Annotated in this window: 61 protein-coding genes, 1 tRNA gene and 2 pseudogenes (1 of these 64 cut by a window edge); 33 read left to right on the top strand and 31 right to left on the bottom strand. The window is 63.1% G+C overall.

Features of this window, described 5'->3' with window-relative positions; genetic code table 11:
* The first annotated feature begins 352 nt into the window (after window positions 1–352).
* The 5 genes from NKH30_RS14775 (at window position 353) to dnaQ (ending at window position 4,182) form a co-directional block, all read left to right on the top strand.
* Complete coding sequence (locus tag NKH30_RS14775; RefSeq protein WP_254817949.1) at window positions 353–1,171, top strand: pyruvate, water dikinase regulatory protein; 819 nt, start codon at window positions 353–355, stop codon at window positions 1,169–1,171.
* A 168-nt stretch (window positions 1,172–1,339) separates the two neighbouring features.
* A complete protein-coding gene (locus NKH30_RS14770; RefSeq protein WP_352473997.1) occupies window positions 1,340–1,939 on the top strand; it encodes a Maf-like protein in 600 nt (199 codons plus the stop codon).
* On the top strand, window positions 1,932–2,774 hold the full coding sequence (locus NKH30_RS14765) for a shikimate dehydrogenase (RefSeq protein WP_352995951.1): 843 nt from the start codon (window positions 1,932–1,934) through the stop codon (window positions 2,772–2,774). The genes NKH30_RS14770 and NKH30_RS14765 overlap by 8 nt, the downstream gene beginning before the upstream one ends.
* Window positions 2,771–3,373, top strand: coding sequence for a dephospho-CoA kinase (gene coaE, locus NKH30_RS14760; protein WP_352995949.1), 603 nt, complete (start codon window positions 2,771–2,773; stop codon window positions 3,371–3,373). Before NKH30_RS14765 ends, coaE begins: the two co-directional genes overlap by 4 nt.
* An 86-nt stretch (window positions 3,374–3,459) precedes the next feature.
* Entirely contained in the window at window positions 3,460–4,182 is a 723-nt protein-coding gene (gene dnaQ, locus NKH30_RS14755; RefSeq protein ID WP_352770450.1) for a DNA polymerase III subunit epsilon, read from the top strand.
* Between the two features lie 285 nt (window positions 4,183–4,467).
* On the opposite strand, the gene secB is transcribed toward dnaQ, so the two are convergent.
* Both secB and NKH30_RS14745 read right to left on the bottom strand, forming a co-directional pair.
* A complete protein-coding gene (gene secB, locus NKH30_RS14750; protein ID WP_352453643.1) occupies window positions 4,468–4,971 on the bottom strand; it encodes a protein-export chaperone SecB in 504 nt (167 codons plus the stop codon).
* 113 nt (window positions 4,972–5,084) lie between these two features.
* Window positions 5,085–5,576 (bottom strand): FxsA family protein, encoded by a 492-nt coding sequence (locus tag NKH30_RS14745; RefSeq protein ID WP_352491248.1) that lies wholly within the window; start codon window positions 5,574–5,576, stop codon window positions 5,085–5,087.
* A gap of 199 nt (window positions 5,577–5,775) precedes the next feature.
* Here NKH30_RS14745 and NKH30_RS14740 point away from each other — a divergent pair, with 199 nt between their 5' ends.
* From NKH30_RS14740 to NKH30_RS14725, 4 genes are read left to right on the top strand one after another with little or no spacing between them, the layout of a single operon-like run.
* A complete protein-coding gene (locus tag NKH30_RS14740; RefSeq protein WP_352697412.1) occupies window positions 5,776–6,483 on the top strand; it encodes a Tim44/TimA family putative adaptor protein in 708 nt (235 codons plus the stop codon).
* A 23-nt stretch (window positions 6,484–6,506) separates the two neighbouring features.
* Window positions 6,507–7,613 carry a murein transglycosylase A gene (gene mltA / locus NKH30_RS14735; RefSeq protein WP_352995947.1) on the top strand — a complete coding sequence of 369 codons (1,107 nt, stop codon included), beginning with the start codon at window positions 6,507–6,509 and terminating at the stop codon, window positions 7,611–7,613.
* The gene (locus NKH30_RS14730) at window positions 7,610–8,146 is read left to right on the top strand and encodes a Smr/MutS family protein (protein ID WP_352818052.1); all 537 of its coding nucleotides are present in this window, start codon (window positions 7,610–7,612) and stop codon (window positions 8,144–8,146) included. The genes mltA and NKH30_RS14730 overlap by 4 nt, the downstream gene beginning before the upstream one ends.
* Before the next feature lie 53 nt (window positions 8,147–8,199).
* The gene (locus tag NKH30_RS14725; protein WP_352818054.1) at window positions 8,200–8,568 is read left to right on the top strand and encodes a helix-turn-helix domain-containing protein; all 369 of its coding nucleotides are present in this window, start codon (window positions 8,200–8,202) and stop codon (window positions 8,566–8,568) included.
* A gap of 9 nt (window positions 8,569–8,577) precedes the next feature.
* On the opposite strand, the gene NKH30_RS14720 is transcribed toward NKH30_RS14725, so the two are convergent.
* From NKH30_RS14720 to NKH30_RS14710, 3 genes are all read right to left on the bottom strand, one after another.
* Complete coding sequence (locus NKH30_RS14720; protein WP_352473987.1) at window positions 8,578–9,195, bottom strand: transglutaminase-like cysteine peptidase; 618 nt, start codon at window positions 9,193–9,195, stop codon at window positions 8,578–8,580.
* A 212-nt stretch (window positions 9,196–9,407) separates the two neighbouring features.
* On the bottom strand, window positions 9,408–10,685 hold the full coding sequence (locus tag NKH30_RS14715) for a polyhydroxyalkanoate depolymerase (RefSeq protein WP_352818057.1): 1,278 nt from the start codon (window positions 10,683–10,685) through the stop codon (window positions 9,408–9,410).
* A gap of 254 nt (window positions 10,686–10,939) precedes the next feature.
* A complete protein-coding gene (locus tag NKH30_RS14710; RefSeq protein WP_352473985.1) occupies window positions 10,940–11,299 on the bottom strand; it encodes a septal ring lytic transglycosylase RlpA family protein in 360 nt (119 codons plus the stop codon).
* A gap of 305 nt (window positions 11,300–11,604) precedes the next feature.
* On the opposite strand from NKH30_RS14710, the gene NKH30_RS14705 reads away from it, so the two are divergent.
* Window positions 11,605–11,790, top strand: coding sequence for a hypothetical protein (locus NKH30_RS14705; protein ID WP_352473983.1), 186 nt, complete (start codon window positions 11,605–11,607; stop codon window positions 11,788–11,790).
* Between the two features lie 59 nt (window positions 11,791–11,849).
* Here the strand turns inward: NKH30_RS14705 and NKH30_RS14700 are convergent, their stop codons facing one another.
* The 4 genes from NKH30_RS14700 to tauA form a co-directional block, all read right to left on the bottom strand.
* Window positions 11,850–12,038: a hypothetical protein gene (locus tag NKH30_RS14700; protein ID WP_352473982.1), complete on the bottom strand. Its 189-nt coding sequence runs from the start codon at window positions 12,036–12,038 to the stop codon at window positions 11,850–11,852.
* Window positions 12,039–12,057: 19 nt separating this feature from the next.
* On the bottom strand, window positions 12,058–12,921 hold the full coding sequence (locus NKH30_RS14695) for an ABC transporter permease subunit (RefSeq protein ID WP_352995944.1): 864 nt from the start codon (window positions 12,919–12,921) through the stop codon (window positions 12,058–12,060).
* Complete coding sequence (locus tag NKH30_RS14690) at window positions 12,918–13,691, bottom strand: taurine ABC transporter ATP-binding protein (protein ID WP_352771340.1); 774 nt, start codon at window positions 13,689–13,691, stop codon at window positions 12,918–12,920. The genes NKH30_RS14695 and NKH30_RS14690 overlap by 4 nt, the downstream gene beginning before the upstream one ends.
* Window positions 13,692–13,799: 108 nt before the next feature.
* Window positions 13,800–14,813 carry a taurine ABC transporter substrate-binding protein gene (gene tauA, locus NKH30_RS14685; protein WP_352995942.1) on the bottom strand — a complete coding sequence of 338 codons (1,014 nt, stop codon included), beginning with the start codon at window positions 14,811–14,813 and terminating at the stop codon, window positions 13,800–13,802.
* A gap of 339 nt (window positions 14,814–15,152) precedes the next feature.
* Here tauA and NKH30_RS14680 point away from each other — a divergent pair, with 339 nt between their 5' ends.
* From NKH30_RS14680 to NKH30_RS14665, 4 genes are all read left to right on the top strand, one after another.
* Window positions 15,153–15,344 (top strand): hypothetical protein, encoded by a 192-nt coding sequence (locus NKH30_RS14680; RefSeq protein WP_352458582.1) that lies wholly within the window; start codon window positions 15,153–15,155, stop codon window positions 15,342–15,344.
* Window positions 15,345–15,491: 147 nt separating this feature from the next.
* Window positions 15,492–15,944, top strand: a complete 453-nt coding sequence (locus tag NKH30_RS14675) for an RrF2 family transcriptional regulator (RefSeq protein ID WP_023675902.1) — start codon at window positions 15,492–15,494, stop codon at window positions 15,942–15,944.
* Window positions 15,945–15,993: 49 nt separating this feature from the next.
* A complete protein-coding gene (locus NKH30_RS14670; protein WP_352473976.1) occupies window positions 15,994–17,340 on the top strand; it encodes an FAD/NAD(P)-binding protein in 1,347 nt (448 codons plus the stop codon).
* Between the two features lie 328 nt (window positions 17,341–17,668).
* Window positions 17,669–18,022 (top strand): winged helix-turn-helix transcriptional regulator, encoded by a 354-nt coding sequence (locus NKH30_RS14665; protein WP_352771345.1) that lies wholly within the window; start codon window positions 17,669–17,671, stop codon window positions 18,020–18,022.
* 114 nt (window positions 18,023–18,136) lie between these two features.
* On the opposite strand, the gene NKH30_RS14660 is transcribed toward NKH30_RS14665, so the two are convergent.
* On the bottom strand, window positions 18,137–18,784 hold the full coding sequence (locus NKH30_RS14660) for a cysteine hydrolase family protein (RefSeq protein ID WP_352995940.1): 648 nt from the start codon (window positions 18,782–18,784) through the stop codon (window positions 18,137–18,139).
* The gene (locus NKH30_RS14655; protein ID WP_352458586.1) at window positions 18,781–19,110 is read right to left on the bottom strand and encodes a hypothetical protein; all 330 of its coding nucleotides are present in this window, start codon (window positions 19,108–19,110) and stop codon (window positions 18,781–18,783) included. The genes NKH30_RS14660 and NKH30_RS14655 overlap by 4 nt, the downstream gene beginning before the upstream one ends.
* Before the next feature lie 155 nt (window positions 19,111–19,265).
* Between NKH30_RS14655 and NKH30_RS14650 the strand changes: the two genes are divergently transcribed.
* From NKH30_RS14650 to NKH30_RS14615, 8 genes are all read left to right on the top strand, one after another.
* On the top strand, window positions 19,266–19,664 hold the full coding sequence (locus NKH30_RS14650) for a RidA family protein (protein ID WP_352458587.1): 399 nt from the start codon (window positions 19,266–19,268) through the stop codon (window positions 19,662–19,664).
* A 187-nt stretch (window positions 19,665–19,851) separates the two neighbouring features.
* Window positions 19,852–21,276 (top strand): pyridoxal-phosphate dependent enzyme, encoded by a 1,425-nt coding sequence (locus NKH30_RS14645; protein ID WP_352542812.1) that lies wholly within the window; start codon window positions 19,852–19,854, stop codon window positions 21,274–21,276.
* A complete protein-coding gene (locus tag NKH30_RS14640) occupies window positions 21,273–22,454 on the top strand; it encodes a cystathionine gamma-synthase (RefSeq protein WP_352458589.1) in 1,182 nt (393 codons plus the stop codon). The genes NKH30_RS14645 and NKH30_RS14640 overlap by 4 nt, the downstream gene beginning before the upstream one ends.
* Before the next feature lie 327 nt (window positions 22,455–22,781).
* Entirely contained in the window at window positions 22,782–23,759 is a 978-nt protein-coding gene (locus NKH30_RS14635) for a GlxA family transcriptional regulator (protein WP_352458590.1), read from the top strand.
* A gap of 326 nt (window positions 23,760–24,085) precedes the next feature.
* Window positions 24,086–25,390 carry a M24 family metallopeptidase gene (locus NKH30_RS14630; protein WP_352539769.1) on the top strand — a complete coding sequence of 435 codons (1,305 nt, stop codon included), beginning with the start codon at window positions 24,086–24,088 and terminating at the stop codon, window positions 25,388–25,390.
* A 20-nt stretch (window positions 25,391–25,410) separates the two neighbouring features.
* Window positions 25,411–26,088 carry an isochorismatase family protein gene (locus tag NKH30_RS14625; RefSeq protein ID WP_352539770.1) on the top strand — a complete coding sequence of 226 codons (678 nt, stop codon included), beginning with the start codon at window positions 25,411–25,413 and terminating at the stop codon, window positions 26,086–26,088.
* 16 nt (window positions 26,089–26,104) lie between these two features.
* Window positions 26,105–27,097: an alpha/beta hydrolase gene (locus NKH30_RS14620; protein WP_352771353.1), complete on the top strand. Its 993-nt coding sequence runs from the start codon at window positions 26,105–26,107 to the stop codon at window positions 27,095–27,097.
* A 318-nt stretch (window positions 27,098–27,415) separates the two neighbouring features.
* Window positions 27,416–29,056, top strand: a complete 1,641-nt coding sequence (locus NKH30_RS14615; RefSeq protein WP_352771355.1) for an ABC transporter substrate-binding protein — start codon at window positions 27,416–27,418, stop codon at window positions 29,054–29,056.
* Between the two features lie 139 nt (window positions 29,057–29,195).
* On the opposite strand, the gene NKH30_RS14610 is transcribed toward NKH30_RS14615, so the two are convergent.
* Entirely contained in the window at window positions 29,196–29,597 is a 402-nt protein-coding gene (locus tag NKH30_RS14610; protein ID WP_352683973.1) for a hypothetical protein, read from the bottom strand.
* A gap of 761 nt (window positions 29,598–30,358) precedes the next feature.
* Here NKH30_RS14610 and NKH30_RS14605 point away from each other — a divergent pair.
* From NKH30_RS14605 to NKH30_RS14575, 7 genes are all read left to right on the top strand, one after another.
* Window positions 30,359–30,748 (top strand): hypothetical protein, encoded by a 390-nt coding sequence (locus NKH30_RS14605; RefSeq protein WP_352614715.1) that lies wholly within the window; start codon window positions 30,359–30,361, stop codon window positions 30,746–30,748.
* A 102-nt stretch (window positions 30,749–30,850) separates the two neighbouring features.
* Complete coding sequence (locus NKH30_RS14600; protein ID WP_352980338.1) at window positions 30,851–31,222, top strand: hypothetical protein; 372 nt, start codon at window positions 30,851–30,853, stop codon at window positions 31,220–31,222.
* A 113-nt stretch (window positions 31,223–31,335) separates the two neighbouring features.
* Complete coding sequence (locus NKH30_RS14595) at window positions 31,336–32,331, top strand: Do family serine endopeptidase (RefSeq protein WP_352771357.1); 996 nt, start codon at window positions 31,336–31,338, stop codon at window positions 32,329–32,331.
* A gap of 37 nt (window positions 32,332–32,368) precedes the next feature.
* Window positions 32,369–34,681, top strand: coding sequence for a lysozyme inhibitor LprI family protein (locus NKH30_RS14590; protein ID WP_352771359.1), 2,313 nt, complete (start codon window positions 32,369–32,371; stop codon window positions 34,679–34,681).
* A 100-nt stretch (window positions 34,682–34,781) separates the two neighbouring features.
* The gene (locus tag NKH30_RS14585; RefSeq protein ID WP_352771361.1) at window positions 34,782–35,189 is read left to right on the top strand and encodes a lysozyme inhibitor LprI family protein; all 408 of its coding nucleotides are present in this window, start codon (window positions 34,782–34,784) and stop codon (window positions 35,187–35,189) included.
* Window positions 35,190–35,304: 115 nt separating this feature from the next.
* Window positions 35,305–35,805, top strand: coding sequence for a hypothetical protein (locus NKH30_RS14580; protein WP_352614725.1), 501 nt, complete (start codon window positions 35,305–35,307; stop codon window positions 35,803–35,805).
* Between the two features lie 78 nt (window positions 35,806–35,883).
* A complete protein-coding gene (locus NKH30_RS14575) occupies window positions 35,884–36,255 on the top strand; it encodes a DUF4087 domain-containing protein (protein WP_352473554.1) in 372 nt (123 codons plus the stop codon).
* A gap of 129 nt (window positions 36,256–36,384) precedes the next feature.
* Here the strand turns inward: NKH30_RS14575 and NKH30_RS14570 are convergent.
* The 9 genes from NKH30_RS14570 to NKH30_RS14530 all read right to left on the bottom strand — a co-directional run bounded on the left by NKH30_RS14570 (window position 36,385) and on the right by NKH30_RS14530 (window position 45,071).
* Window positions 36,385–36,469, bottom strand: a tRNA-Leu gene (locus tag NKH30_RS14570).
* A gap of 73 nt (window positions 36,470–36,542) precedes the next feature.
* Window positions 36,543–37,163, bottom strand: coding sequence for a 2,3-bisphosphoglycerate-dependent phosphoglycerate mutase (locus NKH30_RS14565; protein WP_352473555.1), 621 nt, complete (start codon window positions 37,161–37,163; stop codon window positions 36,543–36,545).
* Window positions 37,164–37,222: 59 nt separating this feature from the next.
* A complete protein-coding gene (gene dapB, locus NKH30_RS14560) occupies window positions 37,223–38,056 on the bottom strand; it encodes a 4-hydroxy-tetrahydrodipicolinate reductase (RefSeq protein ID WP_352683980.1) in 834 nt (277 codons plus the stop codon).
* Window positions 38,053–39,912, bottom strand: a complete 1,860-nt coding sequence (locus NKH30_RS14555; RefSeq protein ID WP_352771485.1) for an ABC transporter ATP-binding protein — start codon at window positions 39,910–39,912, stop codon at window positions 38,053–38,055. The genes dapB and NKH30_RS14555 overlap by 4 nt, the downstream gene beginning before the upstream one ends.
* A gap of 119 nt (window positions 39,913–40,031) precedes the next feature.
* The gene (locus NKH30_RS14550) at window positions 40,032–41,057 is read right to left on the bottom strand and encodes a glucokinase (protein WP_352771364.1); all 1,026 of its coding nucleotides are present in this window, start codon (window positions 41,055–41,057) and stop codon (window positions 40,032–40,034) included.
* Window positions 41,058–41,178: 121 nt separating this feature from the next.
* The gene (gene mepA, locus NKH30_RS14545) at window positions 41,179–42,276 is read right to left on the bottom strand and encodes a penicillin-insensitive murein endopeptidase (RefSeq protein WP_502911472.1); all 1,098 of its coding nucleotides are present in this window, start codon (window positions 42,274–42,276) and stop codon (window positions 41,179–41,181) included.
* A gap of 56 nt (window positions 42,277–42,332) precedes the next feature.
* The gene (locus NKH30_RS14540; RefSeq protein WP_352683987.1) at window positions 42,333–43,241 is read right to left on the bottom strand and encodes an SDR family oxidoreductase; all 909 of its coding nucleotides are present in this window, start codon (window positions 43,239–43,241) and stop codon (window positions 42,333–42,335) included.
* The gene (gene queG / locus NKH30_RS14535; RefSeq protein WP_352683989.1) at window positions 43,238–44,398 is read right to left on the bottom strand and encodes a tRNA epoxyqueuosine(34) reductase QueG; all 1,161 of its coding nucleotides are present in this window, start codon (window positions 44,396–44,398) and stop codon (window positions 43,238–43,240) included. Before queG ends, NKH30_RS14540 begins: the two co-directional genes overlap by 4 nt.
* Window positions 44,379–45,071 (bottom strand): glutathione S-transferase family protein, encoded by a 693-nt coding sequence (locus NKH30_RS14530; protein WP_023678968.1) that lies wholly within the window; start codon window positions 45,069–45,071, stop codon window positions 44,379–44,381. The genes queG and NKH30_RS14530 overlap by 20 nt, the downstream gene beginning before the upstream one ends.
* A gap of 161 nt (window positions 45,072–45,232) precedes the next feature.
* Between NKH30_RS14530 and NKH30_RS14525 the strand changes: the two genes are divergently transcribed.
* Entirely contained in the window at window positions 45,233–46,039 is an 807-nt protein-coding gene (locus NKH30_RS14525) for an undecaprenyl-diphosphate phosphatase (RefSeq protein ID WP_352473563.1), read from the top strand.
* A 64-nt stretch (window positions 46,040–46,103) separates the two neighbouring features.
* Window positions 46,104–47,384: a flavin-containing monooxygenase gene (locus NKH30_RS14520; RefSeq protein WP_352995933.1), complete on the top strand. Its 1,281-nt coding sequence runs from the start codon at window positions 46,104–46,106 to the stop codon at window positions 47,382–47,384.
* Between the two features lie 322 nt (window positions 47,385–47,706).
* Here NKH30_RS14520 and NKH30_RS14515 read toward each other — a convergent pair whose 3' ends face one another.
* The 5 genes and pseudogenes from NKH30_RS14515 to rsmI all read right to left on the bottom strand — a co-directional run.
* Complete coding sequence (locus tag NKH30_RS14515) at window positions 47,707–47,943, bottom strand: metallothionein (protein ID WP_352926009.1); 237 nt, start codon at window positions 47,941–47,943, stop codon at window positions 47,707–47,709.
* An 82-nt stretch (window positions 47,944–48,025) separates the two neighbouring features.
* The gene (locus tag NKH30_RS14510; RefSeq protein WP_352614734.1) at window positions 48,026–48,997 is read right to left on the bottom strand and encodes a complex I NDUFA9 subunit family protein; all 972 of its coding nucleotides are present in this window, start codon (window positions 48,995–48,997) and stop codon (window positions 48,026–48,028) included.
* A 192-nt stretch (window positions 48,998–49,189) separates the two neighbouring features.
* Window positions 49,190–49,567: a YraN family protein gene (locus NKH30_RS14505; protein ID WP_352451879.1), complete on the bottom strand. Its 378-nt coding sequence runs from the start codon at window positions 49,565–49,567 to the stop codon at window positions 49,190–49,192.
* Window positions 49,560–49,688, bottom strand: coding sequence for a hypothetical protein (locus NKH30_RS33150; RefSeq protein ID WP_502911475.1), 129 nt, complete (start codon window positions 49,686–49,688; stop codon window positions 49,560–49,562). The genes NKH30_RS14505 and NKH30_RS33150 overlap by 8 nt, the downstream gene beginning before the upstream one ends.
* A 183-nt stretch (window positions 49,689–49,871) precedes the next feature.
* Window positions 49,872–50,401, bottom strand: a pseudogene (gene rsmI, locus NKH30_RS33145) (16S rRNA (cytidine(1402)-2'-O)-methyltransferase); the annotation flags it as partial.
* 260 nt (window positions 50,402–50,661) lie between these two features.
* On the opposite strand from rsmI, the gene NKH30_RS14495 reads away from it, so the two are divergent.
* Window positions 50,662–50,847, top strand: coding sequence for a hypothetical protein (locus NKH30_RS14495; RefSeq protein WP_352614740.1), 186 nt, complete (start codon window positions 50,662–50,664; stop codon window positions 50,845–50,847).
* Window positions 50,848–51,110: 263 nt separating this feature from the next.
* On the opposite strand, the pseudogene NKH30_RS14490 reads toward NKH30_RS14495, so the two are convergent.
* The 5 genes and pseudogenes from NKH30_RS14490 to rph form a co-directional block, all read right to left on the bottom strand.
* A pseudogene (locus NKH30_RS14490) lies at window positions 51,111–51,433 on the bottom strand (low molecular weight protein tyrosine phosphatase family protein).
* 4 nt (window positions 51,434–51,437) lie between these two features.
* Window positions 51,438–52,601 (bottom strand): radical SAM family heme chaperone HemW, encoded by a 1,164-nt coding sequence (hemW, locus tag NKH30_RS14485; RefSeq protein WP_352771381.1) that lies wholly within the window; start codon window positions 52,599–52,601, stop codon window positions 51,438–51,440.
* A complete protein-coding gene (gene rdgB / locus NKH30_RS14480) occupies window positions 52,598–53,245 on the bottom strand; it encodes an RdgB/HAM1 family non-canonical purine NTP pyrophosphatase (RefSeq protein WP_352771487.1) in 648 nt (215 codons plus the stop codon). The genes hemW and rdgB overlap by 4 nt, the downstream gene beginning before the upstream one ends.
* Window positions 53,246–53,259: 14 nt before the next feature.
* Window positions 53,260–53,670: a VOC family protein gene (locus tag NKH30_RS14475; protein ID WP_352473571.1), complete on the bottom strand. Its 411-nt coding sequence runs from the start codon at window positions 53,668–53,670 to the stop codon at window positions 53,260–53,262.
* Window positions 53,671–53,702: 32 nt separating this feature from the next.
* Entirely contained in the window at window positions 53,703–54,419 is a 717-nt protein-coding gene (gene rph, locus NKH30_RS14470) for a ribonuclease PH (protein WP_352684003.1), read from the bottom strand.
* A 145-nt stretch (window positions 54,420–54,564) separates the two neighbouring features.
* On the opposite strand from rph, the gene hrcA reads away from it, so the two are divergent.
* Window positions 54,565–54,720: the 5' portion of a heat-inducible transcriptional repressor HrcA gene (gene hrcA / locus NKH30_RS14465; protein ID WP_502911469.1), read on the top strand. Its footprint extends 957 nt past the window's final position; the window shows 156 of its 1,113 coding nt (coding positions 1–156); it begins with the start codon at window positions 54,565–54,567; its stop codon lies off the right edge, out of view.

Below are 54,720 nucleotides of genomic sequence, written 5' to 3'. Positions count from 1 at the left end.
GGAATCTTATGATTCTAAGAGTCTGTTGGTTGTGGTGGTTGTCTCCTGTCCCGCTTTGCCCTCGAAAAGACCAGCCAGCATATTGTCGCGCGCTTCTCCAACGGGATTGCAGGACTTTGTGGAAAGTCGGGAATTTACGACTGGAGTCAACGCGTTGCCGCCAGGCCAGGGAAATTGCCCCTGTGGATGAAGCGAAGGCAAAAAGCTCCGTCCCCGGACTTGTCCCCAACCGCCCGGAGAAGCCGACAGCACATCGAATTGTGGACAAACCGCCATCTGATACAGTCGCTTTGCGGTGGCCGAGTTTCCCGCCCGGCTTATCCACATCGGCCCACAGCCTGGAATGTATCCTGTGAACAAACCGCAGAGCTTCTTTCACCTTCACCTGATTTCCGACGCCACCGGCGAAACGCTGCTGGCCGCCGGCCGCGCGGCTTCCGCGCAATACAAGGACGCGCGCGCCATCGAACATATCTACCCGCTCATCCGCACCGAAAAGCAGGTGACGAAGGTGTTCGAGGATATCGAGGAGGAGCCGGGCATCATCCTCTATACGGTGGTCGACCAGAAGCTTGCCCGCGGCATCGACGAACGCTGCGCGGCCATGGGCCTGCCTTGCGTCTCGGTGCTGGAACCGGTGCTGACGGTGTTCCAGTCCTATCTCGGCACGCCGGCCGGCCGCCGCGTCGGTGCCCAGCATGTGCTGGACGCCGAATATTTCCGCCGCATCGACGCGCTCAACTTCACCATGGAGCATGACGATGGCCAGCTGCCGGCCAATATGGATGATGCCGACATCGTGCTCGTCGGCATCTCCCGCACCTCGAAGACGCCGACCAGCATCTATCTCGCCAATCGCGGCATCAAGACCGCCAACATCCCGATCGTGCTCGGCGTTCCGGTGCCCGAAAGCCTGGTCAATGCCACCAGGCCGCTGATCGTCGGCCTGGTCGCCACCGCCGAACGGATCTCGCAGGTCCGGCAGAACCGCATTCTCGGCACCAGCGCCTACGAACCGACCGACTATGTCGACCGCGCCGCGATCGCCGAAGAGCTCGCCTATGCCCGCCAGATATGCACGCGGCACGGCTGGCCGATGATCGACGTCAGCCGCCGTTCGATCGAGGAGACGGCGGCGGCCATCGTTGCCCTGCGCGGCAAGACGCGCTAGGGCGTGTAATATTCAGGTGATGCCGGCCTGCAAACGGCGGTTTCCTGCGCTTCCGGTGCTCACGTACGAAATGTACGCTCCGCTCCGGTTCTCGGAAGCCACCATTTTCGGCGCGGCCTGACCTGAATCTCGACGCACCCTAGTGACGCCAGCAAACGGGCGAAAAAAATGGCCGAAAAAATCATCCTTGCCTCGGGCAGCCCGTTCCGCAAAGCGCTGCTCGTCAATGCCGGCGTCACTGTCGAAGCGGTTCCGGCTTCTGTCGATGAGCGCGCGCTCGAGGCGCCGCTGCAGAACACTGGCGTGTCGCCGGAGGACGTCGCCCTGGTGCTCGCCGAAGCCAAGGCCACCGACGTCAGTGAGCGCAAGCCCGGCGCCCTGGTGCTCGGCTGCGACCAGACGCTGTCGCTCGGCGACGAGCTGTTCCACAAGCCGGCCGACATGGAAGGAGCGCGCCGTCATCTGCTGGCGCTGTCGGGCAAGACGCATCATCTCAACAGCGCCGTCGTGCTCGGCCGTGACGGCCAGGTTCTGTGGCGGCATGTCGGCATCGCCAGCCTGACCATGCGCAAGCTCGATCCGGCCTTCATCGGCCGCCATCTGGCGCGCGTCGGCGCCAAGGCGTTGTCCAGCGTCGGCGCTTACCAGATCGAAGGCGAAGGCATCCAGCTGTTCGAAAAAATCGAAGGCGACTATTTTACTATTGTCGGCTTGCCACTTTTGCCGGTGCTGGCCAAGCTGCGTGAGTTCGGGGCGATCGATGGCTGAGGCCCCAAAAAAAGCCTTCGTCACCGGCCACCCGATCGCGCATTCCAGGTCTCCGAAGATCCACGGCCACTGGCTGGCGAAATACGGCATCGACGGCGTCTACGAGGCCATCGACGTTGCACCGGAGGCCTTTGCCGAATTCCTGCAGGCGCTGCAGGCACAAGGCTATCGCGGCGGCAACGTCACCATCCCGCACAAGGAAGCCGCCTTCGCACTGGCGGCGCGACGCGACGCCGACGCCGAACAGATCGGTGCGGTCAATACGCTGTGGTTCGAGAATGGCGAATTGTGCGGCGGCAACACCGATGCCCATGGCTTTGCCGCCAATCTGGACGAATATGCACCGGGCTGGGCGGCCAACGGCCCCGCCGTGGTGCTCGGTGCCGGCGGCGCCGCTCGCGCGGTCATCCATGCGCTGAAGCAGCGCGGCGTCAGCGACATCCACATCGTCAACCGGACGCTTGCGAGGGCGCAGGAGCTGCGCGACCGCTTCGGTGCCGGCGTTTCCGCCCACAACCTCGCGGCGACCGGCGAATTGCTCGAAGATGCCGGCCTGCTGGTCAACACGACAGCGCTCGGCATGCATGGCAATGAAGGCCTGTCCGCGGATCCAGGCAGACTGCCGGACCGCGCCATCGTCACCGACATCGTCTACGTGCCGCTGGAGACGCCGCTGCTTGCTACCGCCAAAGCGCGCGGCCTGAGAACCGTCGATGGGCTCGGCATGCTGCTGCACCAGGCGGTGCCCGGCTTCGAGCGGTGGTTCGGCATCAGGCCAGAAGTCACCGCCGAACTGCGGCAAATAATTATTGCCGATATCGGCGCGATAAAATGATCGTGCTCGGCCTCACCGGATCGATCGGCATGGGCAAATCGACCGCGGCCAAGATGTTCGCCGAGGCCGGCGTGCCGGTCCATGATTCCGACGAGGCTGTGCATCGCCTTTATGCCGGCAAGGCCGCGCCCTTGGTCGAGGAGGCCTTTCCCGGCACCACCCGATCCGGTGCGGTCGACCGCGCGGCACTGGCGGAGCGGGTGCTCGGCGACGCCGCCGCGCTGAAACGGCTGGAAGCAATCATCCATCCGCTGGTCCGTGCCGACGCCGATGCCTTCCTGGCTGAACATCGTGCCGCCGGCGCGCCGCTTGCCGTGCTCGATATACCGCTGCTGTTCGAGACCGGCGGCCGCAACCGCGTCGACAAGGTCGTGGTCGTCACCGCGCCGCCCGAAGTCCAGCGCGCCCGCGTGCTGGCGCGGCCGGGCATGAACGAGGAGAAACTGGCGTCGATCCTGGCCAGGCAGGTTCCCGACACCGAAAAGCGCCGGCGCGCCGACTTTGTCATCGACACCGGTCAGGGCTTTGACGCCACTCGCGCGGCCGTCAAGGCCATCATCGCCGAACTAGTCGTGGATAAGGCAGCCAGGCCTGGTTAAGAGGCTTGCAGACCCACATTACTTGTTGCCATTTTGTTCCTGGTGTGATTCGGTTAGAATGATGCCGGCACCAGTGGACTGATTCGATGCGTGAGATCATCTTCGATACGGAAACCACCGGCCTCGACACGCGCGAGGACCGCGTCATCGAGCTTGGCGGCGTCGAGCTGGTCAACCGCTTCCCGACCGGCCGAACCTTCCACAAATACATCAACCCGCAAGGCCGCCAGATCCATCACGAGGCGCAGGCCGTGCACGGCATCAGCGCCGCCGATCTTCAGGGCAAGCCGACTTTCATGGAGATCGCCGAGGAGTTTCTGGCCTTCATCGACGGCGCCAAACTGGTCGCGCACAATGCCGGCTTCGACATCGGCTTCCTCAATCTCGAATTCAGCCGGCTTGGCCATCCGGCCATCGATCCGGGACGGATCGTCGACACGCTGGCGCTGGCGCGCCGCAAGCATCCGATGGGCCCCAATTCGCTCGACGCGCTCTGCCGCCGCTACGGCATCGACAACGGCCGCCGCACCAAGCACGGCGCGCTGCTCGATTCGGAATTGCTGGCCGAGGTCTATATCGAGCTCATCGGCGGCAAGCAGGCAAGCCTTATCCTCGACAGCATCCTGACTCCGGCGGGCGGCAGGCAGAATGTCGACGACATCGATATTTCGATCGGTGTGCGGCCGATCGCCTTGCCGTCGCGCCTGACCGATGCCGAGCGCGCAGCACACGCAGGCATGGTTGGCAGCCTCGGCGAAAAAGCGCTGTGGCTGCGCGTCCCCCCGGAAGCGAGTTCCGCGGCACAGTGATTTTGACCGGAGTGATCCTTCGCGCCCCCCTCTGTCCTGCCGGACATCTCCCCCTCAAGGGGGGAGATTGGCAGACCCAGCGTCTCGCTCATTCCTGCGGCGATGAAGGATTGGCGAAGGCTGACGTGAAGTCCGATCTCCCCCCTGTTCGCGATGTCTCCGGTCCAAACACCCCCTTGAGGGGGAGATGGCCGGCAGGCCAGAGGGGGGTACTGCCCCGCCGGCGTCTCAAACAAAAAACCCGGCTTCGCGCCGGGTTTTTCAAACGCTGCGAGCCAACCAGCCTCAGCTCACCTTGACCTTGGCGGCGGCAGCCTGGTCCTCGGCCAGCTTCTGCTGGAACATCTGCGCGAAATCGATCGGGTCTAGCATCAGCGGCGGGAAGCCGCCGTTGCGTGTTGCCTCGGCGATGATCTGCCGGGCGAACGGGAACAGCAGCCGCGGGCATTCGATGAACAGGATCGGCAGCATGTGCTCCTGCGGGAAGCCGCTGATGGAGAAGACGCCGCCATAGACCAGCTCGACGTTGAACAGCACTTCCTGGTCGAACGACGCTTTTGCGTTCAGCGTCAAATTGACGTCGAACTGCTTGTCCGAAAGCGGGTTGGCGTTGACGTTGACATTGATGGCGATGCCCGGAGCCTTGTCGCGGCCGCGCAACGAGTTCGGTGCGCCGGGGCTTTCGAAGGACAGGTCCTTCACATATTGCGCAAGCACGTTGAGCGAAGGCTGCGCCGCATTTCCATTACCGTTGGCTGCGCCGGTCGGCGCGTCGTCGTTGCTGGCCATAAGCTGTGGTCCTTTTGCCTGGGCAGCGTTGCTGACCGGATTGAAATTCGGGCGTTCGCTATCATGGCCGGCCCGACAAGACAAGTTTGCAAAAGACGCCGGTTGCCTTGCAGCTACTCGTCCTTGAGGCGGCGCCAGGGAGAACCCGGTCCGCGCGTATGGTCGTCGGCCCGCGAATAGTCGCCGTCGTCGAGATCGATGGTCTTGCCGCGTTGCCTTGCCCGCAAACCACTGCTGAAATCGGTTGCCAGCACGATGCGGCCTTTCAGCATCCGCCAGGCAAGATCGCGCACCGGCGGCAGGAACAGCAGAAGGCCGAAAATATCCGAGATGAAGCCGGGGATGATCAAAAGGATCGCTGCCAGCACGATCATGGCGCCATGCGCAAGCTGGCCGCTCGGATCACGCCCGGCATCCATTTCGGCACGGACCCTGGCCATGACGCCAAAACCCTGGTGCCGCAGCAGCAGGGCGCCGGCGACACTCGAGGCCATCACCAAGCCGACTGTCGCCAGCGCGCCGACCTGGCGGCCGACAATAACGAAACCGGCTATCTCCAGCAGCGGAAGCGCGAGAATGAACAGGGGAAGCAGCGAGATACGCAAATCTTGACCGATCGTTTTCGATGTTTTGCCGGCCGGCGAGCAATCGCCGCTGGCACCAGAGCTGTTAGATAGGTATGGCTGCCTTTGATTTGAATGATTGCGCCATGCGTTCTATATGCTTTGGATACTGAACGCTATGTGATCGCGGCCCTTGCTTGGCCGCTGGTCCGGCCAAAGCAGGGATTGATTGGCGCAAGATATGGGCTTCTTCGACTTCGGCACGATTTTCTTTCTGATTGCGGCGGTGGTGATCTTCTTCCAGCTGCGCAACGTGCTTGGCCGACGCACGGGCAACGAGCGCCCACCCTTCGATCCATATACGGCAGCGCGCAAAAACGACAAGGATGCCGCCCAGAAACCCGAGAACGTGGTCTCGCTGCCGCGCAAGCGCCTGGCGGGAGAGCCGGCGGCCGATGCCTATGTGGCGATCGATGCCTTTGCCAAGCCGGACACCGATCTCAACCGGGGCCTGCGGGCGATCAAGGACAATGATCCGACCTTCGACCCGAAGACCTTCGTCGACGGCGCCAAGATGGCCTCCGAGATGATCGTCATGGCCTACGCCGATGGCGACCGCAAAACGCTGAAGAACCTTTTGTCGCGCGAGGTCTATGACGGCTTCGTCGCGGCCATCGGCGACCGTGAGGCGAAAGCCGAAAAGATCCAGTCCTCCTTCGTCGGCATCGACAAGGCCGACATCGTTTCGGCCGAGATGAAGGGCAGCGAGGCCCACATCACGCTGCGCATTGTCAGCGAACTGATTTCGGCGACCCGCGACAAGGCCGGCGCCGTCATCGACGGCGATCCCGAAACCGTCGCCGAGGTCAAGGATGTCTGGACCTTCGCTCGTGACGCGCGCTCGCGCGATCCGAACTGGAAGCTCGTCGCCACCGAAGAAGAAGACTGAACTGGACGGCGGCGGAGGCTGTCGTGTCGCTTTCTCGAGCCTTCAGCGAAAAATCCTTTGGCGAATTGCCGGGCTGGGGTGAGGACGACCATCTCCCTGCCTTTGACGCCTTTCGCCGCTCAGCCTTTCATATCCTGAGCAAACCCTACCGCTCCGGCGCGCTCGGCGTCGACTACAATGGCTTTGCCGACGCCTATGCCGAAGCGCGCACCGTTTCGCCGGCGAATCGGTCGCAGGCTCGAAGCTTTTTCGAGCGCCATTTCGTTCCGGCCCGTATCGATGCCGAAGATGGTGGTCCCGGCCTGGTCACCGGCTTTTATGAGCCGGAGGTCGAAGCCTCGCCGGTACGCACGCAACGGTTTTCGGTGCCGTTGCTGGCGCGCCCGGCCGACCTAGTCGACATCGACGACGGCAATCGTCCTTCAGCCTTGGATCCTTATCTCGCCTTTGCTCGTGCGGCGCCGAACGGCCCGGTCGAATATTTCGACCGCGGCGAGATCGAACGCGGCGCGCTTGCCGGAAAAAGGCTGGAAATCGCCTGGCTCGCCGACAAGGTCGACGCCTTCTTCATTCACGTGCAGGGCGCGGCACGCCTCAAGATGACCGACGGCAGGCTTCGCCGCATCACCTATGCCGCCAAATCCGGCCAGCGCTTTACCGGACCGGGCAAGATCTTGAGCGAGGAAGGCGAGATCCCGCTGGAGAAAGTGACGATGCAGTCGATCCGTGCCTGGTTCAAGGCGCATCCGGAACGCGTCGACGAGATCCTTTGGCGCAACCGCTCCTACATCTTCTTCCGCGAGATGGGCGTCGACGACTCAGAGCTCGGCCCGATCGCTGCCGCCAAGGTGGCGCTGACCCCCGGCCGCTCGATCGCCGTCGACCGACTGCTGCACACGTTCGGCACGCCCTTCCATATCGATGCGCCGTCGCTGACCGCTTTCGACGGAAAACCGTTCCGGCGGCTGATGATCGCGCAGGACACCGGCTCGGCGATCACCGGGCCGGCCCGCGGCGATCTGTTTGCCGGGTCGGGCGATGCTGCCGGCGAGATCGCCGGCGTTATCCGCAACGCCGCAGATTTTTATGCGCTGATCCCCCGGCCGCTGGTTTCAGGAGCAGGCCGATGACCCGGCGCATCGACAGGCTGAGCGAGGACGACCGGGTGCTGTGGAACCTGGTGGCGCACACGGCAAAACCGCTGAAGGGCAGAACCGCCGTCGAAATTCCGCACGTCGGGCCGGAGACCGACGAGACCAGGCAGGCGCCGCCGCGGGCACAGGTCGCGGGCAATGCTGCCACGGCCGCAAAGCCGAAGGCGCAGCATGTCTCCCACGCACTCGACGAACCGACGCTGGACAAGCTGTCGAAGGGCCGGCTGCCGATCGAGGGCCGCGTCGACCTGCATGGCCTGACGCAGGACGAAGCCTATTCGCTGCTGTTTTCCTTTCTGCACCGGGCGCATGCCGGCGGCATCCGCTACGTCCTCGTGATCACCGGCAAGGGCTCTTCGTCGGGCGGCGATGGCGTCTTGCGGCGCGCCGTGCCGTCATGGCTGTCGACACCCGCCTTCCGGCCCCTCGTCTCCAGCCACGACCATGCCGCCCGCAAACATGGCGGCTCGGGTGCGCTCTATATCCGCTTGCGGCGGGCGCGCTCATGAGGAAACGCTGATGAGGGACGCACCTATGAGGATGCACCCATGAAGGTGCGCTTGTGACCCCGTTCGGCGAAAAGCTTCGCGTGCTGCGAAACGAGCGCGGCGTCAGCCAGAAGGACATGGCCAAGGCGATCGGCGTCAGCGCAGCCTATCTCTCGGCGCTGGAACACGGCCGCCGCGGTGCGCCGAGCTGGACGCTGATCCAGAAGATCATCGGCTATTTCAACATCATCTGGGACGAGGCCGAGGAACTGGCGCGGTTGGCCGAAACCTCGCATCCGCGCGTCAAGCTCGACACGTCGGGTCTTAGCCCTGCGGCGACCGAGCTTGCCAATCTCCTGGCCGACAACATCGAAAAGCTTGACGAAGCCGAGCTTCGCCGCATCATTGCGTCGCTCCGCGCCGCACTGGCACGACCGAAATGAGCTGCCTTGTTACTGGACAGAGCCGACCAGCACCTGCTGGCCGCCGCGGATCGAGACCCAGCGGCCGGTATTGTCGATCGCCTGCCGCTTGAGGAAACGATAGCCGGTCTGGTCCCAGGAACGGACCTGGTCGGTCAGATTGTCGAGGATGTAGTCGCCCTTGTCGGTGCGCACCGTCAGCACGGCGTGGCCTTCGCCATCCGGCTTGCGCACGACGGTCATCAGCAGATCGGAAAACGAGACGCCCAGCCGGTTCAGCTCACGGCGCTTTTCCAGGACATAGTCCTCGCAATCGCCGACGCCCTTGTCGGGATAGGCCCAGACCTCGTCCTTGCCGTAGATGTCGAAGTCGCTCTCCGGCTTGACGGCGGCGTTGACCCTTGTCGTGACGCTGAGCAGCTTGCGCCACAGCGAGCCGGTCAGGCTGGCGGGCGACAGATCCTTCGGGCGGATCGAACATTCGGACGCGTAGCTCTTGCAGAAATCATAATGGCCGATCGGCTGCGAGGTCGGGCCACCTGTTATCATCGGGCTGGCTGCCGAGGCCGAACCGGCCCAACCTGCCGCCACAGTAAGTCCGGCCAGCGCACACAGGCGCAGCGTTCTCGCCATTGGTGAGGAAATCATTGTCCCCGCTTGTCCCTTGTTGTTAACGAAACGTTAAGGGGTATTTACAGTCCGTGTCAATTATGAGGATGGATTGATTTTTGCGGCATGGTTACCCGCGTGGCGCCAACGCGACTATTGTGCAACAGGTCGACCGGCCGCACGGCCCCGCCAACCGATGATTTTGGCATTGACCGACCTGATGCGGATTGACGGGCATCATCACTGGTCGCCTATTTCTTGCCGGCCCTGACCAGCTTGGGCTTGACCGCAACACGGTTCTGACGGCCGTAGCTGGTAATGAAGTCGACGATGCGCGGCACGATTTCGGAGCGGAAGCGCGAGCCGTTGAACACACCATAATGGCCGACCGCCGGCTGCATGTAATGGGCGTGCCTGTCGGCCGGGATGTTGATGCACAGGTCGTGCGCAGCCTTGGTCTGGCCGAGGCCGGAGATGTCGTCGTTCTCGCCCTCGACCGTGAACAGGGCGACATTGCGGATCACCGAAGGGTCGACCGCCACGCCGCGATGCGTCATCGTGCCCTTGGGCAAGGCCTGGCGGACAAACACGGTGTCGACGGTCTGCAGGTAGAATTCCGCCGTCAGATCCATCACCGCCAGATATTCATCGTAGAACTCGCGGTGCTTCTCGGCATTGTCGCCGTCATGCTTCACCAGATGCATGAAAAAGTCCTTGTGGGCGATGATGTGGCGGTCGAGGTTCATGCTCATGAACCCCGAAAGCTGCAGGAAGCCAGGATAGACCTCGCGGCCGAAGCCCGGCACCGGCCAGGGCGCGCGCATGATGACGTTGTCGCGGAACCAGTCGATGCCCTTTTCTTGCGCCAGCAGATTGACCGCCGTCGGATTGCGGCGCGTGTCGATCGGCCCGCCCATCAGCGTCATCGTCGAGGGCACGAACGGATCACCCTTGGCTTCCATCAGCGCCGCCGCCGCCAGCACCGGCACCGAAGGCTGGCACACCGCCATCACATGGGTGTCGGGACCCAGCGCATGCAGCATGTCGACGATGTAGTCGATATAGTCGTCAAGATCGAAGCTGCCGTCGGCCAGCGGCACCATGCGGGCGTCGACCCAGTCGGTGATATGCACGTCGGCATAGGGCAGCATCGCCTCAACCGTGCCGCGCAGCAGCGTCGCGTAGTGGCCAGACATCGGCGCGACGATCAACAGTTTCGGATCCGGTCGGCGCCCAGCAGGAACCGCCCGCTCGAAACGGACCAGGTTGCAGAACGGCCGCGACCAGACGGTATGTTCGCTGACCTCGACGGTTTTCCAGTCGACCACGGTCTTGGTCAGGCCGAATTGCGGCTTGCCGTAGCGGCGCGTCGTGCGCTCGAACAGTTCGGCCGTTGCCGCAACCGAGCGACCCCAGGACGTGTGTGAGACCGGGTTGAGCGGATTGGAGTAGAACAGGCGCACCGCATCGGCATAGAGGCGCGCCGGCTGCAAGGCGGCGTGGTTCAGTTCGTAGAGCTGGTAGAACATCGAGAACCCCGCTGCCGACTGCGATCGAAGGGCCGACGAGCAGCGCCGAGCCTTGAATGCCTTGCGGGGAAGTTAGCAACAATCTGCTGCGATGCAATACGTCAACTTGCGTGATTTAGGCTCGTTCTTTCGTCCAAGGCGTTGAGAATCCGCCTGGAACGGCAACAGCCGGCTCAATGTGCACCTGCGAAGGCCAGGCAGGCAGCACGGCTATTGGGACGAGCGTCGGAGGCGGTGTCCGGCCGTGGCGGCCGTTAGACCCGTGCCATGCAGACAGCGGTGTGACCCGAGCTGATGAAGCCAAGCTGACTGGCGGCGCCCTTCGACAGATCGAGCATCCGCCCCTTGATGAACGGGCCGCGGTCGTTGATGCGCACGACGACACTGCGGCCATTGTTGCGATTGGTCACCTTCAGCTTGGTGCCGAACGGCAGGCTGCGATGTGCGGCGGTCAGCGCCGACGGGTTCATGCGTTCGCCGGAAGCGGTTCTGGAATGCAGTGAGTACCAGGACGCACGGCCGCACTGAGCGGCGGCGCTGGCAGTGGATGCGCCGACCATCAGGCCAGCCGCGATCGTGGCCGCGACAAGCGCGGTCTGGTTGCTTTTGTTCATGTGTTGGGGACTGGCTCCGTTGACAGACCCGCAGCGGTTAGGGACGAATGAGGCAGCAAATGCGGCAATGATCTGTCGGTTCCATGGCAATGTTACACGTTTGGAGTCGATGCGAAACAATTTGTCAGAGATTTCCCGCAGCGCGGCACAGCTTCCTTGATGATCTTTCCACCGATCTCCGCATGTCTTGCGCAGGATCAGAGGTTAGCATCTAAGTAGAAGTTGGCGTGATTGGGTTGCTTCTTTTAGCTGTTCCATTTCGGCCGGAACGCGGCTGATGATCGACTTGGAGAGGAGTTCTAGCGATGAGATTGATCAAAAATCTGCTGGCCTTGATTGTGCTCGCCATCGGCGTGCTGTGGTCATTGCAAGGCATCGGTTGGGTCCAGGGCAGCTTCATGACCGGCCAGTCGCAATGGCTCTATGCCGGCATCGTGACCGCGCTGGTTGGCTTGGTCGGCCTGGCCTGGGCAAACCGTTCGCGCGGTTGAGCAGGCGTCCATGCTCAAGCTCCCTTCAGAGCAGCGCACAACGGACCGGTGGCGGCCGCTCACCGCGACCAGTACTGCCAGCCCCAGTAGAAACTTTCGTCGCGCGGCGGCAGGCGGTTGCGCTCGGCGTCCAGATGCACCGGTGTCGGCGTTTTGCGTTCGTCTTCAGGCGGCTGTTTGTCTCCGGCCTTGATCAGGCGGAGCCAATGGCCGAAATGCGCAAACAGTACAGCGGTGGAATGGGGCATCGTCACGTCTCCGGTCCGGTTACTCCCGCCCCGCCCACGGGACGAGCACCCACTCGATCCTGCGGATGATGAATTCGAGCACGAAGGCAATGGCCGCGATCACCAGTATGCCCATCACTACCACGTCGGTGACGAGGAACTGGGCAGCGGACTGGATCATGAATCCGAGCCCGCGCGTCGCGGCCACCAGCTCGGCGGCGACCAGCGTCGACCAGCCGGCGCCAAGCGCGATGCGCAGCCCCGTCAGGATCGAGGGCAGCGCGCTGGGCAGGATGACGTGCCTGATCACCTGGCGCTGCGTGGCGCCAAGCGAGCGCGCTGCATTGATGCGCTCCTGCGAGACGCCGCGAACACCCGATGCCGTCGACAGCGCAACCGGCGCCAGCATGGCAATGGCAATCACCAGGGTCTTGGACGGCTCGCCAATGCCGAACCAGATAATGATCAGCGGCAGATAGGCGAGCGGCGGGATCGGCCGCAGGAATTCGAGCAGCGGATCGAAGATGCCGCGCCCGATCGTGCTGATGCCGATAGCCAGCCCGATGGGAACGCCGACGAAAACGGCCGCGATCAGCGCCGCAAACACCCGCCACAGGCTGGCGGCGATATGCTGGAGCAGCGTTGCGTCGACAAAGCCGTCACCGGCGACGACGACAAATTTGTTCCAGACTGCCACAGGCGACGGCAGGAAAACCGGCGACACCAATTGCAGGCGGGCCGATGCCGTCCACGCCGCCAGCATCATCAGAATGGTGATCGCGCTAACCACGCGGGCCGAAACGCGGCGGCGTTTCCGCCGCGGCCGCGACCATGGCACCGACAGCGCGTCGGCTCCGTCGTCGACCTTGCGCTGCGGCCGCTCGGTATAGGAGGTAACGGTCATGCTGCCTCCCCTTCGAAGATCGCGTCGGTCAGCTCGCCGCGCGCTGCGGCGAAGGCGGGATCGGCCTTGATGCTGCGAATGGCCTCGCCGGCTGCATAGCGCCGGCTGAAGCCGGTCTCGAAGCTCCACACCACCCGGCCAGGGCCGGGAGCGAGCACAATGATACGGGTTGCCAGCACCAGGGCTTCCTCGATGCCGTGCGTGACCATCAGCACGCCGACCTGGCTCGCCGTCCACAGATCGAGCAGCGTTGTCTGCATGCGTTCGCGTGTCAGCGCATCGAGCGCGCCCAGCGGCTCGTCGAGCAGCAGGAATTGCGCCTCGGCCGCCAGCGCCCGGGCCAGGCCGACCCGCTGGCGCATGCCGCCGGAAAGCTCCCAGATGCGCTTGTCGCCGGCGCCGTCGAGTTTCACCAGCGCCAGAAGGTCGTCGGCAGTCCGCGCCCGTTCCGCGGCCCTGACACCGCGCAGCCTGAGCGCAAAGGCGACATTTTCCCGCGCGGTCAGCCACGGAAACAGCGCGTCGTTCTGGAACACGACGGCGCGGTCAGAGCCTGGCGCCGTGATCGGCCGGCCGCCAATCGTGGCGCGTCCGCGCACAGGCTCGACCAGGCCCGCAGCGACGTTGAGCAACGAGGTCTTGCCGCAGCCGGAGCGGCCGACCAGGACAACGAAGTCATCCTTGGCGATCTCAATCGACACATTTTCGACCGCCGGCGCCGGCTGACCGTCATAGTGGACCGAGACCTTGTCGAGCACGAGATGCGTCATGGGAACCTCGCCGATATTCCGAATCTGTCTGCCCCGAAGCCGCTCCTCGCAAGCGGTTCGGGGCAGGGAGCACGCGGCGTCAGGGAAGGAGAACCGCGCGCGTTGGCGTCAGTTCGAGGCAAGCGCTTCGCTGACATATTTCGACGATACGTATTCCGAATAATCCGGCAGCACGGCGTCGATCTTGCCCTGCTCCTTGAGGAAGGCCGATGTCGCCTCGACCGCTTTGACCGTGCCGCCACCGAGGAACTTGTCCGAGGCTTGCTCCTCGAGCGTCGGGAAGACATAGCCCCTCAATAGTTGCGGCACGTCCTCCAGCTTGGCCCCGGTGATCGTGGCGATCTTCGCCGCTTGCGGCGACGTCACCGACCAGGCGTCCGGCTTGGCCAGGAACTCGGCATAGGCCGCGCCCGTCACCTTGACGAAGTCGCGCACCGCTTCCGGGTTCCTTTCGGCGAAATCGGTGCGCACGATCCAGGCGTCGAAGGTCGGCGCGCCCCAGGCGGCGACCTGCGAGGAATCCAGCACGACCTTGCCCGAAGTCTTGATCTGGCCGAGTGCCGGATCCCAGACATAGGCGGCGTCGATGTCGCCGCGCGCCCATGCCGCCGCGATCTCCGGTGGCCGCAAATTGAGAATATCGATCGACTTCGGGTCGACACCCTCATGCTTCAGCGCGGCAAGCAGGCTGTAATGCGTCGTCGAAACGAAGGGCACCGCCACCTTCCTGCCGGCAAGGTCGGCGGCCTTCTCGATGCCGGCGCCGTTGCGGGCGACAAGGGCCTCGGATTCGCCGATCAGCCCGACAATGAAGATTGTCTGGATTGGAAGCTCGCGGCTCGCCGCCGCCGCCAGCGGGCTCGAACCGACATAGCCAATGTCGACCGATCCGGAAGCGATGGCGGCGATCACGTCGGCGCCGGAATCGAATTTCCGCCAGTCGATTGCCGCCTTGGTCGCGCTCTCATAGGCGCCGTCGGCCTGCGGCACCTTCGAGGGCTCGACGACCGTCTGGTAGCCGATAGTGATCTTGAGGTCCTGCGCATCGGCTTGGCCGAGAAAGGCGGCGCCAGCCAAGGCCGCCGAGGACAAGAGAACGATACGTCGCGAAATGGTGGACATGAAACGCTCCTTGGAAACGAGGAAAACCCGGATTGCGTTTCATAGTCATCTAACTCTATCGTTCTTGTAGAGTTAAATCCTTCCAATCGGTGCGGTCTTGTTAGAAAAAGTCATCTGGCTATGGCAGTTCGCGCGCTTCTGGGTGACGGCTCGGGTGAGAACCATCGTCCTTGCCCGGGAACCTCTTCCACGTCGTCCTTGCGCGCAACAAGGATTTTCCCGTTTTCGCCCCTGCATCGGCAAATCCATACTGTGGATAGCCAAGAAATTGGAAACAAGTTCCCTGTGTTCGCGGTTAAGTCTAGTATCCTTATCGACATTGAAGGATTGGAGAGGACGATGAGCGACGCCACCCTCCTTGTTGCCGCGCGCGGCATGCTTTGGCCTTCAAATTCAGGGGCAGAAGCTGCTGTTGGTATTCTCGCCGATCGGGACATTCCTGCCGCCGGCCAGTTTGCCGGTGTGTCATTCGCGGTGGCTCCTGTGCTCGCAAGAGCACAAGCCCCGGCCAAAATGGCCATTGCGGCGTGAAAACGAAGCAAAATCAACGTTTCTCGGCTTGTATATCATGTCACTAGAATTTATCTGTAGTGACAGCTTGGACGCGGCGGGGAGGCACGCCAGGCGTTTCGCAACCGGTGGCCTTGCGCCATCGCATGACAGAGAAACGTGCGGGTTATGCTCACGAAAAAAGGTAAATACGGCCTCAAGGCGCTCGTCCATCTGGCGCGCCTGCCGGTTGGACAGCTCGCCTTCGTCAACGACATCGCCACAGGAAACAATATTCCGAAGAAGTTCCTCGATGCCATCCTTGGCGAATTGCGCAATGCCGGTTTCGTTCAGAGCCGCAAGGGCAAGGAAGGCGGCTACCGGCTGGCACGCCCAGCGGACGAGATCAAGGTCGGCCACGTCGTGCGCGTGCTCGACGGGCCGCTTGCCCCCATTCCTTGCGCCAGCCGCACCCAGTATCAGCGCTGCGAAGACTGCAACGAGGCGACATGCCAAGTCCGACACCTGATGCTGGAGGTCCGGCAGGCCATCGCCGAGGTGCTGGATCAGCGCAGCCTCGCGGAAATGCGCGACATCGCCGGCGACGAGGATTTTTCGGCGGCGTTGAAAATCCAGGCCTGAACCAATCTCTCCTGAGCCGGCGACGATCGCCAGGACAGCTGGTGTGCGCATGACCGGGCGCGCTACGCCAAGTTCGATCATCATTGTCGGCGGCGGCGCCAGCGGTGTCGTGCTTGCCGCTCATCTGCTGAAGTCGCCCAATCCCGATCTACGTGTCAGCCTGATCGAAAAACGCCCGCATTTTGGGCAAGGCATGGCCTATTCAACGCTGCTGTCGGCGCATGTGCTGAATGTCAGCGCGTCGGGCATGAGCGCCTATGCCGACGATCCCGGCAATTTCTCGCGCTGGCTGCTTGAACGCGGCCTGGCAACGCCGGAACAGGCGCCGGTCTATGCGCCGCGCAGCGTCTACGCCCGCTATCTCAAGGAGTTGCTCGACGAGCTCGAGGCGCGTGAGCAGCAGACGGGCCGGCTGCGCTTGATCCGCGAGGAGAGCCTGTCGATCTCGCCGACCGCGTCAGGCGTCGAAGTGGCGCTGGCCAACGGCACCAGCGTGGTTGCGCATCTTGCCGTGCTCGCCACCGGCCACGACGAAGAGCCGGGGGCGGGGCAGGGGCATGCGATCAGGATGGGATCCGAGGCGGACACTGCGCTCGACCCCGAAGCCCGAGTCCTGGTGCTGGGCACCGGCTTGAGCATGGTCGATGCCTTCCTGTCGCTCGAGCAGCGCGGCCACCGCGGCGCGATCGTCGCGGTGTCGCGGCGCGGCCTGCTGCCTTCGCCGCATCGCAAGGGCAATCCGATCAAGCTCGACGTTGCCGACATTCCGCTCGGCACCCAGCTTTCCTATTTCGTCGGCTGGTTCCGCGACCTGATCCGGGAAAACCAGAAGGCCGGCATCGACTGGCGCGACGTCGTCGACGGTCTGAGACCCTTCAACCAGAAGATCTGGCAGAACTGGCCGTCCTCGGCCAAGCGCCGCTTCGTCGAGCACACCAAGGCCTGGTGGGACATCCACCGCCATCGCATGGCGCCGGAAGTCTACGCCCGCGTTGCCGAGGCGGTGCAAGCGGGCCGCATCCGCCTTGTCGCCGGCCGCGTCGTTGAGATCGCCGCCGGCGACGGCTTCAGCCTACAGGTCCAGTCGCGCCACACGCAGCAGCTCGAAAGGTTCGACGTCACCCGCATCTATGATTGCACAGGCATCGCCAGGGACATCTCGACCACCTCGAACAGCGTGGTGCGGTCGCTGGTCGAGCGTGGGCTGGCACGGCCGGATCCGCTGCGCCTCGGCCTCGACGTGACCGCGAACTGCGAGGTCATCGCCGGCGACGGCACGGTATTCGCCAATATCCTCGCCGTCGGTCCACTGACGCGCGGCACCTTCTTCGAAATCGACGCCATTCCCGATATTCGCGTGCAGTGCGCGCGGCTGAGCAAGCGCTTGCTCGGATGAGGCCGCCTCTGTCTTGACGCGATCTCGGATGCAAGACCGCTGTCGCCGGGTGAAAAGATCTCGACCGCATAGCCGCGTTCGGTGAAGGCGAACCAGGGTGCGGGAGCTCGCTCCACCAGAGCCGACCAGCAGCCTGTGGTGGTCGAGACAGCCAGGCGATGACGCCACACGTTTCGGCCGTCTCGCATCGACCGGATTGATGTCGCGCACGCTCGTCTTCGTTCTCCTCCATGGATTTTGTAGTCGGCGAGGCCGTGAGCCGCGACCCTGGCCAGATGGCCGGGCAAATTCTGCTTTCGTCGTCACCGTGCCTTGCCTACCATGGCGCATGACCCAACGCGGAAGACTCTACGGCTGTCCGGTCGAGTTCGCGCTCGACGCGCTCGGGGGCAAATGGAAGACGGTGATCCTGGCGCGCATCAAGGAACAGCCGATGCGCTATTCCGACCTGCGCCGGCTGATTCCCTCACTCTCGGACAAGATGCTGACGCAGCGCCTGGCCGAGCTTGTCGAGATCGGCTTCGTCACGCTCCAGACGTCGCCCGACGGCAAGGGGCGCTACGCCTTGACCGGGCGCGGTGAAGATCTCGCCGCCGCGCTCCAGGCGCTCTACGACTGGGGCAGCGTGCACGGTCGCGCCGAGGGCGTGCGTTTTCGCACCGACAGCGCAGCCACCATCTAGATCAATTCCGGGAAAGGCGCGGAGCGGTTTTCCGTCCGTAATGTGTGAAGACAAAGCGATGGAGCGGTTCGGCGTTGCCGTGAAACGGTAGGTCGCGCGGCAAGCCGATTGCCCTCAACCCGCGCCGGCAAGCGCGCTGCAGAAGCTTGCGACGTCGGTGACGACGGCTTCGCCGAGGAAGCGTAGCGTTGCCATCGAGCGGTCGCGCGCTTCGCGGTTGCCGAAGCCACAGGCATCCTCGATTACCACGGCGACAAAGCCATTGTCGGTCGCCTGGCGAACGGTCGGCTCGATGCCGATCTCCATGGCGATGCCAGCGAGCGCTATCGTGCGCACGCCGCAATCGCGCAAGGCAAAGCCGAGCGCGGTGGAATCGAACGCCGACATCGTGAGCTTGTCGAATACCGCCTCGTCCGCGCGGGGGTCCAGCTCGGGCACGATCCGCGTCGCTTCGGCGTCGCGCGGGAACCACGGCTCGACCGTGTCGGGGCTGTCGCGCCGCTGCCAGGCCATGGCGGTGCGCAGCTGCGTCGCGCCCATCCATTTGCGCGGCAGCGACAGGTGGCGCGTGAACGCCACCCGCATTCCGGCCCCGCGCGCCGCTTCTAGCACCGTACCGGTACGCTCGACGATGGTCGCGGCGCGGGCCACCTGTCGGCAGATGCCGACCTGCATGTCGTAGACCACCAGCGCCGTGCGGCGCGGATCGCCCCACTCAGCCAGGCTGGCCGGGATTTCGATCCCGTCGCTCGACCGGATCATGCCGCAGTCCGGTCCCATGGCTTGGCGATATCGACCGTCGGATCGAACAGGAATTCCAGCGGCAATGGCGCGTCGAAGGCGATGAAGTGCCATTCTAGCAGCCCGGCCTTGGACAGCGGGAAGTCCTCGGTGTAGCGCCGCGCTTCCGCGACGCTGTCGAGCTCGAAGACGATGATGACGCCGCCAATATCGGCGCGCGCATAATTCTCCCGCACGATCCCCGCCTTCCAGAGCCGCCAGACATTCGACACTTCGTCGCGCAGATAAGGCCGCAAATCGTCGAGCGTGACGCCGGGCTTGAAATTGTCATAGGCAAGAATCTTCATCGGCCGTTCCTTGCATTGCTGTTCGCCCAGCGCCGGGTAGCATGGCGGAATCGGCGGCCGCAACGAACGAGATGGTGCGTTGAAACGCCCGCACGATTGCCGTTGATCCTATGGGCGGCCGCAGGATAATTTTTGCTGAAGAGGAGAAAAGCGCGGTGACCATCGAAAGGCTGAACCCCGAGGGCATGCACAGCAATCCGGCCTATTCGCACGGCGTGTCGCTGCCGGCATCCGCGCGCATCGTGCTGGTCGGCGGCCAGAATGGCGTCGACGCGCAAGGCCGGACCGTCGCCAGGGACGATCTCGCTGCACAGACCGCTCAGGCGCTTTCCAACCTGGCAAAGGTGCTGGAAGCCGGTGGGGCAAAGCCTGAAGACCTCGTCAGCCTCTCGGTCTATATCGCCGGCGACCTGGACATAGGGCCGGCCTTCGGCGCCTGGATGGCGTTCTGGGCAAACCGTGGCGCGCCGCCGATCATCAAGGTGCTGCGCGTCGCCGGCCTCGGCAATCCGGATTTTCTGATCGAGATCGAAGCCCAGGCCGCGATCGCCTGAACCCTAAGCGGGTTCTGCAAATCTTTTGCCCCTGCCTGCAGGCCGACGAAGCTTTCGCGAAATTCCATTCCCCTGCTGGCGGCCGGATTGGCACGATCTATCTTCTTTCCAACTGCAAACGGCTGGAAAAGACGGTAGGTTGCCGTCTTCCAGGGCGGTTGCTCATTCTGGCAACGGAGCATCTGACATGAGCAAGCACAAGATCGTGGCATCGGACGATGCATCGTCCCGCCTGCGCCCGCCTTATGCCTCGGTTCTCGACCTGATCGGGCAGACGCCGGTCGTCGAGCTGACCAAATTCGACATCGGCAAGTGCCGGCTGTTCATCAAGCTCGAAAGCCAGAATCCCGGCGGCTCGATCAAGGACCGCATCGCGCTGTCGATGATTGCCGCCGCCGAAAAACAGGGCAAACTGAAGCGCGGCGGGACGATTGTGGAGGCGACCGCCGGCAACACCGGTCTTGGTCTCGCCCAGGTCGGCATCCCCAAGGGCTACCGCATCATCCTGGTCGTCCCCGACAAGATGTCGCGCGAAAAGATCCAGCATTTGCGGGCGCTCGGCGCGGAGGTGCGGATGACGCGTTCCGATGTCGGCAAGGGTCATGCCGAATATTATCAGGACATGGCCGAAAAGATCGCCGCCGAGCTGCCCGGCGCCTTCTATGCCAACCAGTTTGCCAACCCGGCCAATCCGCTGGCTCATGAAACCACGACCGGACCGGAAATCTTCCAACAGCTCGAAGGCGACGTCGATGCGGTTGTCGTCGGCGTCGGGTCCGGCGGCACGCTGACCGGGCTCGGCCGCTACTTTGCGAAAGTCTCGCCAAAGACCGAGATGATTTTGGCCGATCCGGTCGGCTCGGTGCTGGCGCCGTTGATCAAGACCGGCAAGATGATAGAGGCCGGGAGCTGGACCGTCGAAGGCATCGGCGAGGATTTCGTCCCGCCCAATGCCGATCTGTCGCTGGTCAGGAAGGCCTATTCCATCCCCGACAAGCAGAGCATGCTGGCGGTGCGCGACCTGCTTTCGAAGGAAGGCATCCTCGCCGGCTCGTCGTCCGGCACGTTGCTTTCGGCAGCGCTCCGCTATTGCCGCGAGCAGACCGTGCCGAAGCGCGTCGTCACCTTCGTCTGCGACAGCGGCAACAAGTACCTGTCGAAAGTGTTCGACGACTTCTGGCTGGCCGAGCAGGGCCTTGCCGAGCAGGAGCAGCATGGCGATTTGCGCGATCTGGTGATGCGTTCGCACCGCACCGGTGACACCGTGTATGTCGGTCCGGACGAAAGCCTGCTCAACGCCTATGGCCGTATGCGCCGCTCGGACGTCTCGCAGCTGCCGGTGCTGGACGAGGGCAAGCTCGTCGGCATCATCGACGAAAGCGATATCCTCGCCAAGGTCGAAGGCCCCTATGACAGCCGCTGGGACCGCTTCAAGGCTCCGGTCAGTACGGCCATGACCTCTACCCTGCACACGCTGCAAGCCAGCCAGACGCTGGACGCGTTGCTGCCGGTGTTTGATCGCAACGAGGTCGCCATCGTCTTCGACGGCGACGAATTCATCGGGCTGATAACACGCATTGACCTGATCAACCATCTGAGGCGCGCCCGATGACCGTCAAAGCCACCGTATCGGGCAAAAACCGCCTCGCCTTTTCGACGCGCACCATCCATGGCGGCCAGAGCCACGACCCGACGACGGGCGCGGTGATGGTACCGATCTATGCCACTTCGACCTACGGTCAGCAGAGCCCGGGCGTGCACAAGGGCTTTGAATATGCCCGCAGCCAGAACCCGACCCGCTTCGCCTTCGAACGCGCTGTGGCCGATCTCGAAAGCGGCACAGCCGCCTTCGCCTTCGCTTCGGGGCTGGCAGCGATCGCCACTATTTTCGAACTGCTCGATTCCGGCGCCCACATCGTCGCCACCGACGACATCTATGGCGGCACGTTTCGGCTGCTCGAGCGGGTGCGCAAGCGCTCCGCCAACCTCCAGGTCGACTTCGTTGACTTCACCGATCTTGCCGCGGTCGAGGCGGCGATCCGCCCGGAAACCAAAATGCTCTGGGTCGAGACGCCGACCAACCCGCTGCTGCGTGTCGTCGACCTCGAAGGCGTCGCAGCACTTGCCAGGCGCAAAGGCGTGCTCTCAGTCGCCGACAACACTTTCTGCAGCCCCTATCTGCAGCGGCCGCTGGAGCTCGGCATCGACATCGTGGTCCATTCGACGACAAAATACCTCAACGGCCATTCCGACATGGTCGGCGGCGTCGCCGTGGTCGGCGACAACAAGGATCTCGCTGACCGGCTGAAATTTCTGCAGAACGCCATCGGCGCCATTTCCGGGCCGTTCGACAGTTTCCTGGCGCTGCGCGGACTGAAGACGCTGGCGCTGAGGATGGAGCGTCATTCGTCGAACGGCCAGAAGATCGCGCACTGGCTGGAAAGCCGTCCCGACATCCGCCGTGTCATCTATCCCGGCCTGCCCAGCCACCCGCAGCACGCCATCGCCAGGCGGCAGATGCACGCCTTCGGCGGCATGATCACGGTCGAGCTCGACCGCGACCTCGCCGGCACCAAACGCTTCCTCGAACATACGCAACTGTTCACGCTGGCCGAAAGCCTCGGCGGCGTCGAAAGCCTGATCGAGCACCCGGCGCTGATGACGCACGGCTCGATCCCGGCGAAAAAACGTGCCGAGATCGGGATTTCGGATTCGCTGGTAAGGCTGTCGGCCGGGATCGAGGATGGCGACGATCTGATCGCGGATCTGGATCAGGCGCTGGCGAGCTGAGCCCGCCAACAAGAACCTGCGAGACGTCGGCAGGACAGTGCCCCCCTCTGCCCTACCGGGCATCTCGGCCACGAGGGGGGAATTTGGCCGTCATCTTGCGCTTTCGCCAACCTCCAACGCTGAAACACGCACGGGACGGCGAAGCTGCCGATCTCCCCGCTTGTGGGGGAGATGTCCGGCAGGACAGAGGGGGCGTGAAGGATCGCGAACGAGCGGCGCTTATTCTGCACCCATATCCATGTGTCTTACATTCTATTCCGTTGACCTTGGCGCCATCTGGCAGAATTGTAGCTTCCAGATCCACCTTGCTGCCTGGCTCCGGAAGCTATGAACAACCGACAACGCAACCAACCGACGGCAAGCGATACCCCGCTCACCTTCGCCATCCTGGTCTTCCCAGGCTTTCCGATGATGGCGTTCAGCTCGGTGATCGAGCCGCTGCGCGCGGCGAACGTGCTGGCCAAGCGGGACTGGTACCGCTGGATCATCGTCGGCGCCGCCGAAGGCCCCGTCGAGGCCTCGAATGGCGTCGTCATTCAGCCCGGCTTTTCCGCCCATGACGCGCCGAAGGTCGATCGCATCGTCGTCTGCTCAGGCGGTGACGCCGATCATCTCGTCGCCGAGGATGCCGTGAGCTGGATCCGCAAAAGCCTGCGCGGCGGTGCCCATATCGGCGCGGTGGCGGATGCCGCCTTCTTCCTAGCTCGGGCCGGCCTGCTCGACGGTCATGCCTGCACCTTGCACTGGACCAGCCAGGCTGCCTTCACCGAAGCGTTTCCGGACATCGAGCTGAGGCGCGATCTCTATGTCATCGACCGCAAGCGCTTCACTTCGGCCGGTGGCGTCGGCAGCCTCGACATGATGCTGGAGATCATCACCGGCGATTATGGCGCCGAACTGGCCGCCGGCGTCGCCGAATGGTTTGTGCACAGCCCGCTACGCTCCAGCGTCGACCGCAAGCTGATGCCGCTCAGGCTGCGGACCGGCGTGCAGAACGAACTGGTGCTGTCGGCCATCGCCATCATGGAGGATGCGGTGGAGGAGCGGCTCGGCATGGCGGAACTGGCGGGGCGACTTGGTATCTCCTCCGATAAGCTCGAACGCAATTTCCGCTCCGAACTCAGTATCTCGCCCAACGGCTATTACCGCCGCCTGCGGCTGAAGCGTGCCGCCGACCTCCTGGCGCATTCGACGCTGATGGTGCGCGACGTGGCGCTGGCCTGCGGCTTCGCCTCGATGTCGAGTTTTGCGCGGGCGTTTCGGGAGGAGCATGGCCATGCGCCGAAGGTGATGCGCAGACATTAGGTATTTCGGATGTTGGCGGGACAGCGCCCCTCTCTGCCCTGCCGGGCATCTCCCCCACAAAGGGCCACAAAGGGGGGAGATTGGCCGTCGCCTCCGCTTTCGCCAATTGCCAACATCGCGTGCCAACATCGCGAGAGTAGCGCCATCGGCGAAGCTGCCGATCTCCCCCCTCGTGGTCCCTCGTGGGGGAGATGTCCGGCAGGACAGAGAGGGGCGCGAAGGATCGCCGGCGCGTCGGGGCTGCGGCATCCGGCACAACATCTGCGGTATCGCGCACAGCCTCTACGCGGCGCATGGCCCATCCTCGCCGCTTCCAGGAGGCACCCATGAGCATCGTCGTTTTTGACCCCGACAGCACCGAGGATGTCGACTTTAGGGATCGCATGCGCCATCCGGCGGCGGCGGATCCGGCCGGCGGTATGTGGCTGTCGGACACCGAGCCGTCCTTCATCGACGCCGACGCGCTGCGCAAGGGCCGGCTTGCCAGGCTGCGCGCCTGGATGCGCGAGGCCGGCTATGGCGGCGTCGTTTTGTTCGATCCCTACAACCAGCGCTACGCCACCGGTTCGCGCAACATGTTCGGCTATTTCCTGCGCAACTCGACGCGCTATTTCTTCATACCCACCGAAGGGCCGATCGTGCTGTTCGAATATCCGCAGAGCTACCATGTCTCGATGGTGCTCGACACGATCGACGAGGCGCGTCCGTCCAAGCTGGTCTGGTCGTCGGTGTCAGGCCGCGACGACGAGACCGCCGGCCCGTTCGCCGATGAGATCGCCGAATTGCTCAAGGTGCATGGCGGCGGCTCGATGAAGCTCGGCCTTGACCGCTGCAGTCATCTGCAGGCACTGGCGCTCGAAAAGCGCGGCTGCGAGGTGCGGGATTGCCAGGGCGAGATTTTGGCGGTGCGCGCGGTCAAGACGCCCGAGGAAGTAAAATGCCTGCAGGTGTCGATGGCTGGTGCCGAGGCTGCGGTCTATGCCGTGCGCGAGGCGATCAAACCTGGCGTTTCCGAAAACGAGCTGTTCGCCATCATGTATGGTGAGGTCATCCGGCAAGGCGGCGAGTTCATCGAGACCCGGCTGCTGACCTCGGGCCAGCGCACCAATCCGTGGTTCAACGAGGCGAGCGGCCGCAAGATCAGGCCGGGCGAACTCTTGGCGCTCGATACCGATACGATCGGCTGCTACGGCTATTATTCGGACTTTTCGCGCACCTTCCGTTGCGGACCGGGCAAGCCGACGGATTATCAGAAGTCGCTCTACCGCATGGCGCACGACCAGGTTCAGCACAATATCGGGGTCGTCAAGCCGGGCATGGCGTTTCGCGAGATTGCCGAAAGGGCCTGGAAGATACCGGACCGCTTCGTCGACCAGCGTTATACCTCGGTCATGCACGGCGTCGGCATGCATGGCGAAACGCCGTTCATAGCGCACGCCATGGACTACGAGACCTATGGCCGCGACGGTTTCATCGTGCCCGGCATGGTGGTCAGCGTCGAAAGCTATATCGGCGAGAAGGGCGGCCGCGAGGGCGTCAAGCTGGAAGACGAGATCCTGATCACCGAGACCGGCACCGAGCTCCTGTCGCGCTTCCCCTATGAGGATGATTTCCTTGACAGACACGTTTGAGTGCTGACAGGCAGTTTTGCATGAAAAGCCCGATCTCGATCAAGCGCGGCAAGGCGGCGGCGGTGTTTATCGATCTCCAGGAGGAGCATCGGCGGGACAAGCGCTATCTGGTCGAAGGCTATGGCGATATCCTCGCCAACGTCCAGCGCCTGCAGACAGCAGCACGGGCCAATCATGTGCCTTTGTATCACTGGGCCTATATCGTCGATCTCGCCACGGCGCGGCCGTTCCACCCGGTCGAGGCCAGCGGCAAGTCGGCATTTTCCGACAAGGACGATCCGCTGACTGCGATCTGCGCGGAAGTGGGCCCGGCGACAGGCGAGATGATGTTGGTCAAGACCGATGCCAGCGCCTTCCGCGCGGGGCCTGCCGCCGAGCGGCTGAAGGCCGATGGCATCGAGTGGCTGGTCGTTGCCGGCGTCTGGACCGAGGCCTGCATCGATGCCACCGTCAAGGATGCGGTGGCGCTCGGGTTTCGAGTGCTGCTGGTCAAGGATGCCTGCGGCAGTGGCAGCACGGCGATGCACCAGACGGCCATCCTCAACCTTGCCAACCGGCTCTATGGCGGTGCCGTCACCACCACCGACGGCGCCTGCCGGCTGCTGGCAGGCGAGACGGTCGAAGCCTGGCAGGTCGAGGGCTCGGTGCCGCTGCGCTTCAGCTATGAAAATGCTGCCCGGCTCTACGCCGAGCTCTGAGCGGGATCGCGCAGCGATGATCACCGAGGCCGAGCGACCCGGAACGAGAGGGCGCGGAAAATACCAGACGCTGCTCGATCCGGAGCTGTGGGCCTATATCGATCGGGTCAACGAGTGGTATCCGCCCGAAATCGTCTACATGCCGATCGACAGGCAGCGGGCGGTCTATAATGCCATGTGCCGGACGTTTCGCGAGCCCTATCCACCTGGTGTCAAGGCCAGCGACAGCGCGGTTCCTGCCGGCGACCGTGCGATCCCGGTCCGACGTTACCAGATGGCGGGCACGGCGCCGCAGGCGATGGTTGTCTATTATCACGGCGGCGGCTTCGTCCTTGGCGGGCTCGACAGCCATGACGACATCTGCGCCGAGATATGCGCCGGCACCGGCTTTGCCGTGCTGTCCGCCGATTACCGGCTGGCGCCCGAGCATCTGCATCCGGCCGCCTTCGACGATGCGCTGGCCGTATTCGAATGGGCGACGGCGACGGCCGGCCTGCCGATAGTGCTCTGCGGCGAAAGCGCCGGCGGCAATCTGGCCGCTGCGGTGGCACAGGCGACACACCGTCATCCTCGCCATGCGATCGGCCAGGTGCTGATCTATCCCGAGCTCGGCGGCCCGGAACCAGTTGGCAAAGAGAGCGCCGGCTCCTGTGTCGAGCACGCCGAAGCGCCGCTGCTGACGTTGCGCGATATCGAATTCTATCGCAACGTGCGCTCCGCAAAGGCACAGTCGCCCGACGATCCGACCTTTTCGCCGCTCCGAGGCAGCAATTTCTCCGGCCTGCCGCCGACCTTCATCATCACGGCCGAGTGCGATCCGCTGTCCTCCGACGGCGAGGCCTATCGCGACTGCATCCTCGCCGCCGGCGGCCGCGCCTGGTGGCGCGAGGAGCCGCGTCTGGTGCACAGTTTCCTGCGCGCCCGCAAAACCGTTCCGCGCGCCGGTGAAGCCTTCGCCCGCATCATTGCGGCCATCGCCGCGCTTGGCAAAGGCGACTGGCCTTACTGAGGTTGCGAAGGCCCCCTCATCCGGCGGCTTCGCGTCCACCTTCTCCCCGCTGGCGAGAAGAGCCTGGCATCAACGCAGGCGACCTCCTCTCCCCCGGGGGCGAGGTCGGATTGCCCCGAACTGCCCTTCGCAATTCGGTTGGCAATCCGGGTGAGGGGACCTCCCGCTTGCGGAACAGCGCACAAGAACTGCGGAAGTCCGAACACTCCCCCACGGGCGCTCGCCCTATCATCCCCAAGGCAATGGCGCTCCGGCGATCGCATCCGTCCCCCGCGTTTGGCGATCGGCAGAGGTGCCAACAACAGGGGAATGACGACAATGAAGTTCATGCTGACCGATCGAAAACTGCATCCGCAGGCCGAGCCCGTCGCCGATGGCTTCAAGAAAGGCCAGATGAACCGGCGCGAATATCTCGCCACCATGGCTGCGCTCGGTGTCAGCGCTGCCGGCGCGCTGGCGCTTGGCGGGCTTGCGCCGTCACCGGCCAGGGCCGAGGAGGCGAAGCGCGGCGGCGTCTTGCGCGTTGCCATGAACGTCAAGGGCTGGAAGGATCCGCGCACCTTCGACGGCGTCGAGATGTCCAACGTCGCCCGCCAGTGCAACGAATATTTGGTGCGCTGGAAGCGCGACTTCACCTTCGAGCCATGGCTGCTCGAGAGCTGGGAGACCAGCGACGACGCCCGCGTCCTGACGCTGCATGTCCGCAAGGGCATCACCTGGTCGAACGGCGACACCTTCAACGCCGACGACGTGATCCACAATCTGACGCGCTGGTGTGATGCGTCCGTCGCCGGCAATTCAGTCGCCGCGCGCATGGGCGCACTGGTCAACGCCGATACCAAGAAGCCCGTCGACGGCGGCATCGAGCGCGTCGACGACGTCACCGTGCGGCTCAATTTGCCGAAGCCCGACATTTCGCTGATCGCCGGCATGGCCGACTACCCGGCGCTGATCATGCACCGCAGCTATGAAGGCGACGGCGATCCGCTGAAGGCATTGGCGATCACCACCGGGCCTTGCGAACTCGTGGCATGGGACGCCGAGGTCGGCGCCGAAGTCCGCCGCAAAGACAAGCCATGGTGGAAGGGCGAGTTCTACCTCGACGGCATCAAATGGGTGGACTACGGCTCCGACCCCAATGCGATGCTGTCGGCCTTCGAATCGGGCGAGATCGACACCGATCACGAAACCGCCTCCGACACGGTTGCGCAGACCGACTCCATGGGCCTGAGCAATTCGGAAATCGCCACCGGCTCGACCATCGTCGCGCGGTTCAATATCGGCAATCCGCCCTATGACGACATCAAGGTGCGCCGCGCCGCCCAGCTCGCCGTCGACAACGCCGCCGTGCTGAAGATCGGCATGGACAACCGCGGCAAGCCTGCCGAGAACCATCATGTCGGGCCGATGCATCCCGAATATGCCGATATCGGCCCGGCCGTCCGCAACATTGATCAAGCCAAGGCCCTGCTCGCCGAGGCCGGCAAGGCCGACCACGAATACGAACTCATCTCGGTCGACGTCGACTGGCAGAAGAGCTCCGGCGACGCCATCGCCGCGCAGATGCGCGAGGCCGGGCTGAAGATCAAGCGCACCGTGCTGCCGGCCGCGACCTTCTGGAACGACTGGAGCAAATATCCTTTCTCCTGCACGGAATGGCTCGGCCGGCCGCTCGGCGTCCAGGTGCTGGCGCTCGCTTATAAGTCTGGCGCCGCGTGGAACGAGACCGCCTACGCCGATCCGGAATTCGACAGTCTGCTCGACAAGGCGCTGGCGATGCCCGATCCCGGCGCCCGCAAGGAGCTCATGGCCAAGATCGAACAGAATCTGCGCGATTCCGGCGTCATCATCCAGCCCTACTGGCGCTCGGTCTACCGCACCTACCGCAAGGGCGTGCATGGCTGCGAGCAGCACCAATCGCTCGAGCAGCATTTCGAGAAGGTCTGGCTCGAGGCGTAGCCTTGCAGACGACCAATTGTCGGGGCCAGCGCCGCTCTTTCTTCCTTCTCCCCTTGTGGGAGAAGGTGGATTGGCGCGCAGCGCCAAGACGGTTGAGGGGTGCGGACGGAGTGCCGTCAGTATCAAGCTGGAACACCCCTCATCCGGCCGCTTCGCGTCCACCTTCTCCCACAAGGGGAGAAGGAAGAGCCACGCCAGGCCTTGAAATCTCCAGTCCAAGCCGCACGGTCTCCCGCACCAGCAGGTCCAGATCGTCGCGCCGGGTGCGGTGGTTGTTGATCGCCACCCTGAGGCTATGCTGGCCATGCACCGTCGTGTCGGAAATGGCGGCGATGCCTTCTTCCTGCAGCCTCAGCATGATCTCGGTATTGAGCGCTTTCAGGCGCTCCCCGCCCAGTCCGTCCGCGCGGTAGCGAAAGCACACGATGTTGATGCTCACCGGCGCTACCAGTTCGAGTGCCGGTTCGGCCGCGATCAGCGCGCCGAGATAATGCCCTTGCGCGATGTTCTGGTCGATCAGCCGGCTCCCAAAATCGCGCAAGCTGTGTGCGCTGCTCGCCTATCTGGCGCTGGCGCCGCATCCGGTCGGCCGCAGCCGCCTCTGCGAGCTTTTGTGGGATGTGCCGCCCCCACTGTGCCTCTATTTGGCACTCCGCAGCGTTGAAAAGTCGGGCAAAGGGCACGTTTCTTTCGGCCCTCGCAAGGGTTGGCTGGGTTCGAAAAAATACCACAATAGATCGCGATTGGGGTGGGTTCGTCGCGCCCTTTTTGTAGAGCTGGCGCAAAATTCACAACAGCATAGAATATTGCTTGTACTAACTCGGCTTAATGAGAACAAACCTAAGGAAGCATTCCGGAATCTTGCTGCTGGTCACATTTCAGTATCTGCTAAGATAGCCCGTGCTGATTCCGAATTATTAAGCATTTGCAAAATTCAATCCTGCGATATTGGGATTTGTCCTTGTCATAGGCTGACTTGGATGCATTTCTTGGAAGCACAGCCGCGTCAGCGGATCGTTGAAACATGCTTGGGCGGACGGGGCACTAAGCATGGAGAGGAATATTGACACTCGCTAATGCGGCGGCCCCGGCCGGGAGCGTTCGACCCGACGCAAGAGACTACGGCAACCCTCGGCTAAGTCGTCGAATGCATCGCCCACAGCCTGGCTCTCGTTTGATGGCCGGCGAAGCTTTGCCCTCCTCCGATTGGCGCCAGCCTTCGCGGCAAAAGCGGGGATCGCCGCCTGCAATGGCCTTCCGATATGGACGATGTCCGCCGCCAGCCAGTCGGAGGAATGAATCATGAAATTCGTAATCTATGCGACCTTGGCCACTGCTTTGATGGCGATCGCCGGTTGTACCACCGACGACTACGGCGGTTGTCGCGGAAAGGGCTGCCTGGCTGATCGGCCCCATAAAGGTGGCCGACAGATTGACTATCGGCCGCAGTTCGACAGGAACGGCAATCCCAACTTCGATACCAGGGGCCGTTACATCGGCTGCCATGGGCTCGGATGTAAAGTCGACGATCCTGATGACGGGGATCAAAGTATCGACGACAGACCGCAGTACGACAGAGAAGGCAATCCCAACTTCGATACGCAAGGCAACTACCAAGGCTGCCGCGGCATCGGCTGCGAGGTCGATACACCGGACGATGACAATTCATCCGACGATGACGATTCCGATTAACGGACTCGGGGGCGAACAAGGAGGAAGCCAATCATGTCTGAATTCAGCGGCCTGGTCCGGCGACATGCCAAAATCGTTATGGTCGGCCTTGCGGGGTTGGGAATGGCGCTGACGTCCGCTTTCGCTGCGAATAACGCCTGTGACGGTATAAAGGTCGAAGTGACGAAGGCGCGCAAGCAGGAATATGCCCCTCTCGTCGTCTCGGCGATGACCAATAAGTTCAAGCCCGCTCAGGCAAAGTTCTTCACGATCATGGAGAGCGGCAGCTGGAGCGCCGCCTACGTCTCCACGCCGGTGAGCGACGACGGCGTGATGTTCTTCCAGACAGTCGACGGAAAGAAGCAGTTTCGCGACGTGTGGGGCGGCTATGCCGAGCCGTCGGAAAAACCTGAACTGGTATCCTGGGCGAAGAAGCTCGGAGCGCCGCAAGACCTGGCAAAGTGTTTTGCCGAGGAAGTTACGGAACGACGGTGATGATCGCTGGAAATTGCCGCTGACCGTTGGTGCAGGGGGAGAATGATTGGTGAGCGCTCCGGGGCGCCGGGGCTCTGAGATCGACTCCAATCATCAGCTGCAGGATGTGCAAAATGCAAACCGTTCGAAAATCCAGACTGATAATGCAGCTCGCCCGTGCATTGGCAACTTCAGTGAAAATGACGGCTGTTGTGAGTGTAGCTGTCCCGCACACGATCAATGTTGCGTATGCCAGCAAATATGATCTGCCGAAACCCTATGTTTCCCGGGCTCTTAACGCGGTTCTGATACCGATCAATCACGCCTCTCGGCACCGCTACCAGATCCCGCCCAAGCTTCGCGGCGTGTATGTCCTGGCCGTTGCACCCCACGGTGTTGCCGCGCGGCAAGGCATCCGACCGGGTGACGTGCTTGCCACAGTGCGGCATCAACCGATTTCGACGCCGCGCGATGTCGATAGGTTCGTTTGGGCCGCCCTTGCCGCGAGTGCCACCAGTTTCCTGTTTGGCGTGAATCGCGGGACAGAAGTCGCAGATGTCGTCGAGGTCAACACCAACATCACCGTCAACAACTTCAACACCAACATCTCGGTCAACAATATCTCCCAATGGACGAGCGTCGACAATCGAGAGGAATGGACGCAGATCGTCGATGAGTATGACGAGGAGATGGAGACGGGCCTCAATGACACAAGCTATCGCGGGGACGAGTCGCTGCCCGGCGACGCCAGTCCAGACGCAAATGTGTCTTCTCCCGATGCTGACGACGACGATACCAGCACCGACACTGACGACAATAACCCGGCCGACAGTACCGACGACAACAGTTCCGATCAGGACGATTCGAGCGATCAGAACGACGATGAAAACTCAACAGACGGTGATGATGACAAGAACAGCACCGACACCGACGACGATAGCACGGATGACGATGCGTCGGATGACAGCACTGACAACAATGATTCCGATGATCAGGACGATTCCAGCGATCAGAATGACGATGACGACCCGTCGGCAGATGGTGAAGACGAAAACAGCACCGACAGTAATGACGACACGTCGGATGACAGTAACGACGCTGACGGATCGGACGATGACAATGCCAACTAGCGGCGACCGTGCCGGCAGTTCTAGACCGAGGACATCGATGAAAACCGCGATGCTGACCGCTGCCATCGTTCTGGCCATGCCGGCTTTCGCATTTGCCCAGGACAAGTGCAACGACGCAGCCAAGGATCAGTCCGCCCCGAACGAGTGCGCCGATGCCGCGTCCAGGAAATCCGACAAGAAGCTCAACGAGCTTTACAAGCAGATCGAAGCCCGCCTGAACGACGACGCGGATATCAGGACGCTTCTCGTTCAAGCACAGCGGGATTGGGTCAAATTTCGCGACGCAGAGTGCAGTTTCCAGACCGCAGGAGCGGCCGGAGAAAGCGCAATTCCAACGCTCATCGCGGAGTGTATGGACGGCCTGACGCAATCCCGTGTCAAAGATTTCGAGGGTTACCTGCAATGCAGGGAAGGCGATGCGAGCTGCCCCGTTCCGGCAGCGAACACATCACATGCCGTACCTGCCGTGGCCGAGGAGAACGGCCAGACCGGCCTTGCCCAGGCTGCCGACCCGATACCCATTCCATTGCAACATGTTGTTGGGCACCTCGGAACCGGCAGCGATGAAGTCATCTACCACAAACTCGGGATTGCGTTGGGCATCAATGGTGCCAAGCCTCGTCTGTTCGAATTCGACACCGGGTCGGATGAGTTCAACGCTGAGATCGATTCGAGTGTCCCTGGCGTAGAGCCGGTGCGCGGCAGCAAGCCCGAAATGTACCCCTATGGAAACGGCACCTATGGAGGTTGGGTACAACAGGCCCGGGTCGACAGCCTGTCCTATTACGATCCAGATGATCCCTCGGAGCCTGCCGTAACCTTTGACGGCGGCTTTAGCGTAGGTCGGGTGGTGGATTACGTCTTCACCAAGGATTTCGGCGACTTCGAGGATGCGAATGTGACGCAAAAGCCCGTGGGCCACCATGGCGATACGCCGGTTTATGCGGATCTTGATGCGCGCAAGAGCATGAAGAATGGCGAACCCGGTAACGAGGCGCCGTTTTACGGCGTCTTTGGAGCCGGCGATTTTATCGATAAGGGGGACCAGACCGCCGCTCCTGGCAGTCAGACGCAAAGCGGCTATGTGGTCTCCGCCAATGCAAATCTTGGAAAGAGGACGACACCGGGCTGCGCTCCCTGCCTGACGCTGAATTTGTCCCCCAGTCTGAGATCCCAGTTTACGGCCCTGATACCGTGGGGCGAACTGGATTACGAATTCCTCCAGAGACGATTCCCGCGATCAGGCGCGAATGCATCCAGTCAGTACGAAGGGTCTTACCGTTATAAAATTTCCTTTGATCATAAGGGAAAGAAGCAATCGGTTGATTTCAGTGGACCTGTTTTATTGGATACAGGCACGACAAGCTTTATTTATATTACAACAGAATCTATTTTGAATAAGCTTCAGTCGAGAGGATTTCATATTGCTGAATTTGGTGATGAGATAGTCGACTTCAAGTTTTTTGGATTCGATGATGGTATAAATAACCGTGAATATGATGATGTCGACATTCTCCGCCAAAGCGATGAGATGAAAGTCGGCGGTCTCATTCTCGGTCTGCCATTCTTCGAGTCCAATTCCATAATGAATGATCTGGAAAACAGGACGACCGCATATTCACCCTATTTTGTCAGCGCTGCTAACTTTACGACAGACGCGGCTGCCAAGGATCAAGTGCAGTTGAATCGCGCGACCAGCGATGCTGGAAGCAACGGATGGCTCGGACTGGCCGGCATCGTCTCCGGCGCCGGCGACTTCACGATCGAGAAGGACGCGGACGTGCGCATGACCGGGGCCAATACCTATACCGGCACAACCCATATCGCGGCCGATGGGTATCTTACCCTGGCCGGTCCGGCCAGCATCGAGCATTCATCGCGCGTCATGGTCGACGGTGTGCTCAACCTCGACCAGAAAGGAAACCAGCTGAAGCCCTGGGGGGTGGCGCACTCCCTGAACGATACGGCCATTCGCAACCTTGGCGGTAAAGGCGAGGTCTATCTGGGCGCGGGCAGACTGATCCTGACAGCAGCCGACGGGCAATTTGATGGAACCATCGCGGACTTTGATGACGCCGGCGACAGCGGCGGCCTCGTTGTTGCCGGTGGCAAGCTGACGCTGAGCGGCAAGAACAAATATTCGGGCATGACGGAAGTGGTGGCGGGAGCGGAGTTGCACGTGACCGGCTCTTTGACCGGTGACGTTTCCGTCTCGGGACTGCTTGTCGTTGACGGAGAGGTCTCCGGCGAAGTCATGGTCAAGGAGGGCGGCACGCTGACCGGCTCAGGAAAGGTCGGCAACGTCACGGTCGCCGAAGGTGGCAAAGCTGATCCAATGAAAACCAGATAATCGGGCCATGGGCCGATCGTGGCAATAACGGACAGCTGACGAGAACATAGGGCGGGGCTGAGCAACTTAAGAGCTTGACTGCAACCGGAAGGGGAAATCGATGAAAATAGCGATATTGACTGCTGCCGTGGTTCTGGCTGCGCCGACATTCGCCCTTGCCAAGGACAAGTGCGCCGATGCCAAGGATCAGGCCACCATGAATCAGTGCTTCGGTGCCGAGTTCCAGAAATCCGACAAGAAGCTCAATGAGCTTTACAAGCAGATCGAAGCCCGCCTGAAGGACGATGCGGATACCAAGAAGCTTCTTGTTCAGGCACAGCGGGATTGGGGCAAGTTTCGCGACGCGGAGTGCAGTTTCCAGACCGCAGGCGCGGCCGGAGGAAGCATGATGCCAATGCTCATCGCGCAGTGCATGGACGGCCTGACACAATCCCGTGTCAAAGCCTTCGAGGGTTACCTGAATTGCAAGGAAGGCGATCTGAGTTGCCCCGTTCCGGCCGCGAACTGACACGTGCTGCAACTTATTTGATCATGATCAAGCCGGCGGCGAGCATGACGTCGCTGCCAGATATGAACAATGCGAGGGGCATCATCACTGCGTGGGGACTTGAAGGAGGTGGATTGTGAAACGCTGCGGATCATCGCTCGCAATGGCGATTGCGGCATCTGTGCTGCTGGCATCTGCCGTGCCGGCAACAGCCCAGGATGACATGGGCTTCGACGTCAACGTCACGCTGTCCAAGAAAGCAGCCGCCAAGCTCGCGGCTGAAAAGGAGGGAATCGTCGTCTTCGCCTCCTATTACGGCGACCCCAAGCCGAGCGCCGCGAAGCACGCCAACGAAGTCGGCCTGATCGATCTCACACCGCACGACGAAGAGGTGGAGATACCGGGCACAGGCGGCCACGCCCGCATCAGCGGCGCCAAGGTCGACGCAAAGCGTCTCGACTGGCTTGCCGGCCCTCCCGATGTCAACGTCAACGTTGCGTCGGCGCGCAAGAGCAGCTCGGTCAATCTGCTCGGCTGCGATTTCATCGACGGTCCACTCAGCAACGTCCAAAGGGCGCCCGTGACGCTTCATTGCGGATTGATCGAAGAACATGTGGACACGAAGTTGAAGCCATAAGGCTCGCAAAAGTCATGCGCGTCTCCGGCGCCAACGGATCGGCGGCACGACCTGACCTACTTCAGGGAGGAGATATTCATGCGCCCACTGTTCGCTATCTGTGTCTGCCTGGCTATCATGTCCTTGTCTGCAGCCGCCCATGCCGAGCGCCGTTGTGGCTGGTACTCCAGCCCGACCCCCGGCAACCTCGTCCTGACCGACAGTGACGGGGATTGGTGGATCCAGATGCAGGGACGCCCGGATCCCAAGGGCATCGACAATGTGCCGGCCTTTGACGAGCGGCAATTCGTCGAGACCAATGTGCCTGGTTCGGGTCACGGCTACGGATGTGCGTGCATGAACGTCGTAACCAACGCCAAGCAACAGAAGATCACCAGAGTGATCTCGGGCCAAATCCTTCCGCTGCTGCGCTGTCGCAACGACAGATCGCTGCCTAACCCGGACGGATAATTGTTGGATATCTTGTGGATACCATGGCTGACGGTAGGCAGCTTAGAGCATTGGATCAAGAAAAAGCCCGGCAAACCGGGCTTTTTCTTGGGTCTCTGAAACCGCATCAATCGGTTCGAAACGGGAATTTGGTGCCCAGAAGAGGACTCGAACCTCCACTCCTTGCGGAACACGGACCTGAACCGTGCGCGTCTACCAATTCCGCCATCTGGGCTGGTGCGCGCTCATTAAGCGGGCGAGGGATGAGTGTCAACGCGCTTTTTTGAAAGCCGCGTTCCTTCTCCGGCTCAATGCTCCAGCACTTCCTTCGACGCCACCGTGGAATCGGCGTTGAGCGTGTAGATGATCGGCACACCGGTGCCGAGCTCGAGCTTGACGATCTCCTCGCCCGATTTGCCGTCCAGCGCCATGATCAGCGCGCGCAGCGAATTGCCGTGCGCCGCCACCAGCACGGTGCCGCCGCGCAGCACATGCGGTTGCAGATCGTGCAGGTAATAGGGCCAGACGCGCGCGCCGGTGTCCTTCAGGCTTTCACCGCCGGGCGGCGGCACGTCATAGGAGCGGCGCCAGACATGCACCTGCTCCTCGCCCCATTTCTTGCGCGCATCATCCTTGTTGAGGCCGGAGAGATCGCCATAGTCGCGCTCGTTCAGCGCCTGGTCGCGAATGGTCTCGAGGTCGCTCTGGCCAACGGCGTCGAGAATATGCTGGCAGGTCTTCTGCGCCCGGATCAGCGACGACGTGAAGGCGATGTCGAACTTCATGCCGCGCGCCCTGAGCTTGGCGCCGGCCGACTTGGCCTCGGCATGACCCAGTTCGGTCAGGTCGACGTCGCGCCAGCCGGTAAATAGGTTCTTCAGGTTCCATTCGCTCTGGCCGTGGCGCACGAGCACGAGAGTTCTCGACATATTTGCTCCTTCAAATCTTGTGGATCAGCCAAATCTTGTGGATCAGCCAAATCTGTGGATCAGCTTGTCAGGCCGAGCACGTCCCGCATCGAATAGAGGCCCGGCTTGCGGCCGCGCGCCCACAGGGCTGCCTTGACCGCGCCGCGGGCAAAGATCGCCCGGTCCTCGGCATGATGGGCAAGCGTGATGCGCTCGCCGGTACCGGCCAGCACCACACTGTGGTCGCCGACCACCGAGCCGCCGCGCAAGCTGGCGAAACCGATCGAGCCTGCCTTGCGCACGCCGGTATGGCCGTCGCGCACGCGAACATCGTTGCCGGCAAGTGCTACGCCGCGCCCGGCAGCGGCGGCCTCGCCGAGCAGCAGCGCCGTGCCCGACGGAGCATCGACCTTGTGCCGGTGGTGCATTTCCAGGATCTCGATGTCGAAATCGTCGGCATCGAGCGCGCGCGCCGCCTGCTCAACCAGCACCGCCAGCAGATTGACGCCGAGGCTCATATTGCCTGACTTGACCACCGTCGCGTGCCGCGCCGCCGCCGCGATCCTGGCATTGTCTTCAGCCGAGCAGCCGGTGGTGCCGATGATATGGACGATGCGCGCCTGCGCCGCATAGCCGGCGAATTCGACGGTCGCTGCCGGCGTGGTGAAATCGAGCACGCCGTCGGCCTTGGCGAAGGCCGGCAGCGGATCGTCGCCGATCGCCACGCCGAGCCTGCCGACGCCGGCCAGCTCGCCGGCATCCTTGCCGAGATGTGGCGAACCGGCCGGCGCGATGGCGCCGGCGACACGCGCGCCCGGTATCGTGTGGATGGCGCGGATCAGCGCCTGGCCCATGCGGCCAGCCGCGCCCACCACCACCAGGCCCATTTCACTCACGGTCGGCGTGTCGCTCATGAATGTCTCCCGACCGCCTTTTTCGCGTGATCATTTTGCGCCGCAGTCTGGATTGGCTTGGCGTCATCGACAAGCCCCAGCCCTTTCCTGCCTTGCACCCGATGGAACCGCGCATAGACGCTGTGCGGGTCGGCCATCAGCGAGGCATGCGTGCCCTGTTCGACCAGCCGGCCCTGCTCCAGCACGATGATATGATCGGCATTGACCACCGTCGACAGCCGGTGCGCGATGACAATGGTGGTGCGCCCTTCCATGACATGGGTCAGCGCTTCCTGGACGCGGGCCTCGGCCTCGTTGTCGAGCGCCGAGGTGGCTTCGTCGAGCAGCAGGATCGGCGCCTGCCGAACGATGGCGCGTGCAATCGATACGCGCTGGCGCTGGCCGCCCGACAGCGTCACGCCGTTCTCGCCGACCGGCGTGTCGTAGCCTTGCGGCTGCTGGCGGATGAAATCGTGTGCCGCGGCCTGTTGGGCGGCGCGTTCAATCTCTGCGTCGGTGGCGCTCAGCCTGCCGTAGCGGATGTTGTCACGGATGGTGCCTTCGAACAGATAGGGCTGCTGCGATACATAGGCGATCGAGCCGCGCAGCGAATGCTTGGTTACCTTTGAAATGTCCTGGCCGTCGATTTCGATGCTGCCCGACTCGACGTCATGGAAGCGCTGCAGCAGCGCAACCAGCGTCGTCTTGCCGGCGCCCGAGGCGCCGACGATGGCGGTCACCTTGCCGGCGGCGGCGACAAAGGTCAGATCGTGCAGGACCGGCGCCTCTTCGACATAGCGGAAGGACACGTTGTTGAAGCGCACTTCGCCAGAGGTGAATTTCGCCTCGGCGGCTGCCGGCACGTCACCTTGCTGCGGCTCGAGGTCGAGAAGCTCGTAGATCATGCGCGCATTGACCAGCGACTTTTCCATGCCGACCTGCATACGCGCCAGCCGCCTGGCCGGATCATAGGCAAGCAGCAGGGCGGTGAGGAAGGCAACGATGGCGCCCGGCGGCTGGCCGCCGACGGTCGCCCGGTAGCCGGAATAGGCGATGACGCCGGCGACGGCGAAGCCGGCCAGCATGTCGGAGATCGGCGTCAGCCGTTCCGAGACGCGGGCGATCTTGTTTGCCCGCTGCTCGGCGCCGGCGACGAGGCCGCCGATGCGGCGCGACAGCTCGTCTTCCAGGGTGAAGGCCTTGACGATGGCGATGCCTTGCGTCGCTTCCTGCATGGCACCGATCAGCCGCGAGTTGATCTGTACCGATTCGCGGGTGATGCGACGCACCCGGCGCATCAGATAGGTGACACTGTAGATCAACGGCGGCCCGATCAGCAGCGACATCGCCGAGAGCACCGGGTCCTGCCAGATCATGACGCCGACCAGCGCGACAAGCGATACCGCATCGCGCGCCAGCGATGTCAGCGTCATCGACAGGAGATCGCGGATGCCGTTGACGTTCTCGTTGATCTGCGCGGCGAGCCGGCCCGAGCGGGTGTCGTTGAAGAAGCCGACGCCGAGCTTCATCAGATGGTTGAAGATGCGGCGCTGATAGCGCGCCACCAGATTGTTGCCGATCTTGGCCAGCGTCACTGCCTGGCCGTAGCTGGCCAGGCCGCGCAGCATGAAGGCGGCCAGGATGGATACGCTGATCAGCGCGATAAGATCGCCGCGCTGCTTGTAGAAAATCTGATCGACGACGTCCTTCATGATCCAGGCGGTGAAGGCGGTCGTCGCCGCGATCGTCACCAGGCACAGCACGGCAAGAGCATAGTACCAGCGATAATCGCGGCTGTTCTCGGCGATGATGCGGCGGATCACCGCCACGATCTCGCTGGGACGGACTTTCCCTTTGGTTGGTGCTGGAATTGTCACGTTGGAGCGCTTTGTGGTTTCGGTTCGGCCGGACTGCAATTCGGCAACCTCTTAACGCCCCGATGGCGGCTTGCCTATGGCCGGGGACGGCGAAACTTCGTCGCGGCGCAGCTTGTGTCCTAAACCCGCCAGCGCCGCCCCGCCGTCTGCACGCCGAACAGCGACGGATTTCTGGCATAGGCGGCCAGCCCTAAAAGCGCCGCAAGCGGATGGGTGATGACGTAGACCGGCATGCCGCGCATCAGGGCGCTGTGCGGCGCCTTGTCCTCGAAGGCGGCGCGGAAATTGCCGGTGCGCAGCGCCGGCAGGATTTTTTGCGCGATGCCGCCGGTGAGAAACACGCCGCCGCGGCTCATGAACACCAGAGCGAGATCGCCGGCGGTGCGCCCCAGGCAAGTGACGAAGATCGACAGCGCCTCTTCGGCCACCGGATCGTTCTTTGCCAGCGCCGCGGCGGTGACCTCGGCAGGCGTTGTAAAGGGCGACGGCTTGCCGTCCGCCCTGGCCACCGCCCGGTAGGCATTGACCAGGCCGCGGCCGGACAGGATCTGTTCGCCGGAGATGCGGCCCTCGAGCTTCTCGATATGCGGAAACACCTGGAAATCGCGCGGCGAGCGCGGGCCGATATCCATATGGCCGCCCTCGCCGGGTACCGGTATCCAGTGATGCAGCGCATAAACCAGCCCGGCGACACCGAGGCCGGTTCCCGGGCCGAGCACCACCCGCCCGGAATTCGGTTCCGGCTCGTCGCCGCCGATCTTCTCCATATGCTCTTCGCCGAGCGCGACGACAGCCAGCGCCTGTGCCTCGAAGTCGTTGAGCACCACGACGTCGCTGAGACCGAGACTGGCGAACATCTGTCTCGGCTTGACGATCCATGGGCAATTTGTAAGCGGGATCTCGTCGCTTTCGACAGGACCGGCTACCGCCAGCACAGCTGAATTCGGCCGGACCGACGAGCGGTCGAGCACGGCCGACTGGATCGCCTCGTCAATCGTATTGAAGTTGGCGGTCTGGACGATGGTCGGCTCGCCGGCCTCGGAATTCGCGTCTAGTACGATCGAGAAGCGCGCATTGGTGCCGCCTATATCGCCGATCAGGATCGGAAATCGCAACAGAGTGTCGTCGTCGCTTACGCCTGGCATGCTCTCGTCCGTTCCCGACGCGTATCGCCGTTCTCTCGTTGACTAGCGCATGACCGCAAAAAGGGAAATCGGTTTTCGAAGTGGAGATGCACGGATGCAGACAGCGAACACGCTGCCCGCATCAGTGCCCCGGTCGTGGCCGCGGCAGCGGAATGCCGATCTCGGGCGTCGCCACAAAGGCGTTCGCCGAGGCCGGAAGCGCTGCCGCGCCGGCTGCGACCGTTGGCTGCGGCGCAAGCTCGGCTGCGAGAGCGGGTGCGGTGGCCGCGATCGGCACGCCGTCGCCATAGTAGGTGACTGCTTCCGCCGACGGCGGAGCTGGCGCGTCGAGCACGAATTGGCATTGCCTGGGCAGGTTCGCCATCGTCATCAGGTCGCGTGCCTTCGGCTTGTCCGGGTTCTTGTTGGGGCGCCACGGCTCCTCGGTGAACCACCAGGCCAGCGCCTGGTCGCAGCCATCGCCTGGCGCCGTCGCTTCCTGTGCCTTGCAGTCGGGTGATCCAGCCTGGCAGCCGATGCGAATGTGGAAGTGGTAGTCGTGGCCCCAGAACGGCCTGACCTTGCGCAACCAGCTACGGTCGCCTTTGACCGTGTCGCAGAGCTTCTTCTTGATCCCGGGATTGACCAGGATGCGCTCGACTTCGGGATAGCTCGCGGCGCGCTTCAACAACCGCGTGTGCATCGGCGTCCACAGCCCGTCCTTCACCAAATGGGTCTTTTCATCGACCATCAAGGTAGCGCTGATGTTTTCGCGCTCTTCGGCCGAGAGCTTACGGTCGGGCATCGGCGTCAGCCAGATGTCGGCGTCGAGGCCGATCTGGTGCGAGGCATGGCCGGTCAGCATCGGACCGCCGCGCGGTTGCGAGATGTCGCCGATCAGCAAGCCCGGCCAGCCGTCGGCAGCGGCATCGCGCGACAGTTTCTCGATCAGCGCGATCATTGCCGGATGGCCCCAGCGACGATTGCGCGACGGTCGCATCACCTCCCAGTGCCGGCCGTCCATGGGTAGGGCGACGCCGCCGGAAAAACAGCCTTTGGAATAAAAGCCGATCGATTGCGCTGCTGCGAGTGCCGGCAGCTTTTTGGCGCCGAACAGGTCCTTTGCCCGTTGCTCGGCGCTCCCTGGCTGCGTTGCAAGCGCCGCCAAGCCGGCGATGGCCAGTACTGCCGTCAGCAGCAGCGTTTTGCCCGGCAAGGCTCGCGCTAACGTCTTCCCCAAGCTGGACCCCTCCGCGATTTGAACCGCATCATACCATAGCCCGCGCAACGTATCGATCATGACCGTTTCATCGGGCTGCGCGCCTCGCCGTCGCGCCAGTCGCCGCTCGCCCACATGGCATCGAGCGCCGAGCGATAGTCGGGAAAGCGAAAGCCATAACCGGCCGCCTTGATTGCCGCGTTGGCGACACGCTTGTTCTCGCCGTAGAAAGACCGCGCCATGGGCGAAAGTTGGGCGGTCTCGAACGGAATTTCGGGCGGCGGCTCGATGCCCATCAATTGGGCGGCATAGGCGACGACGTCCTGCGGCGGCGCCGGCAGGTCGTCGGTGACGTTGAAGATGCCGCCGCGATTGCCCTCGGCGAGATGCCAGAGCGCACCGGCAATATCGTCGCAATGGATGCGGTTGAACACCTGGCCCGGCTTGACCAGCCGCCGCGCAGTGCCGTTTTCCAGGTTGACCAGGGCGTTGCGGCCCGGCCCGTAAATGCCGGAAAGCCGCAGGATCGCCACCGGCCGGTGGATGTCATGGCCCAATTGTAGCCAATCCTGCTCGGCTGCAACACGCATCACCGACCGCTTCGACAACGGCCGGCATTCGGCGGCCTCGTCCACCCAATTGCCGCCACGGTCGCCATAGACGCCGACGGTGGAGAGATAGGCGATCCATTCGAGCTCCGGCATGTTGGCCGCGATCTCCTCGCGTGCCGCGCCCAGCATCGGGTCGCCGGCCTTGTCCGGCGCGACTGAGACGACGAGATGGGTTGTCTTCCCAAGGGCATCGCCGATTTCGGAGGTCAGCGTGCCATCGAAACGCAGCGGCACGATACCGGCTTGCCGCAGCGCCGCGAATTTTTCCAGCGACCGTGTTGTACCGAAGATCGTTGTGTCGGCATCCCTGTTGGCGCGGGCGAAGGCCCTGCCCGAATAGCCGGCGCCGAAGATGAAAATCTGCTTTTTTGTCATGTATGCGCCTCGATCGGCTTTGGCAGGGCCAGAAGCCATTCGCCTCTCACCGCCTCGTCATGTTCTGCTTGCAAAGCGGCTGCGGCACGTTCGGCGAACTCCCGACCCGGCACCAGCCGCGACAGCGCCCATACCGCAGCTCCGCGAACCAGGGGCGAGGCGTCGTCGAGCAGCGCGCGAACGGCGCCGGCCAGCGACAAGTCCTGGGAATTGCCGGCCGCTATCAGCACGTTTCGGATAAAACGGTCGCGGCCGATGCGCTTGATCGGCGAGCCCGAAAAAAGCGTGCGGAAGGCAGTGTCGTCGAGACGCAGCAGCTCGGCGAGCGGCGGTTCGCGCAAGTCCGCGCGGGCGGCAAGCTTTGCCTCCGAAGCGGCTTGGGCGAACTTGTTCCACGGGCAGGCGGCCAGGCAGTCGTCGCAGCCATAGATGCGATTGCCGATCTTTTCCCGGAACTCATGCGGGATCGGTCCTTTGTTCTCGATGGTGAGGTATGAAATGCAGCGCCGCGCATCGAGCCGGTAAGGCGCCGGAAAGGCGTCCGTCGGGCAGGCGTCGAGGCAGGCCCGGCAGGAGCCGCAATGATCGTTCTCAGGCGCGTCCGGCACCAGCTCGGCCGTCGTGAAGATGGTGCCGAGGAACAGCCAGGAGCCATGCGCGCGGCTGACCAGGTTGGTGTGCTTGCCTTGCCAGCCGAGGCCGGCCGCCTCGGCCAGCGGCTTTTCCATCACCGGCGCGGTGTCGACAAACACTTTCACGTCCCCGCCGGCGCGCGCCACGATCTTGCCGGCGATCTCCTTCAGCCGGCCTTTCATCACGTCATGATAGTCGCGGTTCTGCGCATAGGCCGAGATCGCGCCGCGGTCGCGCTTTGCCAGGATGTCGCGTGGGTCGTGGTCGGGGCCGTAATTCATCGCCAGCACGATGATCGAGCGGACCTCTGGCCAAAGCGTCGTCGGTTTGCCTCGCCGCTCGAGCGTTTCGGCAATCCAGCCCATCGAGCCGTGAAAGCCGTCGGCAACGAATTCGGCCAGCCGTTCCGGCGCCTGCGGAATCGCATCGGGCGTGGTGACGGCAACGGCGTCGAAGCCGGCATTCCGCGCCTCGCGGTCGATCAGCGCGCGCAGCTTTGCCGTATCAGAAATCGAGGTCCGCATAATGTGACACCGGCGACAGGCCGCGCACCCGGTCGGACAGAAGCGGCCGGAACGAAGGCCGTGATTTCACCCTTGTATACCATTCGCGCGCGGCGCTGTGTTCGCGCCAGTCGATCTCGCCGAGATAGTCGAGCACCGACAGTGCCGCCGCCGCCGCGAGATCGGCATAGGTGACCTTGTTGCCGGCCAGCCAATGACGGGTGCCGGCCAGCCAGTTGGTGTATTTCATGTGCTGGCGGATATTGGCGCGGGCGGCGCGGATCGCCGCCGAATCGGGCGAGCCGCCGCCTGCCGTTTCCGGCATGACCGGCTTCAGGACGCGCTCGCGCACTAGGTGCCGGGTAACCTCGCTTTCCGCCTTGTTGAGGTACCAATCGGTCAGCCGTCGGATTTCGGCGCGCTCCATCGGATCCTCGGCGAACAGCCGCTTGTCGCGCTTGAGTACCCCGCGCGTCTCGTCGAGATATTCGGCAATGACCACTGCGCCAACGATCGGCACGTCGCCTTCGGCGAGCAGGATCGGCAGCGTGCCGGCCGGGTTCAGCGCCAGGAACTCCTTGCGCCGCGTCCACGGCTTCTCTTCGATCAGCGCCAGTTCCTCGCCATACTCGCCAAAGGCGAGGCGGACGAAGCGGCAGCTGGCGAACATCGGATGGTGGAAAAGCGTCAGCATGGTCCCGCGATAATAGAGCGCACTGGCAAATCGCCGGCTGCGCCGGTAAGTCTTGGCCGCCCGATTCAGGGGCTGTCAGGGTGCTGCGACCTATAGGGGGAGTTCCGCGCCGTGACAAGCAAGCCCTTTTCTCACGCCCTCACTCCAACGCCGAGGTTGCCATGGAAAGCCAGACCGTCGTCGAAGCGCTGCTGCTCGGCATGCTCGAGGGCCTGACCGAGTTTATTCCGGTGTCTTCAACCGGTCATATCCTGCTTGCCGGCCATTTCCTCGGCTTTCATTCGACCGGCAAGGCCTTCGAGATCCTGATCCAGCTCGGCGCCATATTGGCGATTCTCAGCGTCTATTTCCGCCGTCTCTGGAAGATGCTGCTCGAGCTGCCCTACGATCGGCTGACGCGGCATTTCGTCCTTGGCATCCTCATCGCATTCCTGCCGGCGGCCATTATCGGCGCGCTGGCGCACGATTTCATCAAGACGGTGCTGTTCGAATCGCCGCGGCTGATCTGCATCATGCTGATCATCGGCGGTGTCATCCTGCTGCTGGTCGATCGCATGAAGCCGAAGCCCTATTACCACGATGTCGAGCGGTTTCCGACCAGGCTTTATCTGCAGATCGGGCTGTTTCAGTGCCTGTCGCTGATCCCCGGCACGTCGCGCTCGGGTTCGACCATCGTCGGCGCGCTGCTGCTCGGCGTCGACAAACGGGCGGCGGCGGAATTCTCCTTCTTCCTTGCCATCCCGACGATGGTCGGCGCCTTCGCCTTCGACCTGTTCAAGAACCGCAATGTGCTGAGCAGCGCCGACCTGCCCATCATCGCCGTCGGTTTCGTCGCCGCCTTCGTCACCGCGCTAATCGTCGTGCGCTTCCTGCTCGACTACGTCTCGCGCCATGGCTACGCGCTGTTCGGCTGGTGGCGGCTGGTCGTCGGCATCGTCGGCCTGGCGGGGCTGGCCATCTGGGGATGAGCCGGCGCGGATAGCGCAATCCCAGCCGGAACTCTATTCTTGCCCGAAGTCGAGCCATACGATCTTGTGGACGTATGGTTGGCAGGGGGAATGCGTGAGCGAAGTTCTTGACGCCCTCGTTATTGGCGCCGGTCCGGCGGGACTCGGCATCAGCTACTTCTTGAAACGGCAGGGCCGCGACCACCGTGTACTCGATCGAGGCCGGATCGGCGAAACGTGGCGAACGCAGCGGTGGAACTCGTTTCGACTGAATTCGCCGACCATTCGCTCCATCTTACCCGGTGATTCCTACGAGGGGCCCGAGCCGTGGGGCGCGATAACCCACCACGAATTTGTCGCGTATCTCGAAGGCTATGCCGAGCGGCACCGCCTGCCGGTAAGCACCCAAACTCCGGTGCAAGAGCTGACGAGAGACGACGGGATCTTTCGCATCACCACGACGGACGGGGCATTTCTGGCGCGCAATGTGGTGATCGCCGCCGGCGACCAGAATCGGCAGGTCCGGCCAGCAGGGTCGGCGGATTTGCCAACCGCAATTCGCCAAGTCGATTCCTCGGCTTATCGCAACCCGGCCGAGTTCGAGAGTGGCGCGGTGCTGGTGGTCGGCAGCGGTCAGTCGGGCGGCCAGATCGCCGAGGATCTGGCGCTGGCCGGACGTGCGGTCTTTTTGGCGACCAGCCGCAACGGCCGTTGGGTGCGGCGCTACCGCGGGGGCAACATACTTAAATGGCTGACGCTGTCCGGTTTTCTCGACGTTCCGCGCAAGGAACTCGTCCTCCCCTCCGGCAAGCTGCAGGCCCGCGCGCTGGTCGGCGCGACCCATACGATCAGCCTGCAATCGCTGAGTGCACAGGGCGTGGTGCTGCTCGGCCGCTTTAGGGGTGTGGAGAACGCCAACCTCGTCTTCGGCGACGAGCTCGACGACCATATGCGATTTGCCGACGAGGTCTCCGCGAATGCCAAGCGCCTGGTTGACGAGTACATCGAGCGCGCCGGCCTCGATGCGCCACTGGCCGAGGATGATCCAGCCGAGACGATTGAACCGCGCTTGCCCGATCCTCCGATCCGCTCCCTCGACTGGACGGCGAGCGGCATCAGATCAGTGATCTGGTGCACGGGCTTCACTGGCGATTTCTCATGGGTTCGGCTTCCCGGCGCGCTCGATGCCGCCGGCCAGCCCGTCCACGAGGATGGCGTCGGCGCTGTTCCAGGTCTCTTTTTCGCCGGCCTCGATTTCGGATCGACGCGGAAGTCGGGCACCATACCGGCCATTCCAGAGGAGGCGGCCGCCGTCGTGGAGCGACTCGTCCAAGTGGGAGCCGACTTGCCACGGAACGGCGTCTAAACGAGCGCGTCGAACGCGGGTTCTTGAACGTACAAGAACATGACAGCTCTGGCGCGATCAAGACGACGCACGCTGCCTTCTGTCGAAGCGCACCGACAATTTTCCGTAGTCCATTGGTGCGACAGCCAGAAATCGCCGGCACCTTCGATACGGTGCTCCAATTCGCGGCCGACTGCATCCATTGCCTCCGTCAACGTGCGGCGGCCTTGACCTCGGCGTCTTGACCTCGGCTGGTCGTCGTCGTGCTGACAGCACTGGCAATATGGGATGAGCCGGCGCAGTCGTTCGGAATGGTCGCCCTGGAGACGCCAAAGAAGGTGCATCAAGGCGCGCGATCGGTCAGCGCGTTCGCACCTTCCTCCGCGGCGCAATGTGCGCAGCAGTAGATGATGTCATCCTGTTCGACGCCATGTCCGATGATCCGGCATCCGCAATGCGGACATATCGGAGCAAGTTTCTGGACCGCGCATTCGAAGCTGTCGAACGTGTAGGTCTCCTCGGCCATCGTCACTTTGAAAGCCTTGTCGTAGTCATTCCCGCATTGATCGCATCTGGCCATAGTTCGTTTCCTTCTTTCACGGCTTCAAGCTCGACCAACCTGTCGCGCGGCGATAGGTTCCCGCCAGCATCAGGGGGCCGTCCTAAGGCGGAGACGAGCGCGAGCCTACGCCACGGCGCTGTTCGATCGCACGGATCACCTCGTCGATATCCCGCGGCTCGATGTCGAGTTCCTTCAGGCCAGGCGCGTCGATTGCTGCCACATTGTCCTGACGCATAAGATCGATCTGGTTGCGCGTTATGGGGGCAGCCGGGAGGAGTTCCGCGACGCCAGCCAAGGCGTTCCATACCGCAAACGGCACCGGCATCAGCTTGACGTGCGTATCGAGTTGTCGGGCGATCTCCCGAAGCAGTTCCTTATAGGTATAGATGCGCGGGCCACCGAATTCGAATATGGATGAACCCGTGTGGGTTCGCCCGTCGATCAGCCGGCTCACTGCTTCGGCGACGTCTGCCACATAGACCGGCTGAAGCCGTGTGCCACCATCGCCGAACAGCGGATAGACCGGCAGGAGGCGTATCATCCTCACAATGGTCGTGAGGAAAGCGTCGTCAGGTCCTGTCATGACGGCGGGACGCACAATGAAAGCGCCGGGAAATGCGCTTTCCACGGCACCTTCTCCGCGCCCACGCGCCCTTATGTAATTCGAATCCGATTGAGGATCGGAGCCGATCCCTGAAATCAGGACGAACTGGTCGATCGCGCGGTCGCGCGACGCGGCAGCCAGATCGGCCGCGGCTTTCACATGCACGCGTTCAAAGGTCTGGACGCCGTGCTCGATGTAAAGACTGACAGCATTCACGACCGCCTGTGATCCGGTAATGGCCGACCCGATCGAGGACGCATCCAATATATCCGCCTCGACTGCCTCGGGCATCCTTGTAATCGAGGAAAAGACCAGGGCCACGCGAGCTGGATGGCGAGATGCAGCGCGCACCGTGAAACCTCTTTCCAGGAGCCGCTTCACGATCCTGCGCCCGAGAAAGCCGGTTCCGCCGAACACGGTGACGATCCGTACCGGGTTGAGATCGTCGGGATCCATTTGCCTCGCCATCCCTTTGTCCTCGCATAGCTGCCACGAGGATTGCCCTGGCCGGCATTTGAACCAGCCCGTCGAACATCAGGACGATTGGGGAACAACGCAGGAACGCTTTTGTTCCAGTCAGCGCTGGGCGGATGCTTGACAGATCGGCAAACCATGATCTGAACCGCAGGCGCAGCAAAACGGCCCCACTTCGGGAATAGCCTAGTTCCGCCCGTAGAAAACGTTCTCGACATGCACCGGCCAGCGCCACGGCAGCACCGCCACCATGTCGAAGCGCACCGATAATTTTCCGTAGTCGGATTGGCGCGACAGCCAGAAATCGGCGGCGCCTTCGATGCGGCGCTCCGATTCACGGCCGACTGCTTCCATTGCCTCCATCAGCGTGCGGCGCGCCTTGACCTCGACGATCAGCACCAGATCGCCGCGCCGCGCGATCAGGTCGATCTCGCCGAACCTGGTGCGGTGGCGGCGGGCCAGAATTCGGTAGCCTTTCAGCATCAGCGCCGCCGCCGCCAGCCATTCGCCGTGATGGCCGCGCCGGTAGGCCTTTTGTCGGCTGGCGCTCGGCCGTTCAGCCATCGCCGTCTCCGCCGGTCCCGTCTCTTCCGGCATTTTTGAGGTCGAGGAGCCGACGATAGAGCGCCTGCTTCTGGCCACCCGTCATCTTGGCGGCTTCCGCCGCTGCCTTGGAGGCCGGCATCTCGGCGGCGAGCGAAAGCAGCAGCCGGTCGATGTCTTCTGGCTCATCAGCGACCGCATCGGCCGGGCCGACGCAGATGACGATTTCACCCTTGGGCGTATCGGCTCCCGCATAATGGCTGGCGAGCGATTGCAGGGTGCCGGTCCGCATCTCCTCGAAAGTCTTGGTCAGCTCGCGGCCGATCGCCGCCTTGCGGGCACCGCCCAGCACCTCGACCATGGCACTGAGCGTCTCGGCCAGCCGGCGCGGCGATTCGAAGAAGATCAACGTTGCCGGCACCGCCTTCAGCGCTTCCAGCCGCGTCAGCCGCTGCCCGGTCTTCACCGGCAGGAAGCCGGCAAACAGAAACGCGTCCGAGGGCAGGCCGGATGCCGTCAACGCGGCAAGTGGCGCCGACGGTCCGGGGATCGGCACGACACGAATGCCGCGATCCAGCGCCTCACCAACCAGCCGGTAGCCGGGGTCGGAGATGAGCGGCGTGCCGGCATCGAGATCAGCGCTACGCTTTGGCCGGCCAGCAGCGCCGCGATCAGCTTCGGTCCGGCCTCGCCGGCATTGTGCTCGTGGTAGGCGGTGGTGCGGCGGCGGATGCCGTAGCGGTCGAGCAGCACGCGGCTGACACGTGTGTCCTCGCAAGCGACGATATCGGCGGCGGCGAGCGTTTCCAGCGCGCGCAGCGTGATATCGGCGAGATTGCCGATAGGCGTCGCCACCAGGTAGAGCGCCGGCTCGAGCGGCCGGGCGGCGATTTCGGTCTGCCCGACCACATAACTGCGTTTGGCCGATTCGCCGGTCACCTGCACAACTCCGTTCGACCCTGTTTGGCACGGCTCACGCTTGGTTGCAAAAGCCTGGGTTGCAAAGGCCCTGGTTCCAAAAGGGATGCCGACGTGAACCGGCCGCCATGCCTTCGCCACAGTAGGGAACGAAACCGTTGCCGGCGAATTTTACCCCTGATCTCGGGAGGAGCAGGATGGACAGCCTGACGATACAGGACGTTTTCGAACCCTACTATGCCGGCCGCAAACGCTTCGCCGCACCATGCGACAAGAGCCGGCCTGCCGAAGCCGCAGATGGCAGAGCCAAGAAGCCGCTTGCACGCCAGCGATCGGCAGAGAGCAAGCCCGCAAACGAAACCGCCCGCACGATGGAGCACTGACCGGACGATGCCCAATCGCTTCGACATTTTCATCACCCGCCTCGAAACAAAAAGCGCCCGCGATGGCGCAGCGTCACATTCCACAGACGACCAGCACCATGCCTCACGCGACAAAAGCGAGATCAAGCCGGTCCGTTCCGGAGAGACCAGCGAAAAAGATCGCGCCAAACACCGCCACAAGCACGAGGCTTGACCCCGCAAACCTTAGCGATCGGTCGAGACAGTTCTCGAAGCGCGGTTGCGCATGCTCCGCGATGTATCGTTCAACCCAGATACTTCGAGACACGCGCCTCCAGCAGGCCCACCAGAGCCGGGTCCATGAATGCATAGTCGTCGGGAATATCGAGGCAGATTACCCGAACCTTTTTCAGGCTTGTCTTGAATTCTGCTGCAGTTTGGCGCGGTGCGTTTTTTCCATCACGAAGATGATGTCGGCCCAGGCGACGAGTTCATGCGTCAACGGAATGTCGGCATCGTGATTAGTGCCGGCCGAAGCGACCTCGATGTCCCGCCGCTTGGAAAACACCTGCTCCGCCGTCGGGCTGCGCAAGCGATTCTGGCTGCAGATGAAGAGAACGTTCTTCAACGTGCTATCTGGCCAAGTCCGCCACGACCGCATCGAGCACGATCATGCCGGCCGGCGTGGCGCGCAGGCGCGCATTGCCGATCGGCGCCACCAGGCCTTCGTCCTGCAGTACCGACAGCTGTGCCGTCGACAGGCCGCGCCCTGAAAATGCCTCGTAGCGGGAAAGGTCGATGCCTTCCGCCAGCCTCAGCCCCATCAGCAGGAACTCGTCGGCCTCTTCCGACCGCGTCAGGATCTCGCCGCCGGTAACGCCATGGCCCTTGGCCTCGACCAGATTGGCCCAAGTCTCCGGCATTTTCTCGGCGATCGTCACCACGCGCCGGCCATTTTCGACGAACCGGCCATGCGCGCCGGGACCGACGCCGACATATTCGCCATAACGCCAGTAGGTGAGATTGTGCCGGCTTTCGGCGCCGGGCCTGGCATGGTTGGAAATCTCGTAGGCCGGCAGTCCGCGCGCGGCGGTGATCTCCTGTGTCAACGCGTAGAGATCGGCGGCAAGCTCATTGTCTGGAATGATGAACTTCCTTGCCGCATGCAGCGCATGGAACGGCGTGCCTTCCTCGATGGTCAGCTGATAGAGCGACAGATGGTCTGCGGCGTGGCCGATCGCCTGCTCGAGCTCCGCCTGCCACGCTTCCGGCGTCTGACCGGGCCGCGCGTAGATCAGGTCGAACGACAGCCGTGGGAATATCTCGCGCGCCAGGCCGATCGCATGCAGGGCCTCATCGACATTGTGCAAACGGCCGAGGAAGCGCAGATCCTTGTCGTGCAGCGCCTGCACGCCAAGCGATACCCGGTTGACGCCGGCCGCGCGATAGCCGCGAAAGCGCTCGGCCTCGACGGAGGAGGGATTGGCCTCCAGTGTCACCTCGATGCCATCAGGCACCGTCCAGTTCTTCGCCACTGCATCCAGCACCGCCGCCACGGTCTGCGGTTTCATCAGCGATGGCGTGCCGCCGCCAAGAAAGATACTGGTCACCTCGCGCGGCCCGGTGCGGCCGCGCATCGTCGCCAGCTCGGCCTCGAAGGCGCGGGCAAAACGCTCCTGATCGACCGGCTGGTGGCGGACATGGCTGTTGAAGTCGCAATACGGGCATTTGGCCGCGCAGAACGGCCAGTGGACGTAGACGCCGAAACCAGGCCTGCGGTCGAGCAGCATGGTCATACGGCGGCCAATCGGGCTTGCGCGAATTTCTGGAAGGCGCGGGCACGGTGCGACAATGCGGTTGGCTGGCCGGGCTTCCAGCCATGCTTGTCCTTCGCGCTCATCTCGCCGAAGGTCTTCTCGGACCCATCGGGCAAGAACACCGGATCGTAGCCGAAGCCGAGCTCGCCGCGCGGCGGCCATACCAGCGTGCCCTCGACCTCACCGCGAAAATATTCCGCCTGGCCATCGGGGAAGGCCAGGCAGATGACCGCGACAAAGCGGCCCTTGCGCTGGGCAGGCGTGATCGCGCCAACTTCTTGCAAGGCCACTTCCGTGCGCTGCATGGCCATGCCGAAGTCGCGGGAGCCGTCCGGCGTCTCAGCCCAGTTGGCGGTGTAGACGCCGGGTGCGCCGTCGAGCGCATCGACACACAGGCCGGAATCGTCCGACAGCGCCGGCAATCCAGTGGCCTTGGCGGCGGCCAAGGCTTTTATGAGGGCGTTCTCCTCGAAAGTGGTGCCGGTCTCGTCCGGTTCCGGCAGGCCGTATTCCTTTGCGGACTTCGCTTCAATGCCGAATGGCGCCATCAGATCGGCGAATTCTCGCAATTTGCCGGCGTTGTGGCTTGCGACGATGATCTTATGCCCATCAAGCGAATGAATAGTTGGCGAATGCATCAGATGCCCCAAATTCGTGGCTCGGCGAATTCGATCGAATTGCCGGAGGGATCGCGAATATAGATCGAGCGGCCGCCTTGCGGCCACTCGAACTCGCTTTCGATGGCGATTTTCTTCGCCTCAAGATGCGCTTTCCAGCGTGGGATTTCATCCGCGCTTGCGGCGAAGCAAAGATGGCCCTGGCCGACCGCGCCATGCGGCGGCACGGGCAGCTTGGCGTCGGCCCGCGGCGGCACTTTGGTGGCCTCGGCATTGAAGATAAGCAGCACGCCGTCGCCGCAGCGGAAGAAGAGATGCCTGCCATCGACCTTACCGAGCAGATCGAGCCCGAGCACGCCCGAATAGAACCGTTCCGCGGCAGCAAGGTCGGTCACGTAGAGTGCTGATTCCAGGATTGCGGAAGGAGTCACAGGATCGCCAATCTCATCAATATTGACCGCAGCTAAGCCACCGCCATTTGCTGCAAGCTGACCAGGCGCTGAATGCCTTTCTTGGCGAGCCCCATCAGCGCCGCGAACTGCTCTTCCGAGAACGGCTCGCCCTCGGCCGTGCCTTGGATCTCGACGATGCCGCCCTTGCCGGTCATGACGAAATTGGCGTCGGTGCCGGCCGAGGAATCCTCGATGTAGTCGAGGTCGATGACCGGCTGGCCATCATGGATTCCGCAGGAGATTGCCGCAACGTGATCCTTCAGCACCTTGCTCAGGCTCGCCATCTGGCGGGCTTCCATCCAGCGCAGGCAGTCGTAGAGCGCCACCCAGCCGCCGGTGATCGAAGCGGTGCGCGTGCCGCCGTCGGCCTGGATCACGTCGCAGTCGACGGTGATCTGCTGCTCGCCGAGCGCCTGCAGATCGACCACGGCGCGCAGGGAGCGGCCGATCAGCCGCTGGATTTCCAGCGTGCGGCCGCCTTGTTTGCCGGACGAAGCCTCGCGGCGCATGCGCTCGCCGGTCGAACGCGGCAGCATGCCGTATTCCGCCGTAACCCAGCCCTTGCCGGAGTTGCGCATCCAGCCCGGCACCTTTTCCTCCAGGCTGGCCGTACACAGCACATGCGTGTCGCCGAACTTCACCAGGCACGAGCCTTCCGCATGCTTGGAGACGCCGCGCTCGAAGGAGATGGGGCGCATTTCGTCGAATTGGCGTTTGGAAGGGCGCATTCAGGCTTCTTTCTTTCTTCGGAATCTTGGCCGGGGAATCTTGGCCGGCTTGTAGCCGCACGGGGCGTGAGGCGCAAAGGAAAATGGACCGGTTGCGCCGACACCGCGGAAGTCTATATCTTCGGGGCGGAGGTTTTGGCTCGAAATGACAAAGGCAGTCGATCCCGGTTTGCAGTCGCACGTGCTCCCGTCGCACGCGCTGCAATCGCCCGCGCTTCAATCGCTCGACATGCGTTCGCGCGACATCTTCCGGCGCATCGTCGATTCCTATTTGAGGGATGGCGAGCCGGTCGGTTCGCGC

Source organism: Mesorhizobium sp. M1273 (assembly GCF_040318195.1).
GTDB lineage: Bacteria > Pseudomonadota > Alphaproteobacteria > Rhizobiales > Rhizobiaceae > Mesorhizobium.
The sequence above is the reverse complement of the archived record's forward strand: the minus strand, read 5'-3'. Positions and strand labels throughout refer to the sequence as shown.

What these genes read in the sequence shown, in the direction of transcription:
- NKH30_RS14615 (WP_352771355.1), top strand. Translation starts at nt 27,416, where the DNA reads ATGAAGTTCATGCTGACCGATCGAAAACTGCATCCGCAGGCCGAGCCC.
- secB (WP_352453643.1), bottom strand. Translation starts at nt 4,971, where the DNA reads ATGGCCAGCAACGACGACGCGCCGACCGGCGCAGCCAACGGTAATGGA.
- NKH30_RS14765 (WP_352995951.1), top strand. Translation starts at nt 1,932, where the DNA reads ATGGCTGAGGCCCCAAAAAAAGCCTTCGTCACCGGCCACCCGATCGCG.
- NKH30_RS14550 (WP_352771364.1), bottom strand. Translation starts at nt 41,057, where the DNA reads ATGCCAGGCGTAAGCGACGACGACACTCTGTTGCGATTTCCGATCCTG.
- NKH30_RS14630 (WP_352539769.1), top strand. Translation starts at nt 24,086, where the DNA reads ATGAGCATCGTCGTTTTTGACCCCGACAGCACCGAGGATGTCGACTTT.
- NKH30_RS14600 (WP_352980338.1), top strand. Translation starts at nt 30,851, where the DNA reads ATGGCGCTGACGTCCGCTTTCGCTGCGAATAACGCCTGTGACGGTATA.
- NKH30_RS33150 (WP_502911475.1), bottom strand. Translation starts at nt 49,688, where the DNA reads ATGCCGGCCTCCAAGGCAGCGGCGGAAGCCGCCAAGATGACGGGTGGC.
- NKH30_RS14595 (WP_352771357.1), top strand. Translation starts at nt 31,336, where the DNA reads ATGCAAACCGTTCGAAAATCCAGACTGATAATGCAGCTCGCCCGTGCA.
- NKH30_RS14665 (WP_352771345.1), top strand. Translation starts at nt 17,669, where the DNA reads ATGACCCAACGCGGAAGACTCTACGGCTGTCCGGTCGAGTTCGCGCTC.
- NKH30_RS14625 (WP_352539770.1), top strand. Translation starts at nt 25,411, where the DNA reads ATGAAAAGCCCGATCTCGATCAAGCGCGGCAAGGCGGCGGCGGTGTTT.
- NKH30_RS14740 (WP_352697412.1), top strand. Translation starts at nt 5,776, where the DNA reads ATGGGCTTCTTCGACTTCGGCACGATTTTCTTTCTGATTGCGGCGGTG.
- NKH30_RS14675 (WP_023675902.1), top strand. Translation starts at nt 15,492, where the DNA reads ATGCTCACGAAAAAAGGTAAATACGGCCTCAAGGCGCTCGTCCATCTG.
- NKH30_RS14695 (WP_352995944.1), bottom strand. Translation starts at nt 12,921, where the DNA reads ATGACCGTTACCTCCTATACCGAGCGGCCGCAGCGCAAGGTCGACGAC.
- rph (WP_352684003.1), bottom strand. Translation starts at nt 54,419, where the DNA reads ATGCGCCCTTCCAAACGCCAATTCGACGAAATGCGCCCCATCTCCTTC.
- NKH30_RS14715 (WP_352818057.1), bottom strand. Translation starts at nt 10,685, where the DNA reads ATGTTCTACCAGCTCTACGAACTGAACCACGCCGCCTTGCAGCCGGCG.
- NKH30_RS14505 (WP_352451879.1), bottom strand. Translation starts at nt 49,567, where the DNA reads ATGGCTGAACGGCCGAGCGCCAGCCGACAAAAGGCCTACCGGCGCGGC.
- NKH30_RS14575 (WP_352473554.1), top strand. Translation starts at nt 35,884, where the DNA reads ATGCGCCCACTGTTCGCTATCTGTGTCTGCCTGGCTATCATGTCCTTG.
- NKH30_RS14565 (WP_352473555.1), bottom strand. Translation starts at nt 37,163, where the DNA reads ATGTCGAGAACTCTCGTGCTCGTGCGCCACGGCCAGAGCGAATGGAAC.
- NKH30_RS14635 (WP_352458590.1), top strand. Translation starts at nt 22,782, where the DNA reads ATGAACAACCGACAACGCAACCAACCGACGGCAAGCGATACCCCGCTC.
- dapB (WP_352683980.1), bottom strand. Translation starts at nt 38,056, where the DNA reads ATGAGCGACACGCCGACCGTGAGTGAAATGGGCCTGGTGGTGGTGGGC.
- NKH30_RS14640 (WP_352458589.1), top strand. Translation starts at nt 21,273, where the DNA reads ATGACCGTCAAAGCCACCGTATCGGGCAAAAACCGCCTCGCCTTTTCG.
- NKH30_RS14710 (WP_352473985.1), bottom strand. Translation starts at nt 11,299, where the DNA reads ATGAACAAAAGCAACCAGACCGCGCTTGTCGCGGCCACGATCGCGGCT.
- dnaQ (WP_352770450.1), top strand. Translation starts at nt 3,460, where the DNA reads ATGCGTGAGATCATCTTCGATACGGAAACCACCGGCCTCGACACGCGC.
- NKH30_RS14510 (WP_352614734.1), bottom strand. Translation starts at nt 48,997, where the DNA reads ATGGCGAGGCAAATGGATCCCGACGATCTCAACCCGGTACGGATCGTC.
- NKH30_RS14540 (WP_352683987.1), bottom strand. Translation starts at nt 43,241, where the DNA reads ATGACAAAAAAGCAGATTTTCATCTTCGGCGCCGGCTATTCGGGCAGG.
- NKH30_RS14530 (WP_023678968.1), bottom strand. Translation starts at nt 45,071, where the DNA reads ATGCTGACGCTTTTCCACCATCCGATGTTCGCCAGCTGCCGCTTCGTC.
- NKH30_RS14730 (WP_352818052.1), top strand. Translation starts at nt 7,610, where the DNA reads ATGACCCGGCGCATCGACAGGCTGAGCGAGGACGACCGGGTGCTGTGG.
- NKH30_RS14690 (WP_352771340.1), bottom strand. Translation starts at nt 13,691, where the DNA reads ATGACGCATCTCGTGCTCGACAAGGTCTCGGTCCACTATGACGGTCAG.
- NKH30_RS14605 (WP_352614715.1), top strand. Translation starts at nt 30,359, where the DNA reads ATGAAATTCGTAATCTATGCGACCTTGGCCACTGCTTTGATGGCGATC.
- NKH30_RS14590 (WP_352771359.1), top strand. Translation starts at nt 32,369, where the DNA reads ATGAAAACCGCGATGCTGACCGCTGCCATCGTTCTGGCCATGCCGGCT.
- NKH30_RS14660 (WP_352995940.1), bottom strand. Translation starts at nt 18,784, where the DNA reads ATGATCCGGTCGAGCGACGGGATCGAAATCCCGGCCAGCCTGGCTGAG.
- NKH30_RS14645 (WP_352542812.1), top strand. Translation starts at nt 19,852, where the DNA reads ATGAGCAAGCACAAGATCGTGGCATCGGACGATGCATCGTCCCGCCTG.
- NKH30_RS14720 (WP_352473987.1), bottom strand. Translation starts at nt 9,195, where the DNA reads ATGATTTCCTCACCAATGGCGAGAACGCTGCGCCTGTGTGCGCTGGCC.
- NKH30_RS14700 (WP_352473982.1), bottom strand. Translation starts at nt 12,038, where the DNA reads ATGCCCCATTCCACCGCTGTACTGTTTGCGCATTTCGGCCATTGGCTC.
- coaE (WP_352995949.1), top strand. Translation starts at nt 2,771, where the DNA reads ATGATCGTGCTCGGCCTCACCGGATCGATCGGCATGGGCAAATCGACC.
- NKH30_RS14770 (WP_352473997.1), top strand. Translation starts at nt 1,340, where the DNA reads ATGGCCGAAAAAATCATCCTTGCCTCGGGCAGCCCGTTCCGCAAAGCG.
- NKH30_RS14585 (WP_352771361.1), top strand. Translation starts at nt 34,782, where the DNA reads ATGAAAATAGCGATATTGACTGCTGCCGTGGTTCTGGCTGCGCCGACA.
- NKH30_RS14680 (WP_352458582.1), top strand. Translation starts at nt 15,153, where the DNA reads ATGAGCGACGCCACCCTCCTTGTTGCCGCGCGCGGCATGCTTTGGCCT.
- queG (WP_352683989.1), bottom strand. Translation starts at nt 44,398, where the DNA reads ATGCGGACCTCGATTTCTGATACGGCAAAGCTGCGCGCGCTGATCGAC.
- NKH30_RS14515 (WP_352926009.1), bottom strand. Translation starts at nt 47,943, where the DNA reads ATGGCCAGATGCGATCAATGCGGGAATGACTACGACAAGGCTTTCAAA.
- hemW (WP_352771381.1), bottom strand. Translation starts at nt 52,601, where the DNA reads ATGACCATGCTGCTCGACCGCAGGCCTGGTTTCGGCGTCTACGTCCAC.
- NKH30_RS14525 (WP_352473563.1), top strand. Translation starts at nt 45,233, where the DNA reads ATGGAAAGCCAGACCGTCGTCGAAGCGCTGCTGCTCGGCATGCTCGAG.
- NKH30_RS14495 (WP_352614740.1), top strand. Translation starts at nt 50,662, where the DNA reads ATGGACAGCCTGACGATACAGGACGTTTTCGAACCCTACTATGCCGGC.
- NKH30_RS14670 (WP_352473976.1), top strand. Translation starts at nt 15,994, where the DNA reads ATGACCGGGCGCGCTACGCCAAGTTCGATCATCATTGTCGGCGGCGGC.
- tauA (WP_352995942.1), bottom strand. Translation starts at nt 14,813, where the DNA reads ATGTCCACCATTTCGCGACGTATCGTTCTCTTGTCCTCGGCGGCCTTG.
- NKH30_RS14705 (WP_352473983.1), top strand. Translation starts at nt 11,605, where the DNA reads ATGAGATTGATCAAAAATCTGCTGGCCTTGATTGTGCTCGCCATCGGC.
- NKH30_RS14620 (WP_352771353.1), top strand. Translation starts at nt 26,105, where the DNA reads ATGATCACCGAGGCCGAGCGACCCGGAACGAGAGGGCGCGGAAAATAC.
- NKH30_RS14655 (WP_352458586.1), bottom strand. Translation starts at nt 19,110, where the DNA reads ATGAAGATTCTTGCCTATGACAATTTCAAGCCCGGCGTCACGCTCGAC.